Annotated in this window: 51 protein-coding genes and 1 pseudogene (1 of these 52 cut by a window edge); 16 read left to right on the top strand and 36 right to left on the bottom strand. The window is 67.8% G+C overall.

All coding sequences use genetic code 11. The features are described from left to right. A pseudogene (locus tag D105_RS15080) lies at positions 1-157 on the top strand (IS110 family transposase); the annotation flags it as partial. 41 nt (positions 158-198) lie between these two features. Here the strand turns inward: D105_RS15080 and D105_RS0109605 are convergent. The 4 genes from D105_RS0109605 to glyQ all read right to left on the bottom strand — a co-directional run bounded on the left by D105_RS0109605 (position 199) and on the right by glyQ (position 4,683). After that, entirely contained in the window at positions 199-840 is a 642-nt protein-coding gene (locus tag D105_RS0109605) for a hypothetical protein (RefSeq protein ID WP_018878270.1), read from the bottom strand. After that, entirely contained in the window at positions 830-1,585 is a 756-nt protein-coding gene (locus D105_RS0109600; RefSeq protein ID WP_018867667.1) for a 1-acyl-sn-glycerol-3-phosphate acyltransferase, read from the bottom strand. Before D105_RS0109600 ends, D105_RS0109605 begins: the two co-directional genes overlap by 11 nt. Positions 1,586-1,594: 9 nt before the next feature. After that, entirely contained in the window at positions 1,595-3,676 is a 2,082-nt protein-coding gene (gene glyS / locus D105_RS0109595; RefSeq protein ID WP_018878269.1) for a glycine--tRNA ligase subunit beta, read from the bottom strand. A gap of 62 nt (positions 3,677-3,738) precedes the next feature. After that, positions 3,739-4,683, bottom strand: coding sequence for a glycine--tRNA ligase subunit alpha (glyQ, locus tag D105_RS0109590; RefSeq protein WP_018878268.1), 945 nt, complete (start codon positions 4,681-4,683; stop codon positions 3,739-3,741). A gap of 162 nt (positions 4,684-4,845) precedes the next feature. Between glyQ and D105_RS0109585 the strand changes: the two genes are divergently transcribed. Beyond that, entirely contained in the window at positions 4,846-6,069 is a 1,224-nt protein-coding gene (locus D105_RS0109585; protein WP_026280463.1) for a cation diffusion facilitator family transporter, read from the top strand. 218 nt (positions 6,070-6,287) lie between these two features. Beyond that, positions 6,288-7,697: a glutamate--ammonia ligase gene (gene glnA / locus D105_RS0109580; RefSeq protein ID WP_018867663.1), complete on the top strand. Its 1,410-nt coding sequence runs from the start codon at positions 6,288-6,290 to the stop codon at positions 7,695-7,697. Positions 7,698-7,931: 234 nt separating this feature from the next. Here glnA and asnB read toward each other — a convergent pair whose 3' ends face one another. The 8 genes from asnB to D105_RS0109540 form a co-directional block, all read right to left on the bottom strand. Beyond that, positions 7,932-9,950 (bottom strand): asparagine synthase (glutamine-hydrolyzing), encoded by a 2,019-nt coding sequence (gene asnB / locus D105_RS0109575; RefSeq protein WP_018878266.1) that lies wholly within the window; start codon positions 9,948-9,950, stop codon positions 7,932-7,934. Positions 9,951-10,045: 95 nt separating this feature from the next. After that, positions 10,046-11,119 carry an aspartate carbamoyltransferase gene (locus tag D105_RS0109570; protein ID WP_018878265.1) on the bottom strand — a complete coding sequence of 358 codons (1,074 nt, stop codon included), beginning with the start codon at positions 11,117-11,119 and terminating at the stop codon, positions 10,046-10,048. Then, complete coding sequence (locus D105_RS15340) at positions 11,116-11,238, bottom strand: hypothetical protein (protein WP_018867660.1); 123 nt, start codon at positions 11,236-11,238, stop codon at positions 11,116-11,118. The genes D105_RS0109570 and D105_RS15340 overlap by 4 nt, the downstream gene beginning before the upstream one ends. Then, complete coding sequence (locus D105_RS0109560) at positions 11,235-12,692, bottom strand: sodium:solute symporter family protein (protein WP_018878264.1); 1,458 nt, start codon at positions 12,690-12,692, stop codon at positions 11,235-11,237. Before D105_RS0109560 ends, D105_RS15340 begins: the two co-directional genes overlap by 4 nt. After that, complete coding sequence (locus D105_RS0109555) at positions 12,689-13,432, bottom strand: cysteine hydrolase family protein (RefSeq protein WP_018867658.1); 744 nt, start codon at positions 13,430-13,432, stop codon at positions 12,689-12,691. The genes D105_RS0109560 and D105_RS0109555 overlap by 4 nt, the downstream gene beginning before the upstream one ends. Before the next feature lie 25 nt (positions 13,433-13,457). Continuing rightward, positions 13,458-14,699 carry a Zn-dependent hydrolase gene (locus tag D105_RS0109550; RefSeq protein WP_018867657.1) on the bottom strand — a complete coding sequence of 414 codons (1,242 nt, stop codon included), beginning with the start codon at positions 14,697-14,699 and terminating at the stop codon, positions 13,458-13,460. Positions 14,700-14,777: 78 nt separating this feature from the next. Then, positions 14,778-15,179, bottom strand: a complete 402-nt coding sequence (locus tag D105_RS0109545) for a hypothetical protein (protein WP_018867656.1) — start codon at positions 15,177-15,179, stop codon at positions 14,778-14,780. 24 nt (positions 15,180-15,203) lie between these two features. Beyond that, positions 15,204-15,740, bottom strand: a complete 537-nt coding sequence (locus D105_RS0109540; protein WP_018867655.1) for a MarR family winged helix-turn-helix transcriptional regulator — start codon at positions 15,738-15,740, stop codon at positions 15,204-15,206. A gap of 371 nt (positions 15,741-16,111) precedes the next feature. Between D105_RS0109540 and D105_RS0109535 the strand changes: the two genes are divergently transcribed. Continuing rightward, positions 16,112-17,323: a hypothetical protein gene (locus D105_RS0109535; RefSeq protein ID WP_018878263.1), complete on the top strand. Its 1,212-nt coding sequence runs from the start codon at positions 16,112-16,114 to the stop codon at positions 17,321-17,323. Between the two features lie 105 nt (positions 17,324-17,428). On the opposite strand, the gene D105_RS0109530 is transcribed toward D105_RS0109535, so the two are convergent. Then, positions 17,429-18,838 carry an AmpG family muropeptide MFS transporter gene (locus D105_RS0109530; protein WP_038032877.1) on the bottom strand — a complete coding sequence of 470 codons (1,410 nt, stop codon included), beginning with the start codon at positions 18,836-18,838 and terminating at the stop codon, positions 17,429-17,431. Between the two features lie 18 nt (positions 18,839-18,856). Further along, entirely contained in the window at positions 18,857-19,630 is a 774-nt protein-coding gene (locus D105_RS0109525) for an exodeoxyribonuclease III (RefSeq protein WP_255349541.1), read from the bottom strand. Positions 19,631-19,744: 114 nt separating this feature from the next. Here D105_RS0109525 and pyrE point away from each other — a divergent pair, with 114 nt between their 5' ends. After that, positions 19,745-20,380: an orotate phosphoribosyltransferase gene (gene pyrE / locus D105_RS0109520; RefSeq protein WP_018878260.1), complete on the top strand. Its 636-nt coding sequence runs from the start codon at positions 19,745-19,747 to the stop codon at positions 20,378-20,380. Positions 20,381-20,605: 225 nt separating this feature from the next. Here pyrE and D105_RS0109515 read toward each other — a convergent pair whose 3' ends face one another. The 13 genes from D105_RS0109515 to soxY all read right to left on the bottom strand — a co-directional run bounded on the left by D105_RS0109515 (position 20,606) and on the right by soxY (position 29,602). Then, entirely contained in the window at positions 20,606-20,962 is a 357-nt protein-coding gene (locus D105_RS0109515; RefSeq protein WP_026280462.1) for a cupin domain-containing protein, read from the bottom strand. Positions 20,963-20,970: 8 nt separating this feature from the next. After that, positions 20,971-22,521 (bottom strand): 2,3-bisphosphoglycerate-independent phosphoglycerate mutase, encoded by a 1,551-nt coding sequence (gene gpmI, locus D105_RS0109510; RefSeq protein ID WP_018878258.1) that lies wholly within the window; start codon positions 22,519-22,521, stop codon positions 20,971-20,973. Positions 22,522-22,623: 102 nt separating this feature from the next. Beyond that, entirely contained in the window at positions 22,624-23,811 is a 1,188-nt protein-coding gene (gene tatC / locus D105_RS0109505; protein ID WP_018878257.1) for a twin-arginine translocase subunit TatC, read from the bottom strand. Then, on the bottom strand, positions 23,808-24,515 hold the full coding sequence (tatB, locus tag D105_RS0109500) for a Sec-independent protein translocase protein TatB (RefSeq protein ID WP_018876771.1): 708 nt from the start codon (positions 24,513-24,515) through the stop codon (positions 23,808-23,810). Before tatB ends, tatC begins: the two co-directional genes overlap by 4 nt. Positions 24,516-24,559: 44 nt before the next feature. After that, positions 24,560-24,850, bottom strand: a complete 291-nt coding sequence (gene tatA, locus D105_RS0109495) for a twin-arginine translocase TatA/TatE family subunit (RefSeq protein ID WP_018867646.1) — start codon at positions 24,848-24,850, stop codon at positions 24,560-24,562. A gap of 198 nt (positions 24,851-25,048) precedes the next feature. After that, a complete protein-coding gene (locus tag D105_RS0109490) occupies positions 25,049-25,417 on the bottom strand; it encodes a phosphoribosyl-ATP diphosphatase (protein ID WP_018878256.1) in 369 nt (122 codons plus the stop codon). After that, entirely contained in the window at positions 25,414-26,208 is a 795-nt protein-coding gene (hisF, locus tag D105_RS0109485; RefSeq protein ID WP_018876773.1) for an imidazole glycerol phosphate synthase subunit HisF, read from the bottom strand. Before hisF ends, D105_RS0109490 begins: the two co-directional genes overlap by 4 nt. Position 26,209: 1 nt before the next feature. Further along, on the bottom strand, positions 26,210-26,938 hold the full coding sequence (gene hisA / locus D105_RS0109480; RefSeq protein ID WP_018867643.1) for a 1-(5-phosphoribosyl)-5-[(5-phosphoribosylamino)methylideneamino]imidazole-4-carboxamide isomerase: 729 nt from the start codon (positions 26,936-26,938) through the stop codon (positions 26,210-26,212). 10 nt (positions 26,939-26,948) lie between these two features. Next, positions 26,949-27,605 (bottom strand): imidazole glycerol phosphate synthase subunit HisH, encoded by a 657-nt coding sequence (gene hisH / locus D105_RS0109475; protein ID WP_018878255.1) that lies wholly within the window; start codon positions 27,603-27,605, stop codon positions 26,949-26,951. 24 nt (positions 27,606-27,629) lie between these two features. Further along, positions 27,630-28,223: an imidazoleglycerol-phosphate dehydratase HisB gene (gene hisB, locus D105_RS0109470; RefSeq protein ID WP_018867641.1), complete on the bottom strand. Its 594-nt coding sequence runs from the start codon at positions 28,221-28,223 to the stop codon at positions 27,630-27,632. Between the two features lie 68 nt (positions 28,224-28,291). Beyond that, the gene (locus tag D105_RS0109465) at positions 28,292-28,672 is read right to left on the bottom strand and encodes a hypothetical protein (RefSeq protein WP_018867640.1); all 381 of its coding nucleotides are present in this window, start codon (positions 28,670-28,672) and stop codon (positions 28,292-28,294) included. 128 nt (positions 28,673-28,800) lie between these two features. Then, on the bottom strand, positions 28,801-29,085 hold the full coding sequence (soxZ, locus tag D105_RS14235; protein WP_038032872.1) for a thiosulfate oxidation carrier complex protein SoxZ: 285 nt from the start codon (positions 29,083-29,085) through the stop codon (positions 28,801-28,803). A gap of 46 nt (positions 29,086-29,131) precedes the next feature. Beyond that, positions 29,132-29,602, bottom strand: a complete 471-nt coding sequence (gene soxY, locus D105_RS0109455; protein WP_018878253.1) for a thiosulfate oxidation carrier protein SoxY — start codon at positions 29,600-29,602, stop codon at positions 29,132-29,134. A 339-nt stretch (positions 29,603-29,941) separates the two neighbouring features. On the opposite strand from soxY, the gene D105_RS14740 reads away from it, so the two are divergent. The 8 genes from D105_RS14740 to hslU all read left to right on the top strand — a co-directional run bounded on the left by D105_RS14740 (position 29,942) and on the right by hslU (position 36,573). Beyond that, positions 29,942-30,082 carry a lipoprotein gene (locus tag D105_RS14740; protein WP_018867637.1) on the top strand — a complete coding sequence of 47 codons (141 nt, stop codon included), beginning with the start codon at positions 29,942-29,944 and terminating at the stop codon, positions 30,080-30,082. A gap of 20 nt (positions 30,083-30,102) precedes the next feature. Continuing rightward, positions 30,103-31,407: a diaminopimelate decarboxylase gene (gene lysA / locus D105_RS0109445; RefSeq protein WP_018867636.1), complete on the top strand. Its 1,305-nt coding sequence runs from the start codon at positions 30,103-30,105 to the stop codon at positions 31,405-31,407. After that, positions 31,404-32,078, top strand: a complete 675-nt coding sequence (locus D105_RS0109440) for a trans-aconitate 2-methyltransferase (protein ID WP_018878252.1) — start codon at positions 31,404-31,406, stop codon at positions 32,076-32,078. Before lysA ends, D105_RS0109440 begins: the two co-directional genes overlap by 4 nt. Continuing rightward, entirely contained in the window at positions 32,078-32,914 is an 837-nt protein-coding gene (gene dapF, locus D105_RS0109435) for a diaminopimelate epimerase (RefSeq protein WP_018867634.1), read from the top strand. The genes D105_RS0109440 and dapF overlap by 1 nt, the downstream gene beginning before the upstream one ends. Next, positions 32,911-33,648, top strand: a complete 738-nt coding sequence (locus D105_RS0109430; protein WP_018878251.1) for a DUF484 family protein — start codon at positions 32,911-32,913, stop codon at positions 33,646-33,648. Before dapF ends, D105_RS0109430 begins: the two co-directional genes overlap by 4 nt. Continuing rightward, positions 33,620-34,558: a tyrosine recombinase XerC gene (xerC, locus tag D105_RS0109425; RefSeq protein ID WP_018867632.1), complete on the top strand. Its 939-nt coding sequence runs from the start codon at positions 33,620-33,622 to the stop codon at positions 34,556-34,558. The genes D105_RS0109430 and xerC overlap by 29 nt, the downstream gene beginning before the upstream one ends. A gap of 91 nt (positions 34,559-34,649) precedes the next feature. Continuing rightward, positions 34,650-35,192 (top strand): ATP-dependent protease subunit HslV, encoded by a 543-nt coding sequence (gene hslV / locus D105_RS0109420; protein WP_018141092.1) that lies wholly within the window; start codon positions 34,650-34,652, stop codon positions 35,190-35,192. 46 nt (positions 35,193-35,238) lie between these two features. Then, positions 35,239-36,573, top strand: coding sequence for an ATP-dependent protease ATPase subunit HslU (gene hslU / locus D105_RS0109415; RefSeq protein WP_018867631.1), 1,335 nt, complete (start codon positions 35,239-35,241; stop codon positions 36,571-36,573). A gap of 15 nt (positions 36,574-36,588) precedes the next feature. Here hslU and D105_RS0109410 read toward each other — a convergent pair whose 3' ends face one another. Further along, on the bottom strand, positions 36,589-37,500 hold the full coding sequence (locus tag D105_RS0109410) for a lysophospholipid acyltransferase family protein (protein ID WP_018878250.1): 912 nt from the start codon (positions 37,498-37,500) through the stop codon (positions 36,589-36,591). After that, entirely contained in the window at positions 37,475-38,278 is an 804-nt protein-coding gene (locus D105_RS0109405; RefSeq protein WP_018878249.1) for a tRNA 2-thiocytidine(32) synthetase TtcA, read from the bottom strand. Before D105_RS0109405 ends, D105_RS0109410 begins: the two co-directional genes overlap by 26 nt. A 252-nt stretch (positions 38,279-38,530) precedes the next feature. On the opposite strand from D105_RS0109405, the gene D105_RS0109400 reads away from it, so the two are divergent. The 3 genes from D105_RS0109400 to dtd are packed head-to-tail and all read left to right on the top strand — an operon-like array spanning position 38,531 to position 40,330. Beyond that, positions 38,531-38,845, top strand: a complete 315-nt coding sequence (locus D105_RS0109400) for a hypothetical protein (protein ID WP_018867628.1) — start codon at positions 38,531-38,533, stop codon at positions 38,843-38,845. Between the two features lie 55 nt (positions 38,846-38,900). Then, positions 38,901-39,887, top strand: coding sequence for a prolyl aminopeptidase (pip, locus tag D105_RS0109395; protein ID WP_018878248.1), 987 nt, complete (start codon positions 38,901-38,903; stop codon positions 39,885-39,887). Further along, positions 39,884-40,330, top strand: a complete 447-nt coding sequence (gene dtd / locus D105_RS0109390; protein WP_018878247.1) for a D-aminoacyl-tRNA deacylase — start codon at positions 39,884-39,886, stop codon at positions 40,328-40,330. The genes pip and dtd overlap by 4 nt, the downstream gene beginning before the upstream one ends. Before the next feature lie 311 nt (positions 40,331-40,641). Here the strand turns inward: dtd and D105_RS0109385 are convergent, their stop codons facing one another. The 7 genes from D105_RS0109385 to atpA form a co-directional block, all read right to left on the bottom strand. Next, positions 40,642-40,938: a hypothetical protein gene (locus D105_RS0109385; protein ID WP_017943077.1), complete on the bottom strand. Its 297-nt coding sequence runs from the start codon at positions 40,936-40,938 to the stop codon at positions 40,642-40,644. A 102-nt stretch (positions 40,939-41,040) separates the two neighbouring features. Further along, positions 41,041-42,891 (bottom strand): glutamine--fructose-6-phosphate transaminase (isomerizing), encoded by a 1,851-nt coding sequence (glmS, locus tag D105_RS0109380; RefSeq protein ID WP_018878246.1) that lies wholly within the window; start codon positions 42,889-42,891, stop codon positions 41,041-41,043. Positions 42,892-42,894: 3 nt separating this feature from the next. After that, entirely contained in the window at positions 42,895-44,277 is a 1,383-nt protein-coding gene (glmU, locus tag D105_RS0109375) for a bifunctional UDP-N-acetylglucosamine diphosphorylase/glucosamine-1-phosphate N-acetyltransferase GlmU (protein ID WP_018878245.1), read from the bottom strand. 79 nt (positions 44,278-44,356) lie between these two features. Continuing rightward, positions 44,357-44,776: a F0F1 ATP synthase subunit epsilon gene (locus D105_RS0109370; RefSeq protein WP_018867623.1), complete on the bottom strand. Its 420-nt coding sequence runs from the start codon at positions 44,774-44,776 to the stop codon at positions 44,357-44,359. 13 nt (positions 44,777-44,789) lie between these two features. Further along, the gene (atpD, locus tag D105_RS0109365; protein WP_018867622.1) at positions 44,790-46,166 is read right to left on the bottom strand and encodes a F0F1 ATP synthase subunit beta; all 1,377 of its coding nucleotides are present in this window, start codon (positions 46,164-46,166) and stop codon (positions 44,790-44,792) included. A gap of 58 nt (positions 46,167-46,224) precedes the next feature. Beyond that, on the bottom strand, positions 46,225-47,085 hold the full coding sequence (gene atpG, locus D105_RS0109360) for a F0F1 ATP synthase subunit gamma (RefSeq protein ID WP_018867621.1): 861 nt from the start codon (positions 47,083-47,085) through the stop codon (positions 46,225-46,227). A gap of 12 nt (positions 47,086-47,097) precedes the next feature. Next, positions 47,098-47,526: the end of a F0F1 ATP synthase subunit alpha gene (gene atpA / locus D105_RS0109355; RefSeq protein WP_018867620.1), read on the bottom strand. Its footprint extends 1,113 nt past the window's final position; the window shows 429 of its 1,542 coding nt (coding positions 1,114-1,542); its start codon lies beyond the right edge, outside the window — the gene reads right to left on this strand; its stop codon occupies positions 47,098-47,100.

The following is a 47,526-nucleotide window of genomic DNA, read 5'->3' as shown; positions in this document are numbered from 1 at the left end:
ACCCGCCTGGAGCGACTACTACCAGCGCTGCCTGGACCGTGGCCTGGCGACGACCCAGGCGCTGAATGCCTTGGCTCGCAAGCTGGCCCGCGTCGCCTTCGCCCTGATGAACAATCAGACCGATTACCAACCTAAGACCCCTTGTGGAGAGACATAGAATCTCCTACAGGCCAAGACAACCCAACCCCTACGAAGATGCTATTCGTCGAATACCGCCTCGATGCGGGCCTGGATGTGCTGGTCGGCGTCCGGGCCATACTGCGTGCTCGCCGGGTCGAAGCGATCACAGAAGGCGTAGGCAAACTTCAGGTCCTTCACGCCCAGGGCGCCGAACAGGCGCGCCTCGAAGGAATGGTCCTCCGGATTCTGGGTCAGCGTGGGCCAGCCATCCGCCCCGGGTGCCAGCGCCGGGCCAAAGAACACGACTCCCGGCAGGTTCTTCAGGCGCAGGGCACAGGTGCCCTCGGTCACCCCGGCCATCGGCAGGAAATCGATGGTGCGCGAAAGGCGCTGCTTGCGGTTGAAGGCGATATCGACCTCGCCGCCGGCCGCGCGGATCGCCGGGGCCTCCGCCTCGAACGCCAGGGTCTCGAGGCCAGCCGCCCGCCAGGCCTCCAGGTCTTGTGCCCCATGGCGGCTGGGCAGGAAAAGGTAGGCGGGCCTGGTGATGGCCCGGATCGCCGCCAGCAGGGGTTCCGAATACGCCGGCGCGTTGACCAGGATCCCGCCCAGTTCGAGGTCGTCGATCAGCCAGACCGCCGGCGAACCATCCCCGATGCGGTAAATGGTCCGGTCACGCAGTTCGACCAGCGGCGCGCTGATCACGGGTTCATTCGCCATGTGCGGGCTCCGATGACGGACGGGCGGGACGCGGCTCGATCCCGGCCATGGTGGTCTCGATCCATTCTTCGGCCTCGGCCAGCACCTCCACCGGCTTGCGCCCGGCGGTCTCGATCGGCGGGCCGATCACCACCTCGATGGTGCCGGGGTAGCGGCGGATGCCCTTCTTCGGCCAGAAGCTGCCACTGTTGAGCGCCACCGGCAGCACCGGGTAGCCGGTACGCGCGGCCAGCATCGCGCCGCCCTGACGGTAGCGCCCGTGTTCGCCCGGGGCCACGCGCGTGCCCTCGGGGAACACGATCACCCAGCGGCCCTCGTCGAGGCGCTGCCGGCCTTCGGTGACCAGATTCTCCAGCGCCTGGCGCCCGCCTTCGCGGTCGATTGGCACCGGATCGATCATCGCCAGCGTCCAGCCGAAGACCGGGATGCGCATCAGCTCGCGCTTGAGCACCCAGGTCTGCATCGGGAAGATCGCGACGAAGGCGACGGTCTCCCAGGCCGACTGATGCTTGGACAGCACCACATGCGGACGCGACGCATCGATGTGTTCGGCGCCGCGCACCCGGTAGTCCACGCCACAGGTCACCCGCAGCCACCAGACATTGAAGCGCCCCCACTGCGTCAGCACCCGGTAGCGGATGCGGCGCGAGAACGGCCAGATCAGCGGTGGCACCAGCACGCCGAAGACCAGCATCGAGCTGATGAACCCGAGCTGGAACAGCAGACCGCGGATCAGGGGCAGCATGCGGCGGCGCTATCCCGTGGCCAGGCGGCCGATGTCGGCCACGGTCTCGAACGCGCGGCGCAGTTCACGCAGCAGGGCCAGACGGTTGCGCCGCTCGGCGGCATCTTCGGCCATCACCATCACCTGGTCGAAAAAGGTATCGACGCGATCGCGCAGGCCCGCCAGCTCGCCCAGGGCGTGCAGGTAGTCACCATCGGCCACCGCCTGCTCGACGCCGGGACGCACCGCCTGCAGGCCCTGGTAAAGCTGACGCTCCTCGTCCAGCGCCAGGGCCTCCGGGTCGAGGTCGGCCTCGGCCTCCTCGCCGGCCTTGCGCAACAGGTTGTGGATGCGCTTGTTCGCCGCAGCCAGGGCCTCGGCCTCCGGGCGCTCGCGGAACAGGCTGACCGCGCGCACGCGGCGGACGAAGTCCAGCGGGGTATCGGGCGCGACCGCGGCCACTGCCTCGATGGTCTCGTGCGCCTGGCCCTGCTCCAGCAGGTAGCCGCGCAGGCGCTCCAGGATGTACTCGCGGACCGGCTCCACCGCCTGGTCGGCCTCCGGCACCCGTTCGCGGATCGGCTCGGCCGCGGCCTGCAGCAGCGGGGTCAGGGCCAGCGGCAGTTCGCGCTCGACCAGGATGCGCACCAGTCCCAGCGCGGCGCGGCGCAGGGCGAACGGGTCCTTGGTACCGGTGGGCTGCTTGCCGATCGCGAAGATCCCGACCAGCGTGTCCAGGCGGTCCGCCAGCGCCAGGGCCTGGGCCAGCGGGACATCCGGCAGCTCGGAGCCGGACTGGCGCGGCCAGTAGTGCTGTTCGATTGCAGCCGCGACAGACTCATCCTCGCGGTCGTGCAGGGCGTAGTAGCGGCCCATCGTGCCCTGCAGTTCGGTGAACTCGAAGACCATCTGGGTCACCAGATCACACTTGGCCAGGCGCGCGGCGCGCGCGGCCAGCCCGGCATCCAGCCCCATCAGGCCGGCCAGGCGCTGCATCAGGGCCTCCAGCCGCACGGACTTGTCGCGCAGCGTGCCCAGGCGCTTCTCGAACACCACGGAGTCCAGCGCATCCAGCCGTTCCTCCAGACGCTTCTTGCGGTCCTGCTGCCAGAAGAACTCGGCATCGGCGAAGCGCGGGCGCAGCACGCGCTCGTTACCGTCGCGCACCGCGTGCGGGTCGCGCGACTCGATATTGCTGATCACGATGAAGTGCGGCTGCATGCGCCCGGCCTCGTCGACCACCGGGAAGTATTTCTGGTTGTCCTGCATGGTGGAGATCAACGCCTCCTGCGGGACATCCAGGAAACGCGGGTCGAAGCCGCCGGTCAGGGCCACCGGCCACTCTACCAGTGCGGTCACCTCGTCCAGCAAGTCGGCATCCACCAGTGCGCGCCCGCCCAGGGCCTTGGCCTGTTCGTGCACCTGGGCCAGGATGTTCTCGCGCCGCGCCTCGAACGACGGCTCGACAAAGCCGGGGCTGCGCAGCCGCTCGGCGTAGTCGTTGCCGCGCTTCAGCTCCAGCGCGCCGGGCTGGTGGAAGCGGTGACCATGCGTGGCCCGCCCGGCGGTCTGTTCCAGCACCGTCATCTCCAGCACCTCGGTCCCGTGCAGGACCACCAGCCAGTGCGCGGGGCGCACGAACTCGGTGCGGCTGCTGCCCCAGCGCATGCGCTTGGGCGTGGGCAGGGCTTCGAGCGCGGCCTCCAGCATCTCCGGCAGCAGCTCGCCGAGGGCGCGCCCCGGCTGCATCTGGCGGAAGACCAGGTACTCGCCCTTGTCGGTGGTCTCGCGCTCCAGGCGCTCGACCTCCACGCCACAGGAGCGGGCAAAGCCCAGCACCGCCTTGGTCGGCTCGCCGGCGTCATCGAAGGCGGCGGCCACAGCCGGGCCGCGACGCTCCTGCAACTGGTCCGGCTGCTGCCCCGGGACGTCCGGGAACAGCACCGCCAGCCGGCGCGGGGTGGCGAAGGTCTCGGGCACGCCCGGCTCCAGCCCGGCCTCGCTCAGCCGGTTGGCCAGACCCTCGGCCAGGGCATCACGCAGGCGCGGCAGGGCGGCGGGGGGCAACTCTTCGGTGCCCAGTTCGATCAGGAGTTCGCGGGCTTCAGCCATGTCGGGTCCGTGTCGGGTCCATCACGACCGCGCGCAAGGGCGCGCGATCCGGGAAATAGGGTTCAGGCGGCGTCGGGCTTGTTGGTGTCGTCATCGGCGCACAGCGGGAAGCCCAGGGCCTCGCGCGACTCGTAATACTTCTGCGCAACGTTTCGCGACAGCTCGCGTACGCGCAGGATGTAGCGCTGGCGCTCGGTGACCGAGATCGCGCCGCGCGCATCCAGCAGGTTGAAGCTGTGCGAGGCGCACAGCATCTGCTCGTAGGCCGGCAGCGGCAGGCCCAGCTCGATCATGCGGTCGCTCTCCGCCGCGTGCTGGTCGAAGGCGGCGAACAGGGCATCGCGGTCGGCATGCTCGAAGTTGTACTTCGACTGCTCCACCTCGTTCTGGTGATAGACGTCGCCGTAGGTGACCGCGCGCCCGTCCGGGCCGATGGTCCACACCAGGTCGTAGACGCTCTCCACCCCCTGCAGGTACATCGCCAGACGCTCCAGCCCGTAGGTGATCTCGCCGGAGACCGGGTGGCAGTCGAGCCCGCCCACCTGCTGGAAATAGGTGAACTGGGTGACCTCCATGCCGTTCAGCCAGACCTCCCAGCCCAGGCCCCAGGCGCCAAGGGTCGGCGACTCCCAGTTGTCCTCGACGAAGCGCACGTCGTGGGTGAGGGTGTCGAAGCCCAGCGCCTCCAGGGAGCCGAGGTAGAGGTCCTGGATGTCCGGCGGCGACGGCTTCAGCAGCACCTGGAACTGGTAGTAGTGCTGCAGGCGGTTGGGGTTGTCGCCATAGCGACCGTCGGTAGGACGGCGGCTGGGCTGCACGTAGGCCGCGCGCCACGGCTCCGGCCCGATGGAGCGCAGGAAGGTCGCCGGATGGAAGGTGCCGGCCCCCATCTCCATGTCGTAGGGCTGCAGGACCACGCAGCCGTGGTCGTTCCAGTAGTCCTGCAAGCGACGGATCAGGTCCTGGAAGGTGGGGCTGCTGCTGGACGGGGTGCGTTCGTGCGCCATGCGGGATCCCGGGTCAGGGCAAAGCGGACAGTATATCGGCCGGGCTCCAGCCTCGGCCACCGTCAGCGTCAGCGCGAAACGCGGAGACGCCCGCGCGAGTCGGCACTTCCCTGTGGCGGCAGTCGGTTTTGCGCCAGCCGGGAAGGCGCCCATACTGGAGGCTTGATCCGGTTCGGGAGAACCGCCCTGAGCGAGCCCCACGCCAATTCGGAACCGACGGTGACCGCGGAGAACGGTCAGCGCTACCGCGACACCCGCCGAGTGACGCTGGTGGGCGCGACCGTGAACAGCTTTCTGGCCGTCGCGCAGCTGCTCAGCGGCTGGCTTCTGAACTCGCAGGCGCTGGTCGCGGACGGCGTGCATACGCTGTCGGACCTCGTCACCGACGGTGTCGTGCTGTTCGCCGCGCGCAAGGCTGCGGCGTCCCCCGACCAGGACCACCCGTACGGCCATGCCCGCATCGAGACCCTCGCAACGGTGATCGTCGGGGTCTTTCTGGCAGCCGCGGGGCTGGGGATCGCCTGGGCAGCCGGCAGCCGGCTGGTCGACCCCGAGGCCATGACCGGTCCCGCCAATATGGCCATCTTCTTTGCCGCGCTGACCCTGGTCGCGAAGGAGGGCCTGTACCAGTACACCCACCGAGTGGCGAAGCGCCTGCGCTCGCGGATGCTCGATGCCAATGCCTGGCACCACCGTACGGATGCAATCTCGTCGCTGTTCGTACTGGTCGGCGTGGGTGCGGCGGTGGCGGGCTTCCCGTGGGCGGACGCCCTGGCGGCGCTGATCGTCGCCCTGTTCATCCTGCATATCGCCGGGCGCCTGATCGTGCGCGCCGCGGCGGAGCTGATCGACACCGCGCTGGAGCCGGAGAAGGTGGATCGCATTCACCGCACCATCCTGGACGTGCCCGGGGTGAAGGATGCGCACATGCTGCGCACCCGCCGCCACGGCAGCGACGTGGTGGCCGATGTGCACATCCAGGTCGCGCCGATGATCTCGGTCTCCGAGGGGCATCGGATCGCCGATGCGGTGTTCCATTCGGTGACCGACGAGCATGAGCGGGTCAACGACATCACGGTGCACGTGGACCCGGAGAATGACGCGGAGCAGGCGCGCAGCTCGACGCTGCCGTTACGGCCGGTGCTGGTAGAGGCCCTGCGCGAGGCCTGGGCCGACACCCCGGAGCTGGACGCGGTGGAGCACCTGTCCCTGCACTACCTGGGCGGCCGGGTGCACATGACGCTGACCCTGCGCCTTGACGGGGCAACCGCGGCCCCGGACCTGGAGGCGCGGGCCCGGGCCCTGGCCGACCGGCTGCACGGCCACCCGCAGGTGGGCGACATGCTGGGCGAGGTCACGCTACTCTATCGTCCGTGCACTCATTAGGTGCGGCACACCCCAGCAAGCACTATCGTTGTGCATATACGGCACCATGATGGTGCATAACGGAGGCGGCGCGGCACCCGGGGTGCCCGTTTTTCGCGCGCCCGGGCCGAATCGGGCCGGATGGCATGATGCCTGCATAATGACCCACGAAGCCGTGCAGGGGCCAACAGGCCGGCCGGCCAAAATCGAAGACTCAAGTGAAGACCAAGGAGACCCCCATGTCCGCAGCCGACGTGCTGAACCAGATCAAGGAAAAGGAAGTGCGCTTTGTCGACTTCCGCTTTACCGACTCCAAGGGCAAGGAACAGCATGTGACCATGCCGGCCCACGACATCGACGAAGAGACCTTCGAGGAAGGCAAGATGTTCGACGGCTCCTCGATCTCCGGTTGGAAGGGGATCAACGAGTCCGACATGATCCTGATGCCGGACGCCGAGTCGGCCGTGATCGACCCGTTCTTCGAAGACATGACCATGAACATCCGCTGCGACGTGGTCGAGCCGGCCACCATGCAGGGCTACGACCGCTGCCCGCGCTCCCTGGCGCGCCGCGCCGAGGCCTACCTGCAGAGCACCGGCATCGCCGACACCGCGCTGTTCGGTCCGGAGAACGAGTTCTTCATCTTTGACGACGTGAAGTGGGGTACCAGCCTGTCCGGTTCCTACTGCCGCGTGGACTCCCAGGAGGCGTCCTGGAACTCCGAGCGCGTCTACGAGGACGGCAACATCGGGCACCGCCCGGGCGTGAAGGGCGGCTACTTCCCGGTCCCGCCGGTCGACAGCCTGCACGACATCCGCTCCACCATGTGCGAAGTGATGACCGAGATGGGTCTGGAGACCGAGGTGCACCACCACGAGGTGGCCACCGCCGGCCAGTGCGAGATCGGCGTGGGCCCGGCGACCCTGACGCAGAAGGCCGACGAGGTGCAGATCCTGAAGTACGTGGTGCAGAACGTGGCCCACATCCACGGCAAGACCGCGACCTTCATGCCCAAACCGATCGTCGGCGACAACGGCTCCGGCATGCACGTGCACCAGTCGCTGTCCAAGGACGGCAAGAACCTGTTCTCCGGTGACCTCTACGGCGGCCTGTCCGAGACCGCGCTGTACTACATCGGCGGCATCATCAAGCACGCCCGTGCGCTGAATGCCTTCACCAACCCGTCCACCAACAGCTACAAGCGTCTGGTGCCGGGCTTCGAGGCGCCGGTGATGCTGGCCTACTCCGCCCGTAACCGCTCGGCCTCGCTGCGCATCCCGTTCGTGATGAACCCGAAGGCGCGCCGGATCGAGCTGCGCTTCCCGGACTCCACCGCCAACCCGTACCTGGCCTTCGCCGCGATGCTGATGGCCGGCCTGGACGGCATCCAGAACAAGATCCACCCCGGCGACGCGATGGACAAGAACCTCTACGACCTGCCGCCGGAAGAGGAAAAGGGCATCCCGCAGGTCTGCCATTCGCTGGACCAGGCGCTGGAAGCCCTGAACCAGGATCGCGAGTTCCTGACCCAGGGTGGCGTGTTCACCGACGACATGATCGATGCCTACATCGACCTGAAGATGGAAGACGTCACGCAGATGCGCATGACCACCCATCCGATCGAGTTCGACATGTACTACAGCCTGTAAGGCGTCCGCTTCCGGCCCCTCGGGGCCGCGAGGCCATCCGCCGCCGCGCCCTCCGGGGCCGGCGGCTTTTTTGTGTCCGGGCTCGGGCTCCACCAGGGAGAAGCCCTGCTCGCCGACACGACCGGCGATGCCGGATCGGGCATCGCAAAAAAGGCCCCGCGGATGGTCGATCCGCGGGGCCTTCTCGTGTGGCACCGGAAGGACTCTCCCGGGCCTCTGACCGTTCATCGGCAATCAGGCGTGCCAGCCGAACTCCTCGGCCTTCTGCTGTGCCAGCGCCGGGATGTCGGTGGCCACGAACTTCTCGTACAGCACCTGCACCCCGATCATGTGGTTGATCACCGCGTCCAGCTGGACCTGGGTCGCGGCCGGGGTGTCCTCGGACTCGTGCAGCTCGAACACCTGGCGCACGCCCTCCGGATCCAGCAGACCGGCCTCCTCGACCTTCTCCGGCGCGAGGTAGCGATCGGCCAGGGCCTTCATCGCGGCCCACTTGACCGGATCGGTATGCGCCGGCGGCGCCATGAAGGCGAACTTCTCGCGCTCGTAGAGCACCTTCGGCAGCAGGCCCTTCATCGATTCGCGCAGCACGTACTTCTCGGTGGGGCCCTTGATGCGCATGGTCGGCGGCAGGTGGGCGGCGAACTCGGCCAGGTGGTGATCGAGGAACGGCGGGCGCGCCTCCATCGAGTTGGCCATGTCCATGCGGTCGCCGCCCCAGGTCAGGATCTGGCCCTCCAGCATGGTCTTGATCCAGACGTACTGGGCCTTGTCCAGCGGGTGCCGGCCTTCCAGCATGTCGTTGTCCAGGGCATCGGCGATCGCCTTGCCCGGCTGGTAGCCCTGCATGCGCTCGCGGCGCTGCGGGTGCAGCAGGCCCGGCACGTGGTCGGACGCGGCCAGCCACGGCTGCAGGCAGGACGGGGTGAATCCCATCATCCGGGTGAACTCGGGGTCATCCACCTCGTCCTCGGCCAGCATCGCGCCGGAGACCAGTTCGTTGGACTCGTTCAGCATCTGCTGCCAGGCCTGACGGTCGGCCTCCGGCAGGGTGTCCAGGCCGTGCAGGAACATGTCGCGGCGGAACGCCGGGTAGCCACCGAACAGCTCGTCCGAGCCCTCGCCGGTGACCACCACCTTGTAGCCGGCCTTGTTCACGTGGCGGCTCATCAGGAGCTTGGCCACGCCGAGGGTGTTGTAGATGGTGCGCTCGGCGTGCCACAGCGCCTCTTCGAAGTTGTCGTAGAGATGGTCGGCATTCAGGGTCATGATGTCCTGGTCGGCGCCAACGCTCTCGGCCATCTCGCGGGCGATCGCGGTCTCGTCGTAGTCGTCGTTGTCGAAGCCGATGGTGAAGGCCTTGACCGGTGACTGCTGGCTGGCCGAGGCCAGCCCCAGGGTGATGCAGGAGTCGATCCCGCCGGAGAGGTAGCAGGCCACCGGCACGTCGGCCTCCAGGCGCAGCTGGACGGCCTCCATCAGCTTTTCGCGCACGCCCTCGATCCAGTAGTTCTCGTCGGTCTCGCTCTCGGGCGGGCGCTCGGAGGCCAGCGGGAAGTCCATGTCCCAGTACTTCTCCTGGCGGATCTTCAGCTTGCCGTGGGCGCGCTCGACGATGACCATGTGGCCCGGCTTCACCTGGTGGATGCCCTCGAAGGCGGTGGTGCCGGGCACCATGGTCTGCATCAGCTGGTGGTACAGGCCATCATCGGAGAACTGGCGCGGCACATCGGGGTTGGCGAACAGCACCTTCAGTTCGGAGCCGAACACGAAACTGCCGTTGGCCTCGGTGAAATACAGCGGCTTGATGCCGAAGCGGTCGCGGATCAGGATCAGCCGGTCGTGCTTGCGGTCATACAGCGAGATCGCGAACTCGCCGCGAAAGTGCTTCACCGCGTCCTCCAGCCCCTCGCGCTGGTACAGGTGCATCACCATCTCGGAATCGCTCTTGGTGCGGAACTTCACCCCGCGCGAGGTGAGATCGGTGCGGATGCGCTTGTAGTCGTACAGCTCGCCGTTGACCGCGGTCATGATCTCGCCGTTGGTCATGCAGAACGGCTGGCGCCCGCGGTTCTCGTCGAGGTCGATGATCGACAACCGCGCGTGGGAGAACCCCACGCCACGGTCGTCCTGCGTCTTGTAGCCAAAGCCGTCAGGACCGCGGTGATACTGGATCGCGGCCATGTTGACCAGGGTCTGCGGGTCGACCTTGCGGTCCAGGTCGGCGTGAAAGATTCCGGCGATGCCACACATGGCATGTCTCCTTGGTTATCCGTTCGGTGCGAGCGGGGCGCGGCCCGGTCCGTTCCGGCGCGCCACGCCACTCGCGGTTCAGTTCAGTGCGAGGTTCAGTCTTCCGGGGTGTCCATGACCGCGCTGATGCGGCGGACCACGCTGGTCAGCAGTGCCATGCGCACGAACACCGCCCCGCGCGCCTGGGCGAAATACCAGTTGTGCGGGGTGTCATCGAGGTCCGTCGACAGCTCCGCACCGCGCGCCAGCGGGTGCATGATGATCGCGCCCTTCTTCAGCGGCGAGTTGCGGTCCAGCTTCAGGCCCTCACCCATGGACTCGAAGGTATCGCCCACCCAGGCGATGGCGTTGATGTACACCACGTCCAGCTCCGGCAGTACCGGATCCAGCTCGTGCACCACGCGCAGGTTCAGGCCGGCCTCCGCCAGTTCCTCGCGCTGGCCGGGATCGAAGTTCTCGTCCTCGCGCGAGATGATCACGACCTCTTCGATCGCCTCGGGGAACAGGCTCAGCAGGCGCAGCAGCGAACGTACCGTACGCATGCGCGAGGGCACCCCGATGATGCCGACCTTGATGCGGTCCTCCGGGACAACCGGGCCGGTGAACAGCTCCGGGCGCCACTTGGCCAGGGTGTAGACGTCCGCGAGCGCCTGGGTCGGGTGCTCGTCGATGCCGTTGCCGGCGTTGACCAGCGGGATGCGCAGGTTCTCCAGCATGTTGTGCGCGGCCTCGCCATCCGAGGAGCGCAGCACCAGCACGTCGCCGTAGTTGTTGAACATCTCGGCGATGTCCGCCAGCGATTCGCCCTTGGCAATCCCGGTGCTCTTGGGGTCGGTGATCGACATCACCGCCCCGCCCAGGCGGTGCCAGGCGCTCTCGAACGACAACCGCGTGCGCGTGGACGGTTCGTAGAACGCGCTGATCAGGATCTTGCCCGCCAGCGGCAGATGCATCAGGGCGGGCGTGGTCTCGTACTGGGCGGCCAGCCGGAACAGCTGCAGCAGTTCCTCGCGGTTGAACTGCTGGCTGGAGACCACGTGTGCGGCGGCCAGCTTCAGCAGCGGATCCGGGTCTTCCTCCACCGCATCCAGCAGCGCGCGCGGCCGGTCGGTACCGGCGGCGCCGTCTTTCGGGTGGAGCACGTGCAGGGGATCTTCGGTGTAGTTCACCAGAGGCGTCCTTTTTTCCAGTCGCGGATAAACAGGGCAATCAGCAGGATCGGGGTCAGCGTCGCCACGCTGGTGGCGATGACCACGATCACGGACAATGCGGTTGTCGAGATGGTCATGCCGGCACCTCGGCGTCGGAACGGGCCAGCCGGCCCCAGTCGAACGGCCGCGGCATCAGCCAGGTGGTCAGCACCATCACCGCCAGCGAGACGGCGGCCCCGACCAGCGCGGCCACGTAGAACCCGATCAGGAAATAGCTGGCCAGCCCGATACCGGACCCCAGTATCATCGACCAGGCGGCACCCTGCGGGTTCGCCTGCTTCCAGTACAGGCCGGCGACGATCGGCCAGATCGCGGAGGCCACGAAGGCCCCGGTGAAGTACAAAAGCTCCGCCAGCGAGCCGACGATCGGGATCTCGCCGCGGTAGCTGGCCGCCAGCCAGGTCAGCAGCCCCAGTAGCACCACGATCACCTTGGTCGCGTGGAACTGGTGCTGCTCGCTGGCCCGCGGACGGATGTGGCCGCGGTAGATGTCGCGGGTCACCAGATCGGACGTGGCCGCCAGCAGCGAGTCGAGGCTGGAGGCCAGCGCGGCGAACACCACGATGAACACCACGATCGCCCCGGTCAGGCCCAGCACCTCGGCGGCCACCAGCGGCCCGACCATGTCTGCCGCCGGGACGTTGATCCCCAGCGCGGGCGTCGCCAGCGCGATGAAGCCGGCGACGATCGGGATCGGCAGCCACAGCAACCCGCCGAAGAGGTAGGCGCGAAAGCCCACGTTGCGGCCGAAGGCAAAGGCGCGCGACCACCAGACGTTGGAGTGGAAGATCTCGCCCACGCCGAACAGCAGGTTGTTGAACAGGAACATGATCGCGGCCGGGAACAGCAGGCTCAGCAGCTCCGGGCGCTCTTCCATCAGATTGAAGTGGATCGCCTCGAAGCCGACCTTGTCGATGGTCAGCCAGGCGATAAAGGCCGCCCCGGCGACAATGATGACCGTCTGGATGAAGTCGGTCCCGATCACCGCGCGCAGACCGCCCAGGAGGGTGTAGATCACACAGACGGTCAGGATCACGGTCATGCCCACGCGATAGTCGATCCCGGCCAGGGCATTGATCAGCACCCCGCCGGCCATCGCCATCGAGACCAGCCAGCCAAAGGCGTAGATCAGCGAGACCACCAGAAACACGCGCCAGGTAAAGGTGCCGTAGCGCAGGCGGATGAAGTCGCCGGAGGTGAAGCCGCGCGGCATCAGCTCGCGGATGCGCCGTGCCAGCGGCGCGAACAGGATCAGGCCCAGCGCGCCCAGCGAGTAACCCAGCATGCCCCAGACACCCAGCTGCAGCGCCAGTTGCGGGGCGGTCATCGTGGTGTTGGCGGTGACCCAGGTGGCCATCGCGGTCGCGGTGGCCAGCGCCAGGCCGACATTGCGGCCCGCCAGCATATGGTCCTCGGCGGTCTTGTTGCGACGCCCCAGCCACCAGCCCAGCACCACCCAGAGGACGCTGAACGCCGCCAGCAGCCCCCAGGCAATGGAGGTCGGGAGGATGGGGTCGTCGAGACCGGTCACGAGGCCTCCTGCACCTTCTTGATCTCGCGGATCGCCTCGTCCGTGGTCATCACCCGGGCGTAGCGGTCCTTGATGGTGGTGATCGTGGCCTTCTGCATCTCCGGCGTCACCGTGGCCGTGGCGTCGTCCATCAGGGTGACATAAAAGCCCAGGTCACAGGCATCCCGCACGGCCGTGGAGACGCACTCGTTGGAGTACACGCCCACGATGAACAAGGCGGAGATGTTCAGGTTGCGCAGGATGTAGTGCAGGTTGGTGGAGTTGAAGACCCCGCTGGCGGTCTTGTCCAGCACGATCTCGTCCCCCACCGGAGCCACCTGCTCGACGAACTCGGCATCCTTGGAGCCGGGAGCCGCGTGCAGGTTCAGGCGCTTGTGGCCCGGGCTGCGGTCGCGGCCGTCGCGGGTCAGCGAGCGGATGCGGGTGTGGATCACCTCCAGCCCCTCCTCGCGGAAGGCGTCCTGCAGGCGGCGCACATTGGGCAGCACGGTCTGCTCGAGGCGGTTGAAGTAGTACTCCTGCGCCTCCAGCGGCACACCGGATTCGGCGGAATCCGCGAACACGCCGTGGCCCCGCGCGGCATCCAGGTACTGGAGGTCGATACACAGCAGCGCGACGTGGTGCTCCCGCAGCTCCTGACGCAGGACCGGCGTGGTGATCAGGCTCTCCTGGTACTGCTCGCGAAGCGGGTCCAGGGAGTCGTAGTCGGTCAGGCGGGAGACGTTGTTGTTGTCGGCCATTCCGGGCGTTTCCTTTCGTCGGGGTTTATTGCCGGGCCGCCAGCGCCAGGGCACTTTGCAGGGCCACGTTGGCGCCGATCTCGATGTCCTCCCAGTTTGTCCATTCCGCGGCGGAATGGCTACGCCCCTGGAGGCTCGGCACGAAGATCATGCCGGTACGGGTGATCCGGCTCATGCTCTGGGTGTCGTGGGCCGCGCCACTGGGCATAGTGATGTACTCCAGACCCATGCGCTCGGCCTGCGCCTCGATGGTCTGCACAATGCCGGGATCGCAGCGCACCGGGTCGATCTCGGAGAGCACGTCGAACTCGAACATCAGATCACGCCGACGGGCCAGGCTCGACAGGGTGCGACGGGCCGCATGCGCCAGCGCGGTCAGTACCTTCTCGTCGGTATCGCGCACCTCGAAGGAGAAGGTCGCCACCCCGGGCACCGTGTTCGGCGCCCCGGGCGAGAGCTCCACGCGCCCGATGGTGGCACGCGAATTCGGGCTGCCGTGCTCCTCCAGCAGGCGATCGATCTCGCCGCCGAACTCGGCCAGGCCCTGGAAGGCATCGATGCGCATGTCCATCGGCGTGGTGCCGGCATGGTTCGGCTGCCCCTTCAGGCGCACCTCCCACTTGAACAACCCGGTAATCGCCTCGACCACGCCCACGCTCAGGCCGCGCCGGTCGAGTACCGGCCCCTGCTCGATATGCGTCTCGATGAAGGCATGCAGGGTGTGCGGGTCGCGCCGTGCGCTCAGGGCGTCGTCGGCATTCAGGCCCCAGTTGGCCATGGCCTCGACCAGGGTCACGCCCTCGAGATCCCGGGCATGGCTGATACTCTCCGGGGTCAGCTTGCCGGCCATCGCCTGGGAGCCGAACATGCCACCGAAACGACCCTCTTCGTCGGTGAAATCGATCACCTCCAGAGGGTACTGCAGATCGACCGCGTTCTCCTTGGCCGTGCGCAGCACCTCCAGCCCGATCAGCACGCCCAGCGCTCCGTCCAGCGGGCCGCCCCCGGGCACCGTGTCCAGGTGCGAGCCCATGGCGACCACCGGGCGCTTGCCGTCATAGTCCAGCCGACCATGCAGGTTGGCGGCACCGTCCTGCCAGACGTCCAGGCCGGCGGCCTCCAGGCGACCGCGAAACCACTCGCGCCCGGCGCGGTCGCCCTCGCTGAAGGCGCGGCGATGCAGGCCGCGGTCGGCATCGCGGCCGATCTGCCCGAGGTCGTTGATGTCCTGCTGCAGGCGCTGCATGTTGATCTTGAGATCCGTCATGGAACCCTCCGGAAACGGGTCCGTCCCTGCTACGCGAGGGCGGGGCCTCGAGCGTATCGGCAGGACGGACCGGGTGAATCAGTCGCGCGGACGCCCGCGCAGGATGGCCCCGATCAGGACCAGGAAGACGATCGCGCCCACCGCGAAGAAGCCGAAGGCGCGGGTCAGGCTGTGATGCTCCACCGTGACGGTGGTCTGGTCGGCCCAGGCATCCGCATCCGCGGCGCGCAGGCGGAACCGGTACTCGCCATCGGGCAGTCCGCTGATGACGGTGCTGGTATCACCGCCCTGGTAGATCACGCGGGCATCCGCGTGATCCGGCCCCGAGGCCTGCTCCAGCACCACCGCCGCATCCGCCTCCCAGGCGAGGGTGAACCCGCCATCGGTGGCGCGCTCCGGCGGGGCGTCGAATGCCGGCTGGGCGCCCGCCGCAAGCGGCAGGAAGAACAGAATCGGCAGGAGGGAACGAAGGATGCGCATCGGAACCTCCGGACGGGCCCGGGCTCAGGCCTTGCCGTCGAACGGTTGCAGCCCGGCCCGAGGCTCGGTGGTGTTCATCGCCTCGACCAGCAGGTCGAGGTTCTGGTCGAGTTCCTCCAGACACCCCTTCGGCAGCGACTGCAGGGCCCGGTTCAGTTCGCCTTGCGGCGCGGCCGGGGCCTGGTCCAGCAGTTCGAGGCCGGCATCGGTGACATAGAGCCGCACGATGCGCTGGTCCTTTTCCGGACGGCGGCGCTCGATCAGCCCGCGGTGCTCCAGCTTGTCCAGCAGGTTGGAGGTCGTGGAGGCATGCACCGAGAGCCGACGCGACAGGTCGCTGACGTTAAGCCCCGGCGTGCGCTGCAGCTCCCACAGGGCCCACAGCTGCGAGGCGCTGATCCCACAGGCCCGCTCGACCGTGCGCGAGTGCCCCTGCAGCGCGCGGATGATCACCCGCAACTGGCGGATCACCGAACGCGCCAGATCCGGCTCGCCACTCGTGCCGGCGGCGGCACCGGATTCGTTGTCGTGTGCCTGGGGCACGGCCTGGGTGGATGTCATCAAAACTTCCCGCAATTGAATCACTCGTTTAGTTATTTTTGTACAAAAATAGTTCCATTGCAACTTACGCACCGGCTGGCGAAATCCCGCCATGGGCTCTAAACAAGTGGATTGGGGAGCCTGCCCCAGCCAGAAGGCCGCCCCGGTAGGCCGGGCGCCGGTCGGCTGAAGGCCCTCGCGCGAGAAAAGGAACACGGGGCGGGTGTCGTGGTCACACCACAGTGCGCCGGGGCTGCGTATCGTGTTTACAACGCATCGGCCCGCGTGGTCCGCAGACCACCGGTTGCAGCCCGGGACACGCCGTGCACTTCGTGTCCGCCCGGTAAGGCCACTGGCGACACCCGAACCGCCTGACCAGAAGAGGAATCGCAATGAAGAAGACGATGAGCTGGACCCTGGCACCCCTGTCCGGTGCCGTTGCCCTGGCCCTGTTCCTGGGCCCGAATGCCGCCGCCGCCGAATACGACAGCATCCAGGTCGGCAACCTGTCGATCGGCGGCGCCCTGCGCGCCAACTACACCGTAGGTGACTACGAAGGCGACCGACGTGACTGGGACAAGGGCGGCGACTTTCTGCTTGATACCGCACGCATCAATCTCGATTACGAGAACGGCCCCTGGCTCGGCAAGTTCGAGTATCGCTGGTATAACGACGCTGCCAGCTCTTACAACATGCTGCACACCGGCTGGGTTGGTTATCGTTTTGAAAACGAAAGCCAGCTAGAGGTAGGTGTAACCCGTGCACCGTTCGGGCCGGGAGCTTACGGGGTCTCGCAAAGCTGGTTCTTCGACCAGCATTACTACGTCGGTCTTTCCGACAATATGAACCTCGGCGTCAAGTACACGATGCCGATGGGCGACTGGACCTGGGACGTTGCCTACTTCTACTCGGATGCCGGCTCCTACTCTGGCAACAACTCCGATGACAGCGCCCGATACTCTTACGATGTGGTCGACGAGACCGGGACAGGCTTCGAGGAACGAAACCAAGTCAATTTCCGCGGGATCTACAGTATTCCCAACACTGATCACGAGGTCGGTTTCTCGGCCCAGTACGGCGAACTGAAGAGCAATGGCCCGCAAAGCGACGGCGACATGTTCGCTGTCTCGGGCCACGCAGTTAACCGCTTTGGCAACTGGACCCTTGCCAGTCAACTGTCTTACTACAAGTACGACGTAGACGAGCATGATCTTCTAGATGTAGGTGGAGACGTCTTCCGAAGTGACAAACTCGTGCAGTTTGGAGCCTACGACTACTGGAATGAAGTTGCGGCGGAAGCCTGGGTTCCGGCGATCTCGGCCAGCTACTACCACGAGACGCCAAACATCCCTTGGCTGGACTACGTGATCCCGTACGCCGAATATAGCTCGGTAGTGAAGCGCGAAAGTGACTTCAACAACAGCGACCTGTTGGTCCTGGGCGCCGCTTGGGCTCGTGGGAACTGGTACATCTACACCGACCTCGCTTACTCCAACGGCAACGGCTTCGTTGGTGGCGATACGCCTTACGGCGAGCAGCTTGGTGCCAACAGGACCGATGACTGGGAAACCCGTATCAACATCAACTTCGGGTATTACTTCTAGGACCCAAGCACACGACGGCCGCCACTCGGCGGCCCGCTGGCATCACTCGAGCCCGCATCCACGGATGCGGGCTTTTTGCTGTCCGGCACCGAGGCGCTCGGCCGGCTATTCGCGGGCGGGGGATTCCGCCACATCCGGGCGGCCGGGCTGGGGCATGTGGTCGGGATTGGCCCAGCGCATCAGGGCGAAGGCGAGCAGGATGGTGGGGATGCCGATCAGGGCGGAGCTGGCGAAGAACCAGACCCAGCCGATGTGCTCGGCGAGTACGCCCGTGAAGCCGGCGAGGAACTGCCCCGGCAGCGTCATGATGGAGCTGAACAGGGCGTACTGGGTGGCGGTGTAGGCGCTGTTGGTGAGGCTGGAGAGGTAGGCGATGAACACCGAGATCGCCATGCCACCGGAGAGATTGTCGGCCATGATCGCGAACACCAGGCCATAGGTCTCCGGCCCCAGGGTCGCCAGCCAGGAGAAGGTCAGGTTGGTCAGCGGGGCCAGGATCGCCGTCGCGATCAGCATGCGCATGATGCCGAAGCGCACCACCAGCAGGCCGCCGAGGGCCGCGCCGGTCAGGGTCATGGCCAGGCCGAAGGCGGCGGCGATGTTGGCGATCTCGTCCTTGGTGAAGCCGATGTCCAGATAGAACGGATTGGCCATCACGCCCATGAAGATATCGCTGATGCGGAACACGGCGATGAAGGCGATCACCACCAGGGCAATCTTCCCGAAGCGCTGCCAGAATTCGACGAACGGGCAGATCACCGCGCCGATGAACCAGGCCTTCAGGTCACGCCACCAGCCCGTATCGGAGGTGTTGTTGAGGTAGTGGACCACGCGGTCCTCGAGTCGGGCCGTGGCGGAGTCGCGCCGGGCCACCTCGGGCTCACGGACGATCAGCGTGCAGACGACGCCCACCAGCATCAGGGCGGCCATCGCGCCGTAGGAGAGGCTCCAGCTGCCGATCGCGGCGATATGCAGCGCCCCGGCTCCAGCGGTCAGCAGGGCCACGCGATAGCCGAACACGTAGGCGGCGGCCATCGCGCCCTGGCGCTCCTGGCTGACGGCCTCGATGCGGTAGGCATCGATGGCGATGTCCTGGGTCGCGGCGCCGAAGGCCGTGAGTACGGCCCAGACGGCCACCAGCCAGAGCTGCTCCGTCGGGTCGGTCAGGGCGATCCCGGCCAGGCCCAGGATGATCACGGCCTGGGCGAACAGCATCCAGGCACGGCGACGCCCGAACACTCGGGTCAGGACCGGCAGGGCGAGGCGGTCGACCACCGGGGCCCAGAACACCTTGATGCTGTAGGCCATGCCGACCCAGGAGAGGAAGCCGATGGAGGCCAGCTCCACACCAAGGTCGCGCAGCCAGGCGGTGAAGGTGCCGCCGGTCAGCAGCAGCGGCAAGCCCGCGGCAAAGCCGAGGAACAGCATGCCGATGACCCGCGGATGGCGGTAGACCGCCAGGGCCGCGCGCCAGTCGCGGCGCGGGGGCCGTTGCGCTTCGGCGGCGTCGGTCATGCGCGGCACAGGCCCCGGTCAGGGCTGGTAGTCATAGTCGATCCAGAACGGCGCGTGGTCGGAGAAGCGGTCGTCGGTGTGGATGTACGGATCGCACGCGGTGGCGGCAATGCCCGGGGTGGCAATCTGGTAGTCGATCCGCCAGCCCACGTTCTTGGCCCAGGCCTGGCCGCGGTTGGACCACCAGGTGTACTGCTCGGGGCGCCCGTCCAGCCGGCGGAACACGTCGACCATGCCGATCTCGTCGAACAGGTGGTCCAGCCAGGCCCGCTCCTCCGGCAGGAAGCCGGAGTTCTTGCGGTTGGACTTGTAGTTGGTGAGGTCGATCTCCTTGTGGGCGATGTTCCAGTCGCCGCAGATGACCCATTCACGCCCGTCCTGCATGCGTTCCGCCAGCCAAGGGCGGAAGAACTCGAGGAAGCGCCACTTGGAGTCCTGGCGATGATCGCCCGAAGACCCCGAGGGCAGGTAGAGCGAGACCACCGACAGGTTACCGAACCGCATCTCGGCATAGCGGCCCTCGTTGTCGGCCTCCTCGAAGCCGATGCGGGTCACGACTTCGTCCGGCTGGCGTCGGCTGTACAGCGCCACGCCGCTGTAGCCGGGCTTCACGGCATCGACATAGACGCTTTGGTAGCCGGGTGGATGGAACGGCTCGCCCTGGATCTGGTGGATCTGGGCCTTGGTCTCCTGGATACAGACCACGTCGGCCTCGGTGGACGGGAGCCAGTCGAAGAAGCCCTTGCGGGCTGCGGCACGGATGCCGTTGGCGTTCATCGAGAGTATGCGCATGGCGGGGAACAATACCCGTGCGCGCGGGCGCGGAAAAGGCCCCGGGACCGCACGGATGCCGGATCCGCAAGCGGGTGTGTCAGAATACGGCGTTTCACGACCGGAGCCGCCCCGATGACCGCCCACGCCTTTCTGGAATACGCCCTGCAACGCGATGTCCTGCGCTTTGGCGAGTTCACACTGAAGTCCGGACGGGTGAGCCCGTACTTCTTCAACGCGGGGCTGTTCAATCGCGGGTCGGACCTGGCGCGGCTGGGCGAGTTCTACGCGCAGGCGATCAGGGATTCCGGTATCGAGTTCGACCTGGTGTTCGGTCCGGCCTACAAGGGCATTCCGCTGGCCGCGGCGGTCACCGAGGCGCTTTATCGCGACCACGGCATGGACCGCCCCTGGGCCTTCAACCGCAAGGAGGCCAAGGACCACGGCGAGGGCGGCAACATCGTCGGCGCCCCGCTGGAGGGTCGGGTGCTGATCGTGGACGACGTGATTACCGCCGGCACCGCGATCCGGGAATCGGTGGACCTGATCCGGGCCGCCGGGGCCACCCCGATCGGCGTGGCGATCGCGCTGGACCGCGAGGAGCGCGGCCGCGGCGAGCGCTCCGCGATCCAGGAGGTCGAGGCCGATCTGGGCCTGCAGGTGGTGCGCGTCGCCCGGCTGGGCGACCTGGTCCGCATGCTCGAGGAGACCGGCCGCGCGCCGGAACACCTGGAGGCCCTGCGCGCCTACCGCGCCGAGTACGGCGTTTAGGGATACGCGCACCACCGCTTCAGCGTCCACCTCCGTCATTGCGAGGAGGTGCAGCCGACGAAGCAATCTCCCAGCGCGGTAGAAAGCCGCCGGCCCGCCCCACCCGTCGGTGGCTCCGGCCGGCGGTTACTCGCTTCGCTCGCCCCGCGGCCGTTCAACGCAGCCTTTCCGCTTCGACGGCGGCGGTCCTCACAAGGACGGGTGCGGATGAGCCCGCAGAACGGGCTACAGAAGCTCGGTGTCGTCGTGCGAGTACGCCGGCGAGCAGCTGCACAGGATATGCAGGGGCTCAGCGCCGGTGTTGCGGATATTATGCGGCGTGCCGGGCGCGATGCAGACCGTGTCACCCACCGTCACCGGGAAGGTCGTGTCACCCAGGCGCATCTCGCCCTGGCCGCGCGTGACGTGATAGAGCTCCTCGGTGCGCGCGTGGCGATGCAGGCGCGTGATCGCCCCTGGCTCGACCACGGCCTCGGCCAGGCTCTGGGCGGCGTTGCCGTGCACATCGGGGTGCATCAGCTCGCGGATCTCGGAGCCGTCCTTGGTGTCATAGGCCGGGATGTCGGCGTAGCGCGTATGCATCATCGGGCTCACGCGGACTCCGGCACTTCCTCGAGCAGCAGGCTCTGGCCACCCATCGCGGCGGGCTTGGGCACCCCCATCAGTTCCAGCACAGTCGGGGCGACATCGGCCAGGCCGCCGCCGGTGCGCAGGCGCCAGCGCTGGGAGTCGGTGATCATGCACATCACCGGGTAGATGGTGTGCTGGGTATGCGGGGCGCCGGTCACCGGGTCGACGTATTCGTCGCAGTTTCCGTGGTCGGCGGTCACGATCGCGGAGTATTCCAGCTCCCGCGCGGCGTCCAGGACCCGACCGACCTCCTGGTCCAGGGTCTGGACCGCCTGGATCAGCGCCTCGCGCTTGGCGGTGTGTCCGACCATGTCGCCGTTGGCGAAGTTGACCAGAATGAACCCGTAGCGCCCGCTCTGCATCGCCTGGATGGTCTCGTCGGCCACCTCCTTGGCGCTCATCTCCGGCTGCTCGTCGTAGGTATCCACGGACGGCGAGGGGACCATCACCCGCTGTTCGCCGGCGTAGGGTTCTTCCTTGCCGCCGTTGAAGAAGAAGGTCACGTGGGCGTACTTCTCGGTCTCGGCGCAATGGAACTGCGGGATACCGGCGGAGGCGATGGTACTGCCCAGGGTGGTCGACGGGCGCTCCGGGGGGAAGGCAATCGGTGACAGGAAGCGCGGGTCGTACTCGGTCAGACAGGTCTCGGACACCGGATGGAAGTCGCCGCGGTCGAAGCCGTCGAAGTCGTCCATGCCCAGGGCAGCCGTGAGTTGGCGCGGGCGGTCGTTGCGGAAGTTGAACAGCACGCAGACCGCATCCTCGCCCAGCGGGGCACCGCCGTTGATGATGCGCGGATTGATGAATTCGTCGTCCTCGCCGGCCGCGTAGGCGGCCTCGATGGCCTCGCGGGCGGACCCGGCGGGCTCGCCCTCGGCATAGGCGATGGCACGGAAGGCCTTCTCGGTGCGCTTCCAGCGCTTGTCGCGGTCCATCGCGTAATAGCGCCCACAGACCGTGGCAATGGCGCCGCCGGCGTTGGCCAGTTCTTCCTCCAGCGGGTCGAGGTAGTTCAGCGCCGAGCGCGGGGCGGTGTCGCGGCCGTCGGTGATCATGTGCACCATCGGCCGCGCGCCCTCGCGCTGGCAGATCTCGACCAGGGCGCGCAGATGGCGGATGTGCGAGTGCACGCCTCCATCGGAGACCAGGCCGATCAGGTGCAGGGGCAGGTCGTTGTTGGCGGCCGCCCGGGCGGCGCTGACCAGGGCGTCGTTCTCGTAGAAGCTGCCGTCGGCGATGGAGTCGTCGATGCGCACCAGGTCCTGGTTGATCACGGTCCCCGCGCCCAGCGTCAGGTGCCCCACCTCGGAGTTGCCCATCTGCCCGTCCGGCAGCCCGACCGCGCGGCCACAGGCATCCAGCGTGGTGTGCGTATGGGTCGAGAGATACTCGTCGAGACGCGGGGTGTCGGCCTCGGCGTAGGCATTGTTCAGCTTGGAGGGGTTCACGCCGACTCCGTCCATGACGATCAGCAGGACGGGGCGGCGGGGGGTGGAACGCGGATCGGCCATCGCGGGATCATTACCTGGGTCAATGGGTTACCCGGGTATTTTAGCAACTTCCGATGCTTGGCGGGGCGCCGGGCCGCACAAATCGCGGGCGCCCCGGCCGGTTCAGCGATCGCGTCCCGTGTCATCCGCCTCGGTTGAGGCGTCCCCGGGGTCCGAATCGGCGCCGGGCGGGGTGTCGTCGCCCGCCGTGCCGGACACCGCCGGTTGCTCTCCAGAGCCGGCGGGCGTGCCCCCGGAATCGCGAGCGGCCCGCTGGCGGCGCAGTTCAGCCTGCTCTTCCTCGATGCGGTCCAGCTCGGCATCCATTTCGTCATCGGTCAGCGGGGTGTACCCGGTGCGCGCGGCCGCCGTGGCACTTTCGCCCGCCCCGGCGGCGGTCCCGGTCGTCCCGGATGCCGTCGCCGCCGAACTCGTCGCGGCCTTCTTGCGCGATCCGCCGCCGCTGCCGCCACCCCGCGGCTTGCCACCACCCGGGCCGTCATCATCCGGGCCGTCGTCGTCGCCCGTGTCCGCGTCACCGCCCGCGCTAGCGCGGCGTTCGGCCTTCTTCCGCTCCATGATCCGCGACAGGATCAGGCCGATCTCGAACAGCAGCCACATCGGCAGCGCCAGCAGGGTCTGCGAGATGATATCCGGCGGGGTGAGCACCATCCCCACCAGGAACACCCCGACGATTACGTAGGGGCGCTTCTGCGCCAGCTTGGCCGGGGTGGTCGCCCCCATGGAGACGAGCAGGATGGTCGCCACCGGCACCTCGAAGGCAATGCCGAAGGCGATGAACAGCATGATGACGAACGACAGGTAGCGCGAGATGTCGGTCATCACCGACACGCCCTCGGGGGCGGTGGCGGTGAAGAACGCGAAGATCAGCGGGAACACCACGAAATAGGCGAATGCCATCCCGAGGTAGAACAGCATGGTGGACGAGGCCACCAGCGGCAGCGCCATGCTCTTTTCGTGGGCGTACAGGCCCGGGGCCACGAAGGACCAGACCTGGTACAGCAGGTACGGGATGCTGAGGACCACGGCCAGCAGCAGGGTCAGCTTGAACGGGATCAGGAACGGCGCGGCCACGTCGATCGCGATCATGCTGGTGCCTTCCGGCAGGTGCTGCATCAGCGGGTCGGCCAGCCAGGTGTAGATCGGGTTGGCGAACGGGAACAGGATCAGGAACACCACCAGGATGGCAATGAACATCCTGAGGATGCGGTCCCGCAGCTCGATCAGATGCGTGAGCAGGGTCTCGGTGGCTTCCGGACTCGGCTCGACCCCCGGTTTGGTCTTGCTCATGAGTGCTTGTCAGGGGTCTGGTCGTCGTGAGTGGTGTCGGTCGTCGAGTCCCGTGCCGGGCGCGAGCCCTCGTCCGCGGGATCCGGGGTCCGGCGTTCGCGCACCGCCGGCTTCTTGCGCTCCGGACGCGGCCCGTCGGCCGCCCGTGCCTTCTGCTCGGCGGCCAGCGCCGGGTCGTCGGTCATCAGATTGCCGTCCAGATCGCCCTGCGTGGGCACCCGGCGCACCTCGGTCGGTTCGTCGGCTTCGGCGTCGGTATCCGGCGTTTCAGCGTCGCCACCGCGCACAGCCGCGTCGGGGCTGCGCATCGAGGGCTTGTCGCGCACCGCCGGCTTGGCCGGCTTCTTCTCGGCCAGCGCCTTCTGCTCGGAGTCCGAGAGGTGCTTGCCGGTCTTCGGCTGACCCTCGATGTCCTCCCGCAGACCGCGCTCGGTGTCCTCGAACTCCTCGCGCAGGCTGGTCTCGGTCTCGTCCATCATGTTCTTGAGCTGGCGGATCTCGCGATCCTGGCTCTTCAGCATCTTGCGCAGCTCGTCGGTCTGCAGCTCCTGCTCGAAATCCGAGCGCACGCTGTGGACGAAACGCCGGGTCTTGCCCACCCAGCGCCCGATCTCGCGCGCAAGCCCGGGCAGCCGCTCCGGCCCGACGACCAGCAGCGCCACCAGCACGATGATGATGATTTCCCAGAAGCCGATATCGAACATGGACTACCGCCGTTCGAGCCGGGCCACCGCGCCGGGCGCGAGGCTCAGGACTTCTTGTCCGATTGCGAGGCGTCGGAATCCTTTTCGCTGCTCTTTTTGACCTCGGCGTCGACCACGCGACCCTTGTCGTCGGTCTGGTCCTCGACCTCGCGCGTCTCGCCGTCTTCGCCTTCCTTCTTCTCTTCGGCGTCGGGGTCCTTGACCGCCTGGCGGAAGTTCTTCATCGCCGAACCGATATCCCCCCCCATGTTGCGCAGCTTCTTGGTGCCGAACAGCAACACGACGATGAGCAGGATAATGAGGAGCTGCCAAATACTGATACCACCGATACCCATGGATTCTGTCTCCGGTAAAACAACTTTTGGGTAGCCTGAACGGCGCCAGGCCCATAATCAACTGTGCGGCACGCCGGGTCATGTACATGCTCGCGCCCGGATTGCTCTGGCACACGGACCCGACACGGTGACCGCAGTGTAGCCGGGCAACATGAACGAACGCTTTACCGGAGCCAGTCAAAGGCCGCCGGGAGATCATCAGTGATCGGAGCGACGTCCACTCGTTTCGCGCGCGGCCTTCTCCGCGACACCCGACAGGCCGAAACGTCGCGCCAGTTCGTCGAGGACATCGTCCGGGTGCCGGCCGCGCGCCGCGAGCACCACCAGAGCATGAAACCACAGGTCGGCCATTTCCGACACCAGGGCGTCGGTATCATCGTTCTTCGCGGCGATCAGGGTCTCCGCCGATTCCTCGCCCAGTTTCTTCAGCATCTCGTCCAGGCCGCGCGCGTGGAGCTTCGCCACATAGGACTGCTCCGGGTCGGCCTGACGGCGCTGCTCGATGACCTCGGCCAGTGCGGCGAGCACCTCGGCGCCGGCGGGATGGTTGGGCGCGGACTCGGTCATTGCGTGGCCACCTCGGCATCGTTCGGTCGCACCGGCACACCGGCCGCCGCCATCGCGTCCTTGGCCTCGCCCACGGTGTGCTGGCCGAAATGAAAGATACTGGCCGCCAGCACCGCGTCGGCATGGCCCTCGGTCACGCCCTCCACCAGGTGCTGGAGCTCACCGACGCCGCCGGAGGCGATGACCGGGATACCCACCGCGTCGCTGACCGCGCGGGTCAGGGCCAGATCGAAGCCGATGCGGGTACCGTCGCGGTCCATGCTGGTCAGCAGGATCTCGCCGGCCCCCAGGGCCTCCATGCGCTGCGCCCACTCGACTACGTCCAGCCCGGTCTCGCGGCGCCCTCCGTGGGTAAAGACCTCCCAGCGCGGTGGCTCATTCCCCGTGCTGACCTGCTTGGCGTCGATCGCGACCACGATGCACTGGCTGCCGACCCAGTCGGCGGCCTCGCGCACCAGCTCCGGGCGGTGCACCGCGGCGGTATTGATGGAGACCTTGTCGGCCCCGGCGTTCAGCAGGCGGCGGATGTCCTCGACCGCGCGCACGCCGCCCCCGACCGTCAGCGGGATGAAGACCTCGCGCGCGACCGCCTCGACCACGTGCAGGATGGTCTCGCGGTCGTCGCTGGAGGCGGTGATGTCGAGAAAGGTGATCTCGTCCGCGCCCTGCGCGTTGTAACGCCGGGCAATCTCCACCGGGTCCCCGGCATCGCGGATGCCGACGAAGTTGACGCCCTTGACCACGCGGCCGGCGTCGACATCCAGGCAGGGGATGATGCGCTTGGCGAGCATCTCAGCTCCCGGCGGCCGCGCGGGCCTCCTCCAGAGTGAAGGCGCCCTCGTACAGGGCCCGGCCGACGATCGCGCCGGTAATACCGTCTTCCTCGCGCGCCGCCAGGTTGCGGATGTCGTCCAGTGAACTGATACCGCCGGAGGCGATCACCGGCACGCGCACGTTGCTCGCCAGGCGTGCGGTGGCCTCCACGTTGGGACCCTTCATCATCCCGTCGCGGGCGATGTCGGTGTAGACGAAGGCCACCACGCCGTCGGCCTCGAAGTGCTGGGCCAGGTCGATCACATCGTGGTGCGAGAGCTTGGACCAGCCATCCACCGCGAGCTTGCCGTCCTTGGCGTCCAGCCCGACGATGATGCGGCCGGGAAACTCCAGGCACAGGTCGTTCACGAAGTGCGGGGCGCTGACCGCGCGGGTGCCGATGATCACGAACTCGACCCCGGCATCGAGATAGGCCTGTACCGTGTCCTCGTCGCGTACGCCACCGCCGATCTGGATCGGCAGGTCGGGGAAGGCCTTCGCGATGGCGTGCACCGCCTGGGCATTGCGCGGCTGGCCGGCGAAGGCGCCGTCCAGGTCCACGATGTGCAGGCGTTCGGCCCCGGCGTCCACCCAGCGCTTCGCCATCTCCACCGGGTCCTCGCCGAACACGGTGGAATCGTCCATGTTCCCCTGGCGCAGGCGAACGCACTTGCCTTCCTTCAGATCGATTGCGGGGATGACCAGCATCTTCGACTCCTCACGACGCGCCGGGACCGTCTCCGTCCCAGCGCAGAAAATTGTGCAGCAGGCGCAGCCCGCAGGCAGCGCTCTTCTCCGGGTGGCACTGCATGGTGAACAACGAGCCCCGTGCCAGTGCCGAGGCAAAGGTCTCGCCATAATCGGTGCGCCCGGCCACATCCGCCTCGCGCTCGGGCTGCACCCGGTAGCTGTGGACAAAGTAGAACCAGGGGGTCTCGGGCAGACCGTGCCACAGGGGGTGCTCGCGCGCCGGCAGCACGCGGTTCCACCCCATGTGGGGGATCTTCAGGCGGCGGCCATCCGCACCCTCCATCGCAGGGAAGCGCGCCACCCGGCCCGGAAGGATGCCCAGCAGGTCGACCCCGCCGCTCTCCTCGCTGGTGTCCATCAGGATCTGCTGGCCCAGGCACAGGCCGAGGAAGGGCCGGTCCGCCGCCAGTTCCGGCAGCAGCCGGTCCAGGCCGCGCCCGGCCAGCGCCTGCATGGCATCCCCCGCCGCACCCTGGCCGGGGAACACCAGGCGGTCCGCCTCGCGCAGGGTCTCGGGCTCGTCCGTGAGCAGCACACGCTGATCGGCCGCGGCCTCGTGCTCCAGCGCACGCACGACCGAGTGCAGATTGCCCATGCCGTAATCGATGACGGCAACAGTTTCCATGGCCGGGTCTCGTCCTCTGGTTCTTTACAGAGTGCCCTTGGTGGACGGCATCATGCCCGCCGAGCGCGGATCCATCTCCGCCGCCACGCGCAGGGCACGTCCGAAGGCCTTGAAGATGGTCTCGGCGACATGGTGGGCATTGTCACCACGCAGACAGTCGATGTGCAGGGTCATCCAGCCGTGGTTGACCAGGCCCTGGAAGAACTCGTGGAACAGGTCGACATCGAATTCGCCGATGTGCGAGCGACGGAAGTCGGCGTGCATCTCCAGCCCCGGGCGCCCGGAGAAGTCGATCACCACGCGCGACAGGGCCTCGTCCAGCGGGACGTAGGCATGGCCGTAGCGGCGGATGCCCTTCTTGTCGCCCAGCGCCTGCGCCAGCGCCTGGCCCAGGGTGATGCCGATGTCCTCCACCGTGTGGTGGGCGTCGATATGCAGATCGCCCTCGGCGCGCACGTCGAGATCGACCAGGCCGTGGCGGGCAACCTGATCCAGCATGTGATCGAGGAACGGGATGCCTGTCTCGAGGTGGCTCTGCCCGGTGCCGTCGAGGTTCAGCTCGATGGCGATACGGGTCTCCAGGGTGTCGCGGCGGACGGATGCGGTGCGTTCAGTCATGTTCCGGTTCAGGCACGGTAAAACGCCAGTGTAGCAAGGCTGGCCCGCGCCCGGTATGACCGCGGGTCTTATCCGCGCGACCCCAGCTTCGGGCCGACCAGCAAGGCCTCGGGGACGGCCTCCTGGATGGCGCAGGGCAGTTCGCTGCAGATCCCCGGCCGCGCGCTCAGCGAGACCCACAGCGTGTTCAGCTTCAGGTTCAGCTCGACGAACGCGATATCGGCCCCGTAGCCATGGAGGACCCGCTCGATGGCCAGCGCCCGGGCGTGGATCTCGGCGCGCGGGCGCTGGCGCAGACCGGGGATCAGCATCATGAAGTCCGCCAGCCGACGGCCTTCGGCGTCGCGCCGCGGCAGGCGCTGCCACAGGGGCTGGTGGGGTTCGAGGAGCAGGGCCGGGCGCAGCGCGGGTTCAGCATCCGGGTTTCGCGGCGGGGAATGGGGTGGCATGGCTCGTCGCTCGGCATGGGCCTGTCTGGAGTGTAGGCCAGAAAGGCCGGGGTGCGACGAACCCAACCCGGACACAAAAAAAGCCGGGGCAAGCCCCGGCTTTGATTCAAGAGCATGAATGCTCCTGATTACCGCACTTCGACCTCGGTCGAGTCGGATTCACCCTGGTTGTCCGTCCAGGAGATGGACACAGTGTCGCCAGAGGCGCCGTCGATCTCGGTCTGCAGGAACGGGTTGCGGGAGACGGTGTAGTTCCAGTTGGCGGTGACGACGGTGGTGCCGTTACGCGCAATTTCCACAGTCTCGATGAAGTGCGGGCCACCGTCATCGTCGGGGACCAGCATGTCGTGGCTCATCAGCGCACGGATATTGATAACGCCGTTGCTTTCCTGGGCGCGAACTCGAATAGACATATCTTAAACCTCCAGTAGTGTTCGGATCAGCGGTTCGGGGTCGGCGTTAGCCGCCGCAGCCACCAACCGTGACCTTCACTTCTTGAACCGTCTTGTACCAGGTGTCGCCGGACTTCACGGCGGCGATCACGTTGGAGGACTCGCCCATGCGGATACGGCCGGAGACGTTCGCATGCGCGCCATCACCCAGGACGTAGTGGGCGGTCAGCGGCTGGTTGTTCAGCTCGACGAACACGGCCATTTCGGTCACGTTGTCCAGGCTGGACTCGACGGACACCGGGACCACGGCGCCGTTCTCGGCGATTTCCGGGGCGCTCAGGGTCACGTCACCATCAGCCACGTCGCTGGAACCGGTGACGGCTTCCATGGCGGCTTCCAGACCTTCGGCGGCGAAGGCCTCGGACGGCCAGGCGGCAAGCAGCTTGCTCGGGGCGAGCAGACCGGCCCCGACGGCGACACCGACAGTACCGGCGGCGAGAGTGCCTTTCAGGAAGACACGGCGCTTGGTGCTAATCATGGATGATCTCCTCTCATCTTGTGGGTCAGTTCCGGATAATCCGGGACGTCCTGGCGGTGAGCCGCCTCGACGCCTGTTGCTTTGGACGGCGACCTGCAGGGGTCTATTCCCTGCGGACCGGGATCCGCCCCCTGACCAGCTTCAGTGGTCTTTTTGCTGGTCTCGCAGATGCATCGTCCCAAACCTCGCTGAATCATTGATGAACGAATCATCGCGATCCGCAATCGGGTGAATTTCATCGGGATGCAACGGCCTGTCAGGGGCCCTGGCACCTGAAGCCAGCGGCGTATCAATGGCACACTATCGCCTTTCCATGCAACGTAGACCCCGGACCCGACCATGTTTTCCTGCAAGGCCCAATGGCTGTTGATCGCCGTGATCGTCGTACTCGGCACGATGCAGATGCTCGCCTCCTGCGGCCAGAAGGGCGATCTCTACCTGCCCGATGACGAGGAAGCCGAGGAGCACAACCCGCAATGATCCCGCTGAAGGACCACTAGATGGACTATTTCGACTACCACGGCGACACGCTGTTCTGTGAGGGTGTGGCCCTGGACGGCCTGGCCGAACTGGTCGGCACCCCGGCCTACGTGTATTCCCGTGCCACGCTGGAGCGCCACTATCGCGCGTTCAGCGAGGCGCTGATCGGGACCCCGCACCAGGTCTGCTTCGCGGTGAAGGCGAACTCCGCGCTGGGGGTGCTGAACGTGCTCGCGCGCCTGGGCGCCGGCTTCGACATCGTCTCCGGCGGCGAACTGGAACGCGTGCTGCGCGCCGGCGGCGACCCGGCGAAGATCGTGTTCTCCGGCGTCGGCAAGACCGCCGCCGAGATGCGCCGCGCGCTGGAGGTCGGCATCCACTGTTTCAACGTCGAGTCCGCGCCGGAGCTGGAGCGGCTGGAGACGGTCGCGGCAGAGCTCGGCATTCAGGCCCCGGTGTCGATCCGGGTGAACCCGGACGTCGATGCCGAGACCCACCCCTACATCGCCACCGGGCTGCGCGAGAACAAGTTCGGTGTGGCGATCGAGGAGGCGCCGGCGCTGTATGCCCGGGTGCGTGACAGCCAGCACCTGGCGGCCACCGGCGTCGACTTCCACATCGGCTCGCAGCTGACCCGCATTGATCCGTTCACCGATGCCCTCAAGCGTGTGCTGGCGCTGGTGGATCAGCTGGCCGAGGACGGCATCACACTCGAACACATCGATGTCGGCGGTGGCCTGGGCGTGCGCTACCGCGACGAGACGCCGCCGGAGCCCGATGTCTGGGCCAGCGCCCTGCGCGAGGTGCTGGGCGAACGAAGCCTGAAGGTGCTGCTGGAGCCGGGCCGCGCCATCGCGGCGAACGCCGGCGTGTTCCTGACCCGGGTGGAATACCTGAAGCACACCGAGGCCCACGACTTCGCGATCGTCGACGGCGCGATGAACGACCTGCTGCGCCCGGCGCTGTACGGCGCCTGGCAGGAGATCGTGCCGGTGGTACAGCGCGACGACACGGCGACGCGGACCTACGACATCGTCGGCCCGGTCTGCGAGACCGGCGACTTCCTCGGCCGCGAGCGCGAACTGGCGCTGGCCGCCGGTGACCTGCTCGCGGTGCGCTCTGCCGGGGCCTACGGCTATGTGATGGCCGGCAATTACAACTCGCGGCCGCGCCCGCCGGAGGTGATGGTCGACGGCGACCACTTCCAGATCATCAACCGCCGCGAGCAGGTGGATCACCTGATGATGCGCGAGAGCATGCTGCCCCAGGATTCTGAAGACGTGGACCCGGATGACACGGACCCGCCCGGGAGCGTGGCCCCGTGATCCCGCGCCAGCCCGAACCGGAGCTGATGCTGGAGCCTGCGCAGGCACGCGCCTACGCCGAGGCCGACTTCGCCGCCCCGCACGAGGGCTTCGTGGATGCCTTCGCCGAGGTCTTCCCGGGCCCGGTGACCGGGCCGGTGCTGGATCTCGGCTGTGGCCCGGGTGACGTCTCGCTGCGCTTCGCCGCGCGCTACCCCGACTGCGAGGTGGACGGCCTCGACGGCGCGCCCGCGATGCTGGCCGCCGGCGACGCCCTGATGGCCGGTCACCCGGCCGCGCGGCGGGTTCATCTGGCCGAGGGCTGCCTGCCCGAGGCCCGCGGCACGCGCGCCCCGTATGCCACGATCATCAGCAACTCCCTGCTGCATCACCTGCACGACCCCGCGGTGCTGTGGCAGGCGATCCGCCGCGACGGGGCACCGGGGGCAGCGGTATTCGTGATGGACCTGCGCCGCCCGGACTCGACCGAGTCCGTCCAGGCCCTGGTCGCGCAGTACGCAGCCGATGACCCGGACGTCCTGCGGCGCGACTTCGAGCACTCCCTGCACGCCGCCTTCACGCCCGAGGAGGTGCGCGCGCAGCTGGCCGCCGCCGGCCTCGACGGTTTTACCGTCCACGTCACGTCGGACCGCCACATGATCATTTTCGGTCACCTGCCGGGGCACCGCTGATGCGTCTCGAATTCACCAAGATGCACGGGCTGGGCAACGATTTCGTGGTGATCGATGGCATCCGCCAGTCGGTCCGGCTGGACGCATCGACGCTGCGCCATCTCGCGGATCGCCACTTCGGCATCGGCTGCGACCAGGTGCTGCTGGTGGAGGCGCCGAGCGATCCGGCGCAGGCACTGTTCCGCTACCGCATCTTCAATGCCGACGGCTCCGAGGTGGAGCAGTGCGGCAACGGGGCGCGCTGCTTCGCCCGCTTCGTGCGCGAGCAGGGCCTGACCGAGGCCCGCGAGATCCCGGTCGAGACCCTGGGCGGGCGCATCGTGCTGCATGTCGAGGACGACGAGCGGGTGCGCGTGGACATGGGCCGACCCGAGTTCGCGCCGGCGCGCATCCCGCTGGTCGCCGAGGCCGAGGCCGACGCCTACACCCTGGACGTACAGGGCCACTCGATCACCCTCGGCGCGGTGTCCATGGGCAACCCCCATGCGGTGATCCTGGTCGACGACGTCGCGCGCGCCCCGGTGGCCGAGATCGGCCCGATCATCGAACGCCACGAGAGCTTCCCGCGGCGCGTCAACGTCGGCTTCGCCGCGCTGCGCGACCGCGGCCATGTCGACCTGCGGGTATTCGAGCGCGGGGTCGGCGAGACGCTGGCCTGTGGCAGTGGCGCGGCTGCCGCGATGGCCGTGCTGCGCCGTCGCGGACTGGTCGACGATGACGTCGAGGTGGCCCTGCCGGGCGGGACCCTTGTGCTAAGCTGGGACGGACAGGCCGAGGCACCGGTTTGGCTGACCGGGCCGGCCACCACGGTATTCAACGGCTGGATCGATCTATGACTGGGCAATCCTCCAACGCCTCTGCTGCAGAGACCGCGAAGACCCGCTCGCCGAAAAAGAACCCGCAAGCCCCGATCGGCGCCGCCGACGTCGAGGCCTACCTGCGCGAGCACCCGGATTTCTTCCAGGACCACCTGCCACTGCTGGACATCCTGCGCATCCCCCACCCATCCGGCGGGGCCGTCTCGCTGCTGGAGCGCCAGGTCGCGCTGCTGCGCGAGAAGCACCGCGCGATGGAGCAGCATATGGGCGAGCTGGTCGAGCGCGCCCGCGACAACGAACGCATGGGCCAGCACCTGCACGAACTGGCCAAGACCCTGATGCGCGCCGAAAACCTGGACGCCGTGCTGGCCCTGACCCAGGACGCCCTGCGCAACGAGCTGGGCGCGGAGCGCGTCAGCATCCGCCTGGCGCATCGCAAGGTCGACGACCTGCATGCGCTGGACAAGGGTGAGCTGGGCACCTTCGACCCGCTGTTCAGCCGCGGCAAGGCCCAGTGTGGCCGGGTCCCCGCCGAGATGCTGGATGTACTGTTCGACGATGCCGAGGAGATCGGATCCGCGATCCTGATGCCCCTGGGCGATGATGCCGACCGGATCGGCGTGCTCGGCCTGGCGAGCGAATCCGCGGACCGCTTCCAGCCCGACATGGGCACCTATTTCGTGACCCACATCGGCGACCTGCTGGCCGAGTCGATCCGCTGCCATGTCGAGCGGACCCACGCCGCGGCCTGACCCGGCGACCGGGGACGCGCCCGCGCAGGATGCGGATATCACGGCGTTTCTGGGCCACCTGAGCGACGTTCGCGGCCATTCGCCGCATACCGTCAAGGCCTATCGACGCGACCTGACGCGCCTGCGCGGCCTGCATCACGGCCCCTGGGAGGCGCTCAGGCCGGCCGACATGCGCCGCATCGCCGGGCAACTGGCGCGCCAGGGCCACCACCCGCGCTCCATTCAGCGCTTCCTGTCCGCCGCGCGCGGCTTCTTTGCCTACCAGGTGGAACAGCGGCGCATGCCCGCCAACCCGGCGTCCGGCATGCGCGGCCCCCGGGCCGGGCGCGCCCTGCCGCGCGATCTCGATGTCGACCAGACACAGCAGGCCCTGGCTCCGGCCGAGGGCCCGGACCCGACGCTGGCCGCCCGCGACCAGGCGATGCTGGAGCTGCTGTATTCCTCCGGGCTGCGCCTGTCGGAACTGACCGGGCTGGATCTGACCGATCTCGACCTGGACGCGGGACTGGTGCGGGTGCTCGGCAAGGGCCGGCGCGAGCGCAGCGTGCCGGTGGGGCGCAAGGCGCGGGAGGCCCTGCGCACCTGGTTGCGGCACCGGGGGGACTGGGCAGCGCCGGACGAGCGGGCGGTCTTCGTCAGCCGTCGCGGCCCGCGCCTCGGCAACCGCGCGGTGCAGCGCCGCGTCGCCGAGGCGGGACGCCGCGCCGGGCTGGATGTGCGCCTGCACCCGCACCGGCTGCGCCATGCGTTTGCCAGCCATCTGCTGGAATCCAGCGGCGACCTGCGGGCCATCCAGGAACTTCTGGGCCACGCCAACCTTGAAACCACCCAGATCTATACCCATCTCGACTATCAGCATCTGGCACAGGTGTATGATGCCGCCCATCCGCGGGCCCGCCGGAGAGATTGATCCGGCCGCGATCGCACCCGCCGGGTGAACGATCCCGGGTCGCCGCGACCCAACACCGTGCCCCCGATACACAGCCGGACAGGAGAACCCCGTGGAACAGTTTCGCGGCACCACCATCGTTTGCGTCCGCAAGGACGGCGCCGTCACCCTCGGGGGCGACGGCCAGGTATCCCTTGGCAACACCGTGATGAAGGGCAACGCGCGCAAGGTGCGCCGGGTCTATCACGACCGCATCCTGGCCGGGTTTGCCGGCGGCACCGCCGATGCCTTCACCCTGTTCGAGCGCTTCGAGGGCATGCTGGAGAAGCACTCCGGCAATATCACCCGGGCTGCGGTGGAGCTGGCCAAGGACTGGCGCACCGACCGCGCCCTGCGCAAGCTGGAGGCCCTGCTGGCCGTGTCCGACCGCGAGAACTCGTTCGTGATCTCGGGGAACGGCGACGTGATCGAGCCGGAGAACGCACTTATCGCGATCGGTTCCGGCGGGCCCTACGCCCAGGCCTCCGCCCAGGCCCTGCTGCAGAACACCGACCTGTCGGCGCGCGAGATCGTGGAGAAGTCCCTGAACATCGCCGCCGACATCTGCGTGTATACCAATCACAACATCACCCTGGAGAGCCTGGACGCGGAGTAACGCGCCAGGCCCCGGACGACCCGATCCGACCAAGGCCCCTTTTGCCATGACCGACATGACCCCCCGCGAGATCGTCCAGGAACTGGACCGCTACATCATCGGCCAGGACGAGGCCAAGCGCTCCGTCGCCATCGCCCTGCGCAACCGCTGGCGCCGGCGCCAGCTGCCGCCGGAGCTGCAGCCCGAGGTCACGCCGAAGAACATCCTGATGATCGGCCCGACCGGTGTCGGCAAGACCGAGATCGCCCGGCGTCTGGCCAAGCTCGCCCGCGCGCCGTTCATCAAGATCGAGGCGACCAAGTTCACCGAGGTCGGCTATGTCGGCCGCGATGTCGAATCGATCATCCGCGACCTGGCCGAGGCCGCGGTCAAGCAGCTGCGCGACGAGGCCATCAAGGAAAACCGCGTCAAGGCCGAGGACGCCGCCGAGGAACGCATCCTCGACGCCCTGCTGCCGCGCCCGCGCAATGCCGGCTTTACCGAGTCCGAGCCGGAAGACGCCGGCAGCGAGACCCGACAGAAGCTGCGCAAGCGCCTGCGCGAAGGCGACATGGACGAGCGCGAGATCGACATCGAGGTCTCGCAGAACCCGCAGGGTGTGGAGATCATGACACCGCCGGGCATGGAGGAGATGGCCAGTCAGCTGCAGTCGATGTTCCAGAACCTCGGCGGTCAGAAGACCCGCTCGCGGCGGCTCAAGATCGCCGAGGCCCGCAAGCTGCTCATCGAGGAGGAGGCCGCGCGCCTGATCAACGAGGAAGACCTGAAGGAGCGCGCCATCGAGCGGGTGGAGCAAAGCGGCATCGTGTTCCTCGACGAGATCGACAAGGTCGCCAAGGGCAGCGAGAAATCGAGCGGCGGCGAGGTCTCGCGCGAGGGCGTGCAGCGCGACCTGCTGCCGCTGATCGAGGGCACCACCGTGTCCACCAAGCTGGGCATGGTGCGCACCGACCACATCCTGTTCATTGCCTCCGGCGCCTTCCACCTGTCGAAGCCCTCCGACCTGGTGCCGGAGCTGCAGGGGCGGCTGCCCATTCGGGTGGAGCTGGATGCGCTGTCGGCGGACGCCTTCGTGCGCATCCTGACCGAACCCACCGCCTCGCTGACCGAGCAGTACACCGAGCTGATGAAGACCGAAGGCGTGGAGCTGCGCTTCGAGGCGGATGGCGTGCGCCGCCTGGCCGAGATCGCCCATGACGTGAACGCGCGCACCGAGAACATCGGCGCCCGCCGCCTGCACACCGTACTCGAACGCCTGCTGCAGGACGTCGCCTACCGCGCCCCGGACGTGGACGGTGCCGTGATCGTGGACCGCGAATTCGTCGACCAGCGCCTGGGGGATCTGGTCGAGGACGAGGACCTGTCCCGCTACATCCTCTGACGCCGCGCCGCGCCGTTACTCGGGCGCCCCCGGGCGGTAGGGATCGGGCCAGCCCTCGGGCGGCGGGTGGAAGCGCTTGTAGGCCCAGTTGTACTGCTCGGGGCGGCGCCGCACCAGCGTCTCCACATGGGCATTGATCGCCGCGGCTGCGCGGGTGAAGTCGCGGTCGGCCACCTCCGGCCCGGCCTCGACCTCGTGATAGCGAAAGCCCCGGCCCCCGGGCAGGCGCTCGGCAAACAGGAAGACCACGTGATCCCCGCGCCCGCGCAGCAGGCGCGGGAGCAGGGTCATGGTCAGGGCCGGGCGGCCGAAGAACGGGGCGTGCTGCCCCGAGGCGCCCTTGGGACTCTGGTCCGGCAGAATGCCGATAATCGCGCCGCGATCGCGGGCCTGCTGGAGGATACGCAGGCCGCTGCGATCGGCCGGGGCCAGCTCGGCGCCGGTGGAGGCCCGGGCCTCGCGCACCCAGCGATCGATCTCCGGCGTCTTGAACGGGCTGTACAGGGTGGCCATGGGCCCGTGGCGGGCGGCGTGCAGACCGGCGAACTCCCAGGATCCGAGATGCGGGGCGCACAGGAACAGGGCCCGCCCGGCGGGCCGGTCGCGCAGGCGCGCGTAGTGCGGCGGCTGGACCGCCAGCGCCTCCAGCGTCTCCGGGCGCGCCTGCCACAGCCAGGGGGACTCGGTCAGGGCGCGGCCCATGCCCATCAGGGAACGCCGTCCGACGCGCCGGCGCCAGGCCGGGTCCTTGTCCGGAAAGCACAGCGCCAGGTTGATTCGGGTGATGCGCGCCGAGCGGGTCGGCAGGTACCAGACCAGCGCCCCCACCAGGCCGCCCAGGGCGTGGTTGACCCGCAGCGGGAGGCGCGCGAGCAGGCGCAGGCCACCCCCGATCAGGCGATCACGCAGATGCCGACGTCGGGCCATGTTCGGGGGCTTCGGGTTCGATGGTCGCGGATGGCGGCTCGCGTGGGGGGATGCCACCCTCGGTCATCAGCGGCTTGAGGGTCGTGCGCAGGTTGCGGAACAGGCGCGGATGCTGCGCCTCCTCCTGCGCCAGGAGCTGTTTCATGTGCTCGCGCTGGGTGGGCATCGCGAAGCAGGCGGGGCAGTTGTCGAGGATCACCGGCAGCCCGGCGGCCTCGGCAAAGTCCCGCGTCTGGCGCTCGCGTACGTAGACCAGCGGGCGGATCACCCGCAGGTCGCCCGCGTCGATCGCGTAGTGGGCCTTCATGGTGCGCAACTGGCCGCCGTGGAACGCGCTCATCATGAAGCTCTCGGCGAGATCGTCCAGATGCTGGCCCAGCGCCAGCACGTTGTAGCCGTGTTCCCGCGCGGTGCGATACATCAGGCCGCGCTTCATGCGCGAGCAGAAAGAACAGAACGAGTCGTTGTCCATGTGCGCGCCGGCCAGCTCGGCGATCGGCTCGGACACGAAGTGATAGGGAATGCCGTAGGCGGCGAGATAGTCCATCAGGCGCTGCGGCTCGAAGCCTTCGATCTCCGGATTGATGGTGACCGCGCCAACCTCGAAGTGCACCGGGGCCCGGCGTGCGAGGTTGTGCAGCAGCCACAGCAGGGTCAGGGAATCCTTGCCGCCGGACAGGCCGACGAGGATGCGATCGCCCTCGCGCACCATGTCGAAGTCGGCGATGGCGCGGCCGGCGAGGCGGCGAATCGAGGCGGGAACGGCGGGTGTCTCCATGGGGCCGCAACATAGGCCGCCGCCGCCCGGCACGCAAGCACCGGCATGCCAATCCGGGGAGAGAGCACGCCAGGCTTTGGGGCGCAGCGGGCCGCGCATGCACCGTGGTCGGGCAAGCGTTGCGCCGCCAGGGTGCGGGATCGCGGTGCGGGATCGCGGCGACCGGGGCGCACGCTGGGCCTGCGCGGCGGGTCCCGCCGTGGCATTGGGTTTGCATGAGCTCGGGAACACCCATGTCCACCGGGGACCCCCATGCACGACCGCAAGAGCCTCAGCCTGGCCGCCGAACTGCGGCGGAACATGCGGGCCGAATTCCCCGCAGTGGCCCGGCTGTCGGTCAGTGACCCGGACTTCATGGAGACCATTCTGGATTATGCGGCGCGCTCGCAGTCGAGCCTGGTGCAGGCCGCGGCGCTGACCCTGCGCAGCCAGCTCGAAGGGTCGGGGTATCTGCACGCGCCGCGGCGTGAGCCGCCCGCCGGGACCGACGCGGCGCCATCCGCAGGGGGCCGGCCCACCCACAAACGCCGGGTCTACCGCGGGCGGGTGATCGACGACCCGGAGTAGTCTTTCGCCCGCGGGACTTTTTGGCGACACTCGGGGTTTTGGCCGGAGACCCCTGATGGACGCACTGTACCCCGAGATCGAACCCCACGGGATGGGCCGCCTGGCGGTCGGCGACGGCCACGAACTCTACTTCGAGGAGTGCGGCAATCCCGACGGGATCCCGGTGGTATTCCTGCATGGCGGACCGGGGTCGGGCTGCGAGAGCTGGCACCGTCGCTTCTACGACCCGGAACGCTACCGGATCGTGCTGTTCGACCAGCGGGGCTGCGGGCGCTCGACCCCGCATGCCGGTCTGGAGGCGAACACCACCTGGCACGTGGTCGCGGACATCGAACGCCTGCGCGAACACCTGGGGATCGAGCGCTGGGTGGTATTCGGGGGGTCCTGGGGCTCCACCCTCGGCCTGGCCTATGCCGAGACGCATCCGGAGCGGGTGCTGGGTCTGGTGCTGCGCGGGATCTTCCTGTGCCGGCCGCAGGATATCCAGTGGTTCTACCAGTCCGGGGCCGACCGTCTGTTCCCCGAGGCCTGGGCCGAGTACGAGGCGCAGATCCCCGAGACCGAGCGCGACGATATGGTGGGCGCCTACTACCGGCGGCTTACCTCGCCGGAACGCCCGGTGCGCGAGGCCGCGGCCCGGGCCTGGTCGGGCTGGGAGGGGCGTACATCCTGTCTGGTGCCGAACCCCGATGTCATCGCCCACTTCGAGGACCCGGACGTCGCGGTCAGCCTCGCGCGGCTGGAGTGCCACTATTTCATGCACGACACCTTCCTCGAGCCGGACCAGCTGCTGCGCGACGCCGGGCGGCTGACGGGGATCCCCGGGACGCTGGTGCACGGGCGCTATGACGTGGTTTGTCCGGTCAACCAGGCGGTGGCGCTGCACCGGGCCTGGCCACAGGCGCAGCTCGAGATCGTGCCGGATGCGGGCCATTCGGCCGCCGAGCCCGGGATCCTGCGCCGCCTGGTGGCCGCGACCGACCGGCTGGCCGCCGACCTGGCGGGGCAGGTGGAGCCCGGGACCGGGGGAGCGCGCGCGTGATCGCGGTGATCCAGCGCGTCACCGAGGGCCGGGTCGCGATCGACGGGGAGGCGGTCGGGACCATCGGGCCGGGGTTGCTCGCGCTGGTCGCGGTGGAGCCGAATGACACCGAGGCGGGCGCAGAGCGCATGCTGGACCGGTTGCTGGGCTACCGGGTCTTCGCCGACGCCGAGGGGCGGATGAACCGGAGCCTGACCGAGACCGGGGGCGGGCTGCTGCTGGTGCCGCAGTTCACCCTCGCGGCCGACACCCGCAAGGGGATGCGCCCGAGCTTCTCGGGATCCGCCACCCCGGAACACGGGGCGGCACTGTTCGACTATCTGGTGCGGCGGGCCGGGGAACGCCACGCACCGGTGGCCAGTGGTCGCTTCGGCGCGGACATGCAGGTGAGCCTGACCAACGACGGGCCGGTCACCTTCTGGCTGGAGGCCCGTGGCCAGTAACCCGCGACGCGACGGGCGACGGAACCAGAGGGCAAGGGCGGGTTGCACCACGAAGTGCACGAAGGCACGAAGAAGGGCGATAGCACCACAGAGGGCCCAGAGGACACAGAGAAGGTCCCGGCTCGCGTGCTGCGGATGCCGTGGCCGCGCCGGCGGCCCGACGAAGGGATTCGCTCCAAGCCCCTCCCGTACGTTCTCCGTGTCCTGTGTGTGCTCTGTGGTGACCAAAATGGTTTGCGGGGCCGGAAACGAAGAGACCCGGCACAGGGCCGGGTCTCCAGGGACAGCGCGGGGTTCGCTGCGGGCGCGGATCAGGCCGCGCGGCGCAGGAACGGACGCTGGCCGGACTGGACCGCGCGACGGATGAAGTCGGCACGGCCGGCCTCGCGCTGGTTCAGGTTGTCGGCACACTGCGAAGGCTCGTAGGCGGCAGCGGAGAGCATCACTTCCAGCTCGCACAGGTCGACCTTCGGCTGGGTCAGTTCGTCCGGGGTGGTGTTCAGCTTGCGGCCCACTTCCCAGAACATGCGCGGGTTCCAGAGCTTGGTCTGGATGCGCGGGGACTGGAACAGGGTGACGCAGCGGTTGTTGAGCTCTTGCTGATCCATGAGGGACTCCTGTGACAGATTGTTCAAGCGCGCCCGAATCTAGCCGACCCGGGGCGCGAATACAAGCGTTTCCTGATGGAACGAGCGGTTTGGCGCGGCGCGTTATTCGACGGTGACCGACTTGGCGAGGTTGCGCGGCTGGTCCACGTCAGTGCCCTTCAGCACGGCCGTGTGATAGGCGAGCAACTGCAGCGGGATGGTGAACAGGACCGGCGCCAGCCAGGGGCTGAGGGCCTCGTTCTGCGGGAGGCCGATCCAGGTGTCTTCCGGGGCCAGCGCCCGTGCGGCGCTGGATTCGCCGATCACGATCAGCTGCCCGCCCCGTGCCCGGACCTCCTGCAGGTTGCTGGAGAGCTTTTCCAGCTGGGCGTCGTCCGGGGCGACCGCGATCACCGGCATCTCCGTATCGACCAGGGCCAGCGGGCCGTGTTTCAGCTCGCCCGAGGGATAGGCCTCGGCGTGGATGTAGGAGATCTCCTTCAGCTTGAGGGCACCCTCCAGGGCGATCGGGAAATACGCGCCCCGGCCCAGGAACAGCGCGTGCTGGCGTTCCAGCAGCTCCTCGGCAATCCGCGCGATGGGGGTGTCGAGGGCGAGGATCCGCGCGACCTGATCCGGCAGACCGCGCAGGGCCGCGACAGCGGCGGCGCGGTCGCTGGCCGGCATCCGGGCGGCCGTCGCGACCTGACCCAGCAGCAGGACCAGGATCCCCAGGGCGGCGAGCTGGGTGGTGAAGGCCTTGGTGGAGGCGACACCGATCTCCGGGCCGGCGTGCGTCATCAGGATCAGGTCGGCCGCGCGCGCCATGGTGCTCTCGGGGACATTGCAGATGGCCAGGCGGGCGAGGAACGGCTCCTCCTGGGACTGGCGCAGCACCGCGAGGGTGTCGGCCGTCTCACCGGACTGGGAGATCACCACAAGCAGCGTGCCGGGGGCGAGGACATGGCGGCGGTAGCGGTACTCGCTGGCGACCTCCACCCGCGCCGGCAGGCCCAGGTGCTCCTCGATCCAGTGGGCCGCGACCATGCCGGCGTGATAGCTGGTGCCGCAGGCCACGATCTGGACGGCGGCGACGTCGGCGAGCCGTTCGTCACTGCCCGGGCCGAGGATGTTTTCGAGGATGGCCGCTTCGCCGAGGCGACCGGACAACGTCTCCTCGAGGGCGTGGGGCTGCTCGTAGATCTCCTTGAGCATGAAATGCCGGTATTCGCCACGATCCGCGACGTTCACCTGGCAACGACTCTCGCGGATGCCGCGCTCGACCGGAGCCCCGCGCGCATCCTCGACCTCGACGCCGGCGCGCGTCAGACGGGCGATGTCGCCGTCCTCGAGGTCGACAAAGCGCTGGGTCACCGGGAGCAGGGCCTGCACGTCGGAGGCGGCAAAGTTCTCGCCAATCCCCAGGCCGAGCAGCACCGGGCTCCCGGAGCGGGCGACGATCAGCTCGTCGGGGAAGTCCGCGAACACCGCGGCGATGGCGTAGGCCCCCTGGAGCTCGGCGCAGGTGCTGCGCATCGCCTCTCGCGGGGTGGCACCGGCCTCCAGCGCCTGTTCCAGCCGGTGGGCGATGACCTCGCTGTCGGTCGCCGACACGCAGGGCCAGCCCGCAGCGTCCAGACGCGAGCGCAGGTCCGCATGGTTCTCGATGATGCCGTTGTGCACGATCGCCACGCGGCCATCCCGCGAACGATGGGGGTGGGCATTTTCCTCGCTCGGGGCGCCGTGGGTGGCCCAGCGGGTGTGGGCGATGCCCACGCGCCCCTGCAGGCCGGCGGCGTCGATGCGCTGCTCCAGCGCCGCCACCTTGCCGATGGCGCGGATGTCCGCAACCGCCCCGTCGTTCACCACCGCCACGCCGGCGGAGTCATAGCCCCGGTACTCCAGGCGGTGAAGCCCTTCCACCAGGACGGGGACCAGGTTGCGCTCGCCGATGCCTGCCACCAGACCGCACATGGGTTAGCTCTCCTTGTTCTTGCTGGTCTTCTTCGGACGCGGCCAGTCGCGGATGGTGCGGGGCCGGGCGCGCGTGAGCGCCAGGGCACCCGGCTCGACGTCGTCGGACAGGGTGGACCCGGCACCCACAGTGGCATCGTCGCCGATGCGGATGGGCGCCACGAGCGCGGTGTTCGAGCCGATAAAGGCCCGTTCGCCGATCTCGGTGTGGTGCTTGTTGGCCCCGTCATAATTGCATGTGATGGTGCCGGCGCCCAGGTTCGCGCCCGCCCCTACCCGGGCATCACCGACATACGTCAGGTGATTCGCCTTCGCTCCCGGACCGAGGGTGGCGTTCTTCATCTCCACAAAGTTGCCGACCCGCGCGCCCGTGCCGAGAACCGTGCCCGGCCGGAGGCGCGCAAACGGCCCGATCCGAGCATCCGCGTCCACCCGCACCCCCTCGAGGATGCTGTGCGCCGCGATCTGCGTGCCCGACCCGATCTGGGAGTCGCGCAGCACGCAGCCGGGGCCAATGTAGACATCATCCGCCAGCGTGACCGTGCCCTCGATCACGACGTTCACGTCCAGGGTGCAGTCCTGCCCGAAGGTGAGAACGCCTCGGACATCGACACGGTCGGGATCGGCCAGTGCCAGGCCGTCGCGCATCATGTCGGCGGCCTGCGCCTGCTGGTAGAGCCGTTCCTGGACGGCCAGCTGGGCGCGATCGTTCACACCGAGCACCGCGGCGGGATCCCGACTCTCGGCGACCGTGACCGCGGATCCGTCGGCGCGGGCCGCGGCCACCACGTCGGTCAGGTACCACTCCCGAGCGCTTCCGGGCGCCGGCTCGCAGGCGGCCAGCCAGCGGCGCAGCTCGCGCGCGGGCGCGGCCAGGACCCCGGTATTGATCAGATCCACGGCCCGCTCGTCGAGCGAGGCTTCCTTGTCCTCGACAATCCCCTCGAGTGCTCCGTCCGACCCCAGGATCAAGCGGCCGTATCCCGCGGGGTCGCCCACACGCGCGGCGAGCACCGTCACGCCATCGCCCGCCGCGCAGGCCTCGAGGTCGGCGACCGGGATCCGCGGGACATCGCCGTAGGTCACCAGCACGCGCGCTGCATCGGGGACATGTTCCAGCGCGCGAAACACCGCGTGTCCCGTTCCGCGGGGCTCACCCTGATCGATCCAGTCGAGGGGCAGCGTCGATTCCGCGAACGCGGCGCGCACGCGTTCCTGCTGGTGGCTCACCACGAGGTGACAGGCGGCGGCGTCCAGCGCGGCTGCGCGATCGAGTACATGGGCAAGGAGGGGCCGGCCGGCCAGGGGCTGCAGGACCTTCGGCTTGCGCGAACGCATGCGCGTGCCCTTGCCGGCGGCCAGTACCACGAGATGGAGGGGTGTCATTTCAGGCATGGCTGCAATGATAAAGGGCCAACCGAGATGGTTGGCCCTTGGGGTAGGTCATCCGTCGCAATTCGCCGGATTATTTCCGGCGCAGCTTCTGGATCATCTGCAGGCGGGCGGCCGCCTCGACCAGTTCCGCCTGGGCCTTCGCGTAGTCGAAGTCGGCCTTGGAATTCTCCAGGGCCTCCTCCGCGCGCTTCTTGGCCTCCAGGGCCTCGGCCTCGTCGAGGTCCTTGGCCCGCACTGCGGTGTCCGCGAGGACGGTTACGTGGTAGGGCTGGACCTCGAGGATGCCGCCGGAGACGAACACCGGCTGCGGCTCGGCGCCTTCCTTTTCCTGGATGCGCAGTTCGCCCGGATTGAGCCGGGCGAGCATCTGGGTATGCCCGGCATATACGCCGACCTCGCCACCTTCGGCGGGCGCGGCGATCATCAGGGCCGTACCGGAGTAGATGGACTCCTCCGCACTGACCACATCCACATGCATATTCATGGGCATAACGCCTTGCTCCTTAGCCGAGCTTCTCGGCCTTCTCGACGGCTTCCTCGATGGTGCCGACCATGTAGAAGGCCTGCTCCGGCAGGTGGTCGTATTCACCGTCGACGATCGCCTTGAACGCACGGATGGTGTCCTTCAGGGACACGTACTTGCCGGGCGCCCCGGTGAAGACCTCGGCCACGAAGAACGGCTGCGACAGGTAGCGCTGGATCTTGCGCGCGCGGGCCACGACCAGCTTGTCGTCTTCCGACAGCTCGTCCATCCCGAGGATCGCGATGATGTCCTTCAGCTCCTTGTAGCGCTGCAGGGTACCCTGCACCGCACGGGCGGTGTCGTAGTGCTCCTGGCCAATGATCTGCGGGTCCAGCTGGCGCGAGGTGGAATCCAGCGGATCCACCGCCGGGTAGATCCCCAGCTCGGCGATCTGGCGCGACAGCACGACGGTCGCATCCAGGTGCGCAAAGGTCGTGGCCGGGGACGGGTCGGTCAAGTCATCCGCCGGCACGTAGACGGCCTGGATGGAAGTGATCGAACCCTTCTTGGTCGAGGTGATGCGCTCCTGCAGCACACCCATCTCTTCCGCCAGGGTCGGCTGGTAACCCACCGCGGACGGCATACGACCCAGCAGCGCGGAGACCTCGGTCCCGGCCAGGGTGTAGCGGTAGATGTTGTCGATGAACATCAGCACGTCGCGGCCTTCGTCACGGAAGAACTCGGCCATGGTCAGACCGGTCAGCGCGACGCGCAGACGGTTGCCCGGCGGCTCGTTCATCTGGCCGTAGACCAGGGCCACCTTGTCGAGGACGTTGGAGTCCTTCATCTCGTGATAGAAGTCGTTCCCTTCACGAGTACGCTCGCCCACGCCGGCAAACACGGAATAACCGGAGTGCTCGATCGCGATGTTGCGGATCAGCTCCATCATGTTGACGGTCTTGCCCACGCCGGCGCCGCCGAACAGGCCGACCTTGCCGCCCTTCGCGAAGGGGCACAGCAGATCGATGACCTTGATGCCGGTTTCCAGCAGCTCGGTGGAGCCCGCCTGCTCGTCGAAGGTCGGGGCGGCGCGGTGGATCGACCAGGTCTCCTGGGCCTCCACGTCGCCGGCGTTGTCCACCGGACGACCGAGGACGTCCATCACGCGGCCCAGGGTCCCCTTGCCGACCGGCACGGAGATCGGCTTGCCGGTCGCGGTAACCGGGGTCTGACGCTTCACACCCTCGGTGGTACCCATGGCGATCGTGCGCACGACGCCGTCACCCAGCTGCTGCTGGACTTCCAGGGTCAGGCCGTTTTCCAGGGTCAGGGCGTCGTAGACCTTGGGCACTTCGCCGTGGGGGAACTCCACATCCACGACGGCGCCGATGATTTCGACAATCTTTCCAGAACTCATTTGTTCATCCTCGTAAGTCGTAATTCGTGCCGAGTCGACCGATACGTGACGGCGGGCGCTAGACCGCGGCCGCGCCGCTGACGATCTCGGAGATCTCCTGGGTGATCGCGGCCTGGCGCGCCTTGTTGTAGACGAGCTGCAGGTCCTTGATCATCGTGCCGGCGTTGTCGGAGGCGGACTTCATCGCCACCATGCGCGCGGCCATTTCGCAGGCCACGTTCTCGACCACCGCCTGGTAGATCAGGGACTCGACATAGCGCTCGAGCAGCGTATCCATCACCGGATGCGTGTCGGGCTCGTAGATGTAATCCCAGTGGTGCTTGAGCGATTCGTCCCGGCTCGGCGCCGTCGGCAGCAGCTGGGTCACCTCGGGCTGCTGCGTCATCGTGTTGACGAACTTGTTCTCCAGCAGCACGACGCGGTCCACCTTGCCGTCGCGGAAGTTGTCCAGCACCACCTTGATCGACCCGATCAGGTCGTTGATGTGCGGACGGTCACCGAGATCTTTGGCTTCGGCCACGATGTTGCCGCCAAGGCGCTTGAAGAACTGCAGCGCCTTGTTGCCCACCACGCAGAGATCGACCTCGACACCCTCGTCGCGGTACCGGCGCATCTCGCCGACAGCCTTCTTGAACAGGTTGGTATTCAACCCGCCGCAGAGGCCGCGATCGGTCGACACGATGATCAGCGCCACGCGCTTCACTTCGCGCTCAACCATGAACGGATGCTTGTACTCGGCATTCGCCATGGCGACGTGACCGATCACGTCGTGGATCTTCTGCGCGTAGGGCCGGGACTCTTCCATACGGTCCTGGGCCTTGCGCATCTTGGACGCGGCGACCATCTCCATCGCCTTGGTGATCTTCTGAGTATTCTGGATACTCTTGATCTGCGTCCGAATCTCCTTAGTGCCCGCCATTGCGTGCTCCCGTTACCAGCTGTGCTTGGCCTTGAACTCTTCCAGGGCCTTCTTCAGCTTTTCCTGGATGGAGTCGTTGTAGTCGCCAGTGCTGTTGATTTCGTCCAGGAGCTCCTTCTGCGAGGAACGCGCATAGGCGATCAGTTCCTTTTCGAAGCTCACGACCTTTTCCGCCTCGACGTCGTCGAGGTAGCCCTCGTTCGCGGCATACAGGGAGAAGGCCATCTCGCCAATGGACATCGGCTGGTACTGACCCTGCTTCATCAGCTCGGTCACGCGCTTGCCGCGATCCAGCTGCTTGCGGGTCAGTTCGTCCAGATCGGAGGCAAACTGCGAGAATGCCGCCAGCTCGCGATACTGGGCCAGCGCCAGACGCACGCCACCACCGAGCTTCTTGATGATCTTGGTCTGCGCCGAACCACCCACGCGGGAGACCGACAG

It is taken from the genome of Thioalkalivibrio sp. ALE28 (assembly GCF_000377425.1).
In the GTDB taxonomy this organism is placed as follows: Bacteria; Pseudomonadota; Gammaproteobacteria; order Ectothiorhodospirales; family Ectothiorhodospiraceae; genus Thioalkalivibrio.
Note: the sequence above shows the minus strand (reverse complement) of the source record. Positions and strands in the feature narration are given on the sequence as shown.

Coding starts and splice junctions, on each gene's coding strand:
- D105_RS0109605 (WP_018878270.1), bottom strand. CDS start 840: ATGGCGAATGAACCCGTGATCAGCGCGCCGCTGGTCGAACTGCGTGAC.
- tatA (WP_018867646.1), bottom strand. CDS start 24,850: ATGGGTATCGGTGGTATCAGTATTTGGCAGCTCCTCATTATCCTGCTC.
- pip (WP_018878248.1), top strand. CDS start 38,901: ATGGACGCACTGTACCCCGAGATCGAACCCCACGGGATGGGCCGCCTG.
- D105_RS0109400 (WP_018867628.1), top strand. CDS start 38,531: ATGCACGACCGCAAGAGCCTCAGCCTGGCCGCCGAACTGCGGCGGAAC.
- D105_RS14740 (WP_018867637.1), top strand. CDS start 29,942: ATGTTTTCCTGCAAGGCCCAATGGCTGTTGATCGCCGTGATCGTCGTA.
- D105_RS0109545 (WP_018867656.1), bottom strand. CDS start 15,179: ATGCGCATCCTTCGTTCCCTCCTGCCGATTCTGTTCTTCCTGCCGCTT.
- tatB (WP_018876771.1), bottom strand. CDS start 24,515: ATGTTCGATATCGGCTTCTGGGAAATCATCATCATCGTGCTGGTGGCG.
- glyQ (WP_018878268.1), bottom strand. CDS start 4,683: ATGGCGCACGAACGCACCCCGTCCAGCAGCAGCCCCACCTTCCAGGAC.
- pyrE (WP_018878260.1), top strand. CDS start 19,745: ATGACCGCCCACGCCTTTCTGGAATACGCCCTGCAACGCGATGTCCTG.
- D105_RS0109410 (WP_018878250.1), bottom strand. CDS start 37,500: ATGGCCCGACGTCGGCATCTGCGTGATCGCCTGATCGGGGGTGGCCTG.
- hisB (WP_018867641.1), bottom strand. CDS start 28,223: ATGACTGAACGCACCGCATCCGTCCGCCGCGACACCCTGGAGACCCGT.
- atpG (WP_018867621.1), bottom strand. CDS start 47,085: ATGGCGGGCACTAAGGAGATTCGGACGCAGATCAAGAGTATCCAGAAT.
- dapF (WP_018867634.1), top strand. CDS start 32,078: ATGCGTCTCGAATTCACCAAGATGCACGGGCTGGGCAACGATTTCGTG.
- atpD (WP_018867622.1), bottom strand. CDS start 46,166: ATGAGTTCTGGAAAGATTGTCGAAATCATCGGCGCCGTCGTGGATGTG.
- hisA (WP_018867643.1), bottom strand. CDS start 26,938: ATGCTGGTCATCCCCGCAATCGATCTGAAGGAAGGCAAGTGCGTTCGC.
- hisH (WP_018878255.1), bottom strand. CDS start 27,605: ATGGAAACTGTTGCCGTCATCGATTACGGCATGGGCAATCTGCACTCG.
- glmU (WP_018878245.1), bottom strand. CDS start 44,277: ATGACACCCCTCCATCTCGTGGTACTGGCCGCCGGCAAGGGCACGCGC.
- D105_RS0109600 (WP_018867667.1), bottom strand. CDS start 1,585: ATGCTGCCCCTGATCCGCGGTCTGCTGTTCCAGCTCGGGTTCATCAGC.
- D105_RS0109405 (WP_018878249.1), bottom strand. CDS start 38,278: ATGGAGACACCCGCCGTTCCCGCCTCGATTCGCCGCCTCGCCGGCCGC.
- asnB (WP_018878266.1), bottom strand. CDS start 9,950: ATGTGTGGCATCGCCGGAATCTTTCACGCCGACCTGGACCGCAAGGTC.
- D105_RS0109540 (WP_018867655.1), bottom strand. CDS start 15,740: ATGACATCCACCCAGGCCGTGCCCCAGGCACACGACAACGAATCCGGT.
- D105_RS0109535 (WP_018878263.1), top strand. CDS start 16,112: ATGAAGAAGACGATGAGCTGGACCCTGGCACCCCTGTCCGGTGCCGTT.
- D105_RS0109555 (WP_018867658.1), bottom strand. CDS start 13,432: ATGGCCGACAACAACAACGTCTCCCGCCTGACCGACTACGACTCCCTG.
- soxY (WP_018878253.1), bottom strand. CDS start 29,602: ATGATTAGCACCAAGCGCCGTGTCTTCCTGAAAGGCACTCTCGCCGCC.
- tatC (WP_018878257.1), bottom strand. CDS start 23,811: ATGAGCAAGACCAAACCGGGGGTCGAGCCGAGTCCGGAAGCCACCGAG.
- glmS (WP_018878246.1), bottom strand. CDS start 42,891: ATGTGCGGTCTGGTGGCAGGCATCGGCGAGCGCAACCTGGTCCCCGTC.
- D105_RS15340 (WP_018867660.1), bottom strand. CDS start 11,238: ATGACCATCTCGACAACCGCATTGTCCGTGATCGTGGTCATCGCCACC.
- D105_RS0109525 (WP_255349541.1), bottom strand. CDS start 19,630: ATGCGCATACTCTCGATGAACGCCAACGGCATCCGTGCCGCAGCCCGC.
- D105_RS0109430 (WP_018878251.1), top strand. CDS start 32,911: ATGACTGGGCAATCCTCCAACGCCTCTGCTGCAGAGACCGCGAAGACC.
- D105_RS0109370 (WP_018867623.1), bottom strand. CDS start 44,776: ATGCCCATGAATATGCATGTGGATGTGGTCAGTGCGGAGGAGTCCATC.
- xerC (WP_018867632.1), top strand. CDS start 33,620: ATGTCGAGCGGACCCACGCCGCGGCCTGACCCGGCGACCGGGGACGCG.
- glyS (WP_018878269.1), bottom strand. CDS start 3,676: ATGGCTGAAGCCCGCGAACTCCTGATCGAACTGGGCACCGAAGAGTTG.
- D105_RS0109530 (WP_038032877.1), bottom strand. CDS start 18,838: ATGACCGACGCCGCCGAAGCGCAACGGCCCCCGCGCCGCGACTGGCGC.
- hisF (WP_018876773.1), bottom strand. CDS start 26,208: ATGCTCGCCAAGCGCATCATCCCCTGCCTGGATGTCGACGCCGGCCGC.
- D105_RS0109490 (WP_018878256.1), bottom strand. CDS start 25,417: ATGACCGAGTCCGCGCCCAACCATCCCGCCGGCGCCGAGGTGCTCGCC.
- D105_RS0109550 (WP_018867657.1), bottom strand. CDS start 14,699: ATGACGGATCTCAAGATCAACATGCAGCGCCTGCAGCAGGACATCAAC.
- D105_RS0109465 (WP_018867640.1), bottom strand. CDS start 28,672: ATGCCACCCCATTCCCCGCCGCGAAACCCGGATGCTGAACCCGCGCTG.
- glnA (WP_018867663.1), top strand. CDS start 6,288: ATGTCCGCAGCCGACGTGCTGAACCAGATCAAGGAAAAGGAAGTGCGC.
- D105_RS0109515 (WP_026280462.1), bottom strand. CDS start 20,962: ATGCATACGCGCTACGCCGACATCCCGGCCTATGACACCAAGGACGGC.
- hslU (WP_018867631.1), top strand. CDS start 35,239: ATGACCGACATGACCCCCCGCGAGATCGTCCAGGAACTGGACCGCTAC.
- soxZ (WP_038032872.1), bottom strand. CDS start 29,085: ATGTCTATTCGAGTTCGCGCCCAGGAAAGCAACGGCGTTATCAATATC.
- gpmI (WP_018878258.1), bottom strand. CDS start 22,521: ATGGCCGATCCGCGTTCCACCCCCCGCCGCCCCGTCCTGCTGATCGTC.
- lysA (WP_018867636.1), top strand. CDS start 30,103: ATGGACTATTTCGACTACCACGGCGACACGCTGTTCTGTGAGGGTGTG.
- D105_RS0109385 (WP_017943077.1), bottom strand. CDS start 40,938: ATGGATCAGCAAGAGCTCAACAACCGCTGCGTCACCCTGTTCCAGTCC.